Raw genomic sequence first — 44,654 nt, 5'->3', positions numbered from 1 at the left:
GGGAATTTTATGTTTATCTTATTCGACAAAAAGACAAAAAATCCTTCAATTTTTTTATAAAAAATTTATGGTAATAACTAGTGAGTGATTAATTGGGGAATAGAAATATTTACCTATGGAAGAGGGTTTACTCACCCTCATTCCATACCTGGAGATTTTTCTTTTTATACCTCTATAAAATGTCTTATAAAAAAATTTTTATTTTACTCATCAACAAGAATATATGTTGCTTTAACTGGGCCATGTACCCCGACAATCAGATTCATTTCAATATCAGCACTGTTACTTGGACCTGAAATAAAACTGACACAAGATGCAACCAATTCCCCTTTTTCAATTTTTTCGTGAATGATTGCTGCTGCCTGGGTCATTCTGGGCACTAAAGTACTTTTTGGAATGATTGCAATATAATTTTTCGGCATTAAGCTAATTGATCTGCCGTGGTGTTTATTATGGAATAAAGTGACCGTCGCTGTTTCTGCTAATGTTATATCGCTGAAAGTAATACCAATATTAGCTCGCTCAGCAATTTTTTCATTTTCCTTACCAATTGTGTAATCCCAAACATGAATATTTGTATCTTGTTGTAACTCATTAAAGCAATCTGGCAAGCCATATATTTCATTCCGTGGGTCTTTTGGTAAAATAATTGATTCCCCGCCATAACTTTTTATGACATCGACTAAAACATTTTTTAAATGAGCAACGTCTGTTCTTACAAAGTCCGTATGGATGGCTTCACATTGGTTTGCAAAAATATCTACAAGTTCTTCTTGATCCATTCCTTTAAACACTTCATATTGCGGATTTACACGCCAAACCGGGCGCACTACACCTTCTGTTCGAAGGGGACGGCCGAGTTTCGCTGCCAATTTGTTTAAAAATTCATCTCGATTATAAACCGCCATTAGTTTTCACCGTCCTTTTTTCTGTTTTCAAACCAAGAACGGAAAGATTGTTTAGGCGGGGCTGCTAGATTGCGAACCGCCGTCCATGCTTTTAATGGTCCGGGTCCATTTTCAATTGTCTCATCCTTTGTCCATGGTTTTAAGGCGGAGTGGGCAAGTTTTGTACTCATTTTATAAACAAACGGGCTGCCTCCCCACATGCCGACGCCTTTCATCATCATTTTTTCTGCAAAAGGAGTGTCACCATTTTCAACAATCTTTTGCCGATGAAGAACTAACATTTCGTGCAAAGGTATCCTTACCGGACAAGCTTCCGTACATGCTCCACATAACGAGGATGCATACGGCAAATCTTTATGATCGTCATATCCATCCAAAACAGGCGTCAGTACTGCACCAATCGGCCCTGGGTAAACCGAATTGTAGGCATGGCCGCCGATATGACGATAAACCGGACAAACATTGATGCAAGAACCACAGCGAATACAATGTAAGGCTGCCTGAAATTCCGTCCCAAGTGCATTCGACCTGCCATTATCAACAATAACAAGATGGTAATCGTTTGGTCCGTCGATTTCATCTTCCCCACGACAACCGGTATATGCTGTGATATAGCTGGTAAGTTTTTGTCCAACTGCTGAACGTGTTAAAAGACCAACTAGAACTTCCATTTCTTCCCACGTAGGCACAATCCGCTCCATCCCCATCACGGTAATTAGTGTATCAGGAACGGTCCATACCATATCAGCATTTCCTTCGTTGGTTACCAAGGTAATTGTTCCTGATTCAGCGATGGCAAAATTGCATCCGGTAATACCGACATCTGCCTGCAAAAAATCACTTCGTAGTTGTTTGCGGGCAAAAGCTGCCAATTCTTCCGGTTCACTTGACCCGGTATATCCTCGTTTTTGGGCAAAGGTTTCACGAATTTGTTCTTTATTTTTATGAAGAGCTGGTGTAACAATATGGGATGGATGGTCCCCTTCCAATTGTAAAATCCATTCACCTAAATCGGATTCAACAACCTCAGCACCGGTTTCTGCCAACGCATCATTTAAACCGATTTCTTCCGTCACCATCGACTTTGATTTAACAATTTTTTTGGCGTTCTTTGTCTGAATCACCTGCTTAATATAGCTGTTTGCTTCTTCTGCAGTTTCAGCAAAATACACATGGCCGCCGCGTTTCTCCACTTGTTCGCTTAATTGATGTAAATAAAAGTCGATATGATTTACTGTATGGGTACGGATTTCTTCACCGAGTTTTCGCCAGTCTTCCCAGTTTCCCAATTCTTGCGCCTGTTTTAGCCGGCCGGCACGAAAACGACCCTGAGCACCCGAAACTGCTTGACGCATGAAATCATTTTCGATCCCTTTTTGTACCCCTTCTTCAAAAGGAATATCTTCCAATTTTAAACTCATTTCTTCCACCTCTTGTCAATTATGCGTATTTAAAATTTCTGAGATATGTATGACTTTGACATTTTTGCCCTCTCTTTGCATGCGTCCGCCGATATTCATCAGGCAGCCCATATCGCCACCGACCAAATATTCAGCACCGGTTTCTGTCACATGGCGCGACTTTTCCTTCACCATCTCGGCGGAAATTTCCGGCTTTTTCACGGAAAATGTACCGCCAAAACCGCAGCAATCCTCACCGGAAGGCAATTCTACAAATTCAATTCCTTTTACATTTTGCAAAAGAATTTTTGGTGCATCTTTCACTCCTAAAATCCGGGTCATGTGACAAGATGGATGATAGGTGACTTTCCCTTTGAAAGTTGACCCAACATCCTTCACTCCCAATACATCGACAATAAACTGAGTTAATTCAAATGTTTTGGCAGCAAGTTCTTGGGCGGGTTTTTCCCACTCAGAATCTCCTTTAAACACATGCGGATATTCCCGGATCATACCGACACAGGAACCGGACGGACCGACGACATATTCGGCGTCTTTGAATGCTCGGATCATTTGTTTCATCGATCCCTTTGCTTCTTCCAAATAGCCGCTATTGTATGCCGGCTGTCCACAACATGTTTGCAAGGTTGGAAAGTCAACTTCACATCCAAGCCGTTCTAAAATTTCTACAGTGTTTTTCCCGACATTTGGAAACATAATATCACTTATACAAGTGATAAATAATGAAACTTTCACAATATGACACTCCTTCATGTTCTACAAATCTTTAAATTTATTAAGTGAAACTTCCATCAGCAGGGTTTTTTTCCCGCTAATGGTTAGTTGATGCATACGGTCAAGCCTTTCCTAACGGATTCACTTAGCGATATGGTGAGGAAAATTCTATTCAATATATTTAAACAACCGGTTTTTTGTATTTTCCAAATGGTTGAACATAACCTTACCTGCCAGATCCGAATCTTTTTTCTTAATAGCCTCGAAGATTTGTTTATGTTCAACTAAAAGAAGATCTGCTTGATCTTCTGAATAAAGGATTACTTTCCTCGTTTCTCTAATCGTTTCGGAAATTAACTCAGACATACTCCCCATTAAACTGATCAGCAAATGATTATGTGTTGCCTTTGCTATGGCAAGATGAAAATCCGTATCGGCGTTTTGCGCCTGATCTTCATCTCCTCCCGCATTTTCCATGACGTTAAGCGCTTCTTCCATTGGAAATAAATCTTCTTCGTTACAGTTCATTGCCGCCAAACTCGCTGTTCCAACCTCCAGGATTTTCCGGACTTCATATAATTCTTTGACATCATTTTGTTTCATCAAAAATGCGGTTGTGACCGGCAATGTGAACTTGGATGGGTCAAACTTTTTTACATACGTCCCTTCCCCCTGACGCATTTCGACCAATCCCATTGTTCTCAATCCGTTTAATGCTTCCCGTATAGCAGAACGACCTACCCCGAAATTTTTCGCTAATTTTTCAACAGATTCGATTTTTTCACCCGGTTTCAGTTCCCCATTTTTAATCATGTTAATAATCGAGTCTGCCACTTCTTCGTAAATTTTCTTCGTTTGTATCCGCTTGTACTCCAATTTTCCTAGTCTCCTTTAGTTTTTAACTTATTGTACGGAACAATAAGTTAAAATTCAAATACTTCAAGTCTCTTAACCATTTGTTTGACAGCATTTGATTTTCACTAAAAACAAAAAATACCACTCTTATATGGCTTTTCAAATAACGAAATAAGAGCACCAGCAAGCGCTAACATTTTTTATCACTTATAGAATTAGTAAGGTCATCTGATGACCTTACCATTATTATACTTTTTATCTATAAATTTGACAAGTTAATGAACATGAAAACAGTGGAAATTCATGTTATTATAAAAAATTTTTTGATCCCTTTTTGTGCAGTAGTGAATCAGGCGGAAGTATCGTTTGTATTACCAATTCTCAGCAACTCTTGACTTAATTTGTGAACACATTTAACAAATTAACCTGTCCCGCTTATTTTTCTCTATATGCTTGAATATATTTAGTTAGATGATAATAAGGAGCTGATGAGATTGTCTCAATTTTTAAAAAGTGCATCGTTTGAACATCAATTTTGGCTGCAAGTATTTGGTGATCACTCGAGATTTATTCATGATTCCCTCTATCCTTCAAAGCACGAAGATATTGAACTGGCAAGGGCATTTATTCATACTTTCGATCAGTTGTTAAGCCAATCCAAATCATTAACCGAACAAAATGTGATTTCCTTTACCAATCAGGTAGAAGAGGTTGTCGATAATTTTAAGGAATTTAAATTGGTGATTATTCGGAGACACTTAACTGGTGAAGCCGGAATTCATTTAACTCCCACTTTTCTTAATCTTATGGTGAATGAACTGGAAGAATATCAACGGGTATTGAGCTATTTAAAAGAAGGCCGAGTCCCGCCGATTTTTCATGAATTGCACCACCATCTCCTTTGGTTGGCAGATGCTTATGGTCATTCAGGTACCATCAATGATGAGTTAGATGGAGTTGAAAAGCGGCTCAAGGAAAAAAGTCATGAGTTTACGAAGCATTTTGAGCAATTTTATTTGAAAGCATCCGAACTTACGGGGTATTTGCGTACAAATGTCCATTCCTTCCCGGCTCTTGAAAAATTCAATAATGATGTTGAAGTGGAAATTAAATTATTTCAAACCTTTCTTCATGAATTGGAAGAAATGGAACTATCCCACACGGTTCTCAGTACCTTTTCCGCATTAATGGCCGACCATATGTACCGGGAGGAATGCTATTATTTAATGAAACTTGCTGAATCAAGGAATACTACCCCGCCAAACTGTGACCCTACCAAACCAAGAACGGAATAAGACTAATATAAAAAAGGTTGAAAACGTATCTTCCAATTATCTTACAAAAAACCAATAAGCAATCCTTTCACTTAAAAAGCGGTCATTCACCTTTAATCTTTTGAAGATGTTGACCGCTTTAAGAAATCTTTATTGATAAAACCCATTTTGGTTATTTTCTTGCTGAGATTTCATTTCCGCCAATTTGTCGATTTGTTTTTCCGTAGCATCCTTTGGTGGTTTCATTCCTGATTTTTTCTCAAAATAAATAGCAATGCCGCCGATTAGGAAAACCGGGATAAGCAGATATAACCAGATCACGCTTTACCACCTCCGTTAAAATTAGGAATGATGGAAATTCTCCTGAAAACTGATCTTCCCCTTTCTAATGTATAAACGCTGCAATTGGACGTCTTTATCAACGGTTTTGTTCTCGACAAGATTGAATACTTGGCATGTTTGGTCTTTATGAGAAAAAGTAAAGGCATGCAGCAATTATTAAAAAAACAATTCCTATATACCCAGAGTACGATGCTATTTTCATCCTAAAATCCCTATGCCCTTTTGTTTCAGAATAAAAATTTGCTCTTTGTTGTTGCCCATCAACCCAAGCGCCACTAAAGATAGCCGAAATAACAATAAAAACAATTCCAGCAATAAATGAAAATTTTAACATCATAAGAATTGATCTCCCTTTTTAGATCATGATATGAGTGACCAGACTCCTGCATTTACCTTAAAAAGATTAGGGTTAAAGTTCGACATCTGACATATAACGTAGGAGATATATATTAATATACCATAATATACAAAATTATTCAAACTATATAAATTTATCTTATATTAAAATGATCGGCAAACACATCTTTTTCGTTCAAAAAAGTGATACCATTTACAATTATCACAAGCAGTTCCTCTGAAATTCCCGTCATTTCATTAATAAGAAGTTTATCCTGTTGTTCTTCTCATTAATCGCCATGTTCAGCATACAAAACAAGCCGACATTTCAAAAATGAAATAGTCGGCACTTCACTGTTATTTGTCAATTATTTTCCCTGGTAAATCATTTGACCCCAACTATTTTCCGGTTTGTCACAAATATCGTCTCTGTATACTCCGTCCGTCAAAACTATAGAGAATCGGTTTTTCTTCAACAATTGTTTCCATATGCACACTACGGCCCCAGAGCTGATAAATATAAGGGAGTACTTTTTCTAAATATTTCAGGTCCAGCTCAATTCCTTCATAATGATGTTTCAAATAAAGCTCTCCATTGCGTAAATAGTCCCCATCATTAACCGTAATATAAGGAAAGCCACCGTTTACCCGCATGTTTACCAATTGGTCCCGGACATGCTCCCATTCTTTGTCGACAATTTTATAATCCCTTCCTTGCTTTTGAAACAAATACATATCTTCGCGCATGACCAGTTCTTTTGTTAAATAATTTCGTAAAAACGATTGATCGGATTCAAGTTCACGAACTTCAAAAATTTTCTCCCGGCCGGAACCCGGTTTAACGCCAAGTTTCTTCATTTGTTCAGTCGGATTGTTATAACGTTCTTCAATATCTTCAAAGATTTTTAGTCCAAGATAATATGGATTAATTCCTGTTGTTGAAGGCTGAACGACACCGGCATTCAATTTGGCAAATTCAATGGCTTCATCACTCGTCAAGTCCATTTCTCGCAAAATCCGTTGATGCCAGTATGAAGCCCAACCTTCGTTCATTATTTTCGTTTCTAACTGCGGCCAGAAATATAGCATTTCTTCGCGAATCATTGTTAAAATATCCCGTTGCCATTCCTCTAATTCCCGACTGTAATGAACAAGAAATAGGAGTAAATCCTTTTCCGGTTGGGGCGGGAATTTTTTTATTTTCTTTACTTTTTTCGATTTTGTTTCTTTCGGTTTATCAAGATTCCAAAGATCGTCGTACGGTGATGCTTTGGTCGGTTCCTCTTCCTCATATTCGACGTCATCCAGTGTCCAGGCCAAATGCGGTCGTACCAATGAAGGATCGATATGTTCTTCAATCGCCAGAACCGCATCGATGAACGATTCCACTTCTTTTTTTCCATATTCGATTTCATATTGACGGATTCGTTCAGCCGTAGCCGCCATACTTTCCACCATATCCCGTTTCGTATTTTGAAAACGAACATTGTTTTTGAAAAAGTCGCAATGGGCAAGGACATGTGCAACAATAAGTTTATTTTGGACTAGGGAATTGGAATCAAGTAAAAAAGCATAACACGGGTCAGAATTAATGACTAATTCATAAATTTTGCTTAATCCGAGATCATAGTGAAGTTTCATTTTAAAAAATTGCTTTCCAAAACTCCAGTGGGAAAATCTGGTAGGCATCCCGTACGCCCCAAATGTATAAATAATATCTGCCGGACAAATTTCATATCGCATCGGATAAAAGTCTAAGCCAAAACCTTTCGCAATCTCGGTAATCTCATCAATTGCTTTCTCGAGTGCGAGGTGCTCTTCCTGTTTCATCGGCTAACCTCCCTACCTACAATTAAGAATGGACAATGATTTTCTATACAAAAACTTCCTCTCCTTATCTACAATTTATGAACTTTTAAAGAAAATGATGATTGTTTTGAAAAGAATTGAGTTTTTTACATAAGAGGTTTGGGAGAAAATAGTAGATTTTTTAACCTTAAAATATGAATATCGGTTAAGGATGCCATTTTGACATAGTCGGAAAGTATTTAAGTATAAGCACACAGAGAAAGAAAAAAAGCTGCCTCAAAAAGAGACAACCCTATTATACAGCGACAGTTTTCAAGTAATAATCAACCATTCTAGCAACTGCACGACCTTCGTTAATCGCCCAAACAATTAAACTTTGACCACGTCTTGCATCTCCACAGACAAAGACGCCTTCCACATTTGTTTGGTACTTACCAACGGAAGCTTTTATTTTATGATTGACCGTTTCCACCCCAAATTGGTCAGCCAAAGAAGTTTCCGTTCCTTCAAATCCGATAGCAATAAAAACATAGTCAGCCGGCCACACACTTTCTGTTCCGGGCAGCTCATTAAAATGGTAGGAGCCGTCTTCATGGTAAATCTTTTCCATTTGAACGGTATGAAGAGCTTTCACGTGACCGTTCGCATCCTTTTCGATCTTTTTCGTTTGAATTAAATATTCTCTTGGATCGGTGCCAAAAATAGTTTTTGCTTCTTTATGCGCATAGTCTAACGTATACACATTGGGGTAGCTCGGCCACATATTATCAGCTGTACGTTCCATCGGCAATTCCGGATGTTTACTAAATTGAATGACGCTGTTACATTTTTGCCTTAGTGCTGTTGCGATACAGTCGGCCCCGGTATCACCGCCGCCAATAACAATGACATTTTTTCCTTCTGTATTAATAAATTGACCGTCTTGGAAATTTGAATCGAGTAGACTCCTTGTTACTGAAGTTAAATAATCCATGGCAAAGTGGACACCCTTTGCATCTCTTCCTTCAATTTGCAAGTCGCGATGTTTTTGCGCCCCGGTTGCTAGGATTACTGCATCATATGTCGACTTTAATTCATCAACAGAAATATCTTTTCCGACCTCTGTATTCGTGATAAATTTAATTCCTTCTTGTTCTAATAAACGGATGCGGCGTTCAACGATTTTTTTATCTAACTTCATATTTGGAATTCCATACATTAATAAGCCGCCGGGACGGTCAACCCGTTCATAAACAGTGACGGAATGTCCTGCCTGATTTAACTGATCGGCACTTGCCAACCCGGCCGGCCCGGAACCGATAACAGCTATTTTCTTCCCTGTTCGGGACGTCGGGATTCGCGGTTTGATCCAACCGTTTTCAAAGCCTTTATCAATGATGGTCCGCTCGATATTTTTTATCGAAACGGCCGGTTCGGAAATTGCTAATGTACAAGAACCTTCACATGGAGCGGGACAAACCCGACCGGTAAACTCAGGAAAATTATTCGTCTTAAGCAATCTTTCCAATGCTTCTTGCCATTTACCACGGTAAACAAGATCATTCCATTCAGGGATTAAGTTATTAATTGGACACCCTGTGGTTACACCATTGATTTCCATTCCAAGGTGGCAAAAAGGAGTGCCGCAGTCCATGCAGCGTGCTCCTTGTTTTCGTAAAACTTCATCGGAATAAGGAGATGAAAATTCATTCCAGTCATTGAGCCGAGAACCGGGTTCTCGTTCAAAAACATGTTCGCGAGTATATTCCATAAATCCCGTCTTTTTCCCCATTTTCATCTCTCCTCTCTATTTATTCACTGCCGGTACAGCTGATTCTGTAGTGTTCATTTCATTTAATTGATGAAATGCTTGAAATATTGCTTCTTCCTCTGTTATACCTTGTTTCGTCAATCGGGTGACAAGACGGTGAATTTGTTTATAGTCCTTTGGAATGACTTTAACAAATTTCCCTTTTATCCAATCCCAATTGGCCAGGACTTTTTCAGCTTTATTGCTTCCGGTATATTCAAAATGTTTTTCAATCATTTTTTTCACTTCATTTATTTCATCTTTTTCTGTTAAGCTTTCAAACTCAACCAATTCACTATTAACAAGGGATTTAAACTGTTCCGGGTCATCTTGGAGTACGTAGGCAATTCCGCCTGACATACCGGCAGCAAAATTTTTACCGACATCGCCTAAAATTACCACCCGTCCGCCTGTCATATATTCACAACCATGATCACCGATTCCTTCTACGACTGCATGAACACCGCTATTTCGAACAGCAAACCGTTCACCGGCACGTCCATTAATATACACTTCCCCGCTTGTTGCCCCATATAAAGCAACATTACCAACAATTACATTTTCTCCCGCGGCAAATGGAGATTCACCCGGTGCACAAACAATCAACTTGCCCCCGGATAAACCTTTTCCAAAATAATCATTGGCATCTCCGGTAATGATAAGCGTCATTCCTTTTGGCACAAACGCACCAAAACTTTGACCTGCAGCCCCATTAAAATGAAGTTTTATTGTATCTTCCGGCAGACCCTCTTCACCATATTGTTTGGATACTTCACTCCCGACAATGGTTCCGACAGCCCGGTCCGTATTTTTAATGGCAAAAGTACCTTCCACTTTTTTACCGCCCACGAAAGCCGGCCGAACAAAAGATAACAATTCCCGAAGATCCAATGTTTCTTCCAACTTATGATTTTGCTTTTTCTTAGAAAGTCGACCGAAATCCGGTTGATAAAGTATTCTAGTTAAATCTAAATCTTTTGCTTTCCAATGAGCTTTTACATGTTCGCCTACTTCAAGAATATCTGTACGTCCCACCATTTCATCAACTGTGCGAAACCCAAGTTGAGCCATGATTTCTCTGACTTCTTGAGCAATAAAAGTCATAAAATGAATCACATGTTCAGGTTCCCCGGCAAATTTAGCCCGTAATTCCGGATTTTGAGTTGCAATGCCAACCGGACAAATATCCTGATGGCAAACCCGCATCATCACACAACCGACGGAAATAAGCGGTGCTGTAGCAAAACCGAATTCTTCCGCCCCAAGCAAGGCTGCCATGACAACATCTTTCCCGGTCATGAGTTTACCGTCTGTTTCCAATACGACACGATCACGTAAACCATTTAGCAACAAAGTTTGGTGAGCTTCGGCAAGCCCCAATTCCCAGGGAAGACCGGCATGTTTAATGCTTGTTCTGGGCGATGCACCTGTTCCGCCATCATGACCGCTGATAACAATCACTTCGGCATTCCCTTTTGCAACCCCGGCGGCAATCGTACCAACCCCGGCTTTGGAAACAAGTTTCACACTGATTCTGGCATCTCTGTTTGCATTTTTTAAATCAAAAATGAGCTGTGCTAAGTCTTCAATGGAGTAAATATCGTGATTCGGCGGCGGAGAAATAAGTCCGACACCCGGTGTGGAGCCACGAACTTCGGCAACCCACGGATACACTTTATTTCCCGGCAGCTGACCTCCTTCACCCGGTTTTGCGCCTTGTGCCATTTTAATTTGCAGTTCATCTGCATTGACTAAATAATGACTTTTTACACCGAAACGACCGGAAGCAATTTGTTTTATTCGACTCTTCCTGCTGTCGCCGTTTGCATCGGGTTTATAGCGGGCAGCATCTTCTCCTCCTTCACCGCTGTTACTTTTTCCTCCTAAGCGGTTCATCGCAATCGCAAGTGTTTCATGAGCTTCTTTACTGATTGAGCCAAAGGACATCGCGCCGGTTTTGAAACGCTTTACAATACTTTCCACCGGTTCAACCTCTTCAATCGGTACAGGGTGCAAACGTTTTTTAAAAGTAAACAGATTCCGCAAAAAGTGAATTCGTTCATCATTCGCAAGTTTTGTATACTTTTTGAATAATTGATAATCCCCTTTCCTTACCGCCCACTGTAATGTATGAATGGTCAGCGGGTTGAATGCATGTTGTTCCCCATCAACACGGTATTGAAAGTCACTTCCGGATTCAAGCAGAGAATCCATCGGGTGGCTGTAGGCGGCTTCATGACGAAGAATCGCCTCTTTAGCAATTGTATCCAAATGAATCCCGCCAATTTGTGAAACCGTTCCATGAAAATATCGGTCAATCACTTCATTGGAAATCCCGAGGGCTTCAAAAATTTGGGCGCCGCGATAGCTTTGAATTGTTGAAATCCCCATTTTCGCCATGACTTTTACAATTCCGTCGGTAATCGCTTTTACGTAATTCTGCACCGCCTTGGTATAAGAAAAATCAAGGTCACCATCTTGAATTGCTTTTTGGTATGTCGCATAAACAAGATAAGGATAAATGGCATCAGCGCCAAACCCGATACATGAAGCAAAATGATGAACTTCTCTTACTTCTCCGGATGCAACGATGATACTTGCCTTTGTTCGTAACCCCTTCTCAATTAACCGATGATGGAGCGCGCTGATTACTAATAGAGGCGGCATTGGGACATGCGCTTTGTCCATTTTTTCATCGGATAAAATCAGTAAGGTTATCCCTTCGTTCACTGCCTTTTCCGCTTCTTGCAACAAGTTTTCTAACTCAGTCTCTAAATCATCGGTAAATACAGTTGATAAAATCGTATGCTGAAAATCAGGTTTTTGATTCTCTATTAATTGTTTAAATTGTCCCGCCGTTAATAACGGTGTTTTTAATTCGATGCGGCGGCAGTTTTCCGGACCCGGCTTTAATATATTCCCTTCCGCTCCTAAATACGTAACCGTTGATGTGACAATTTTTTCACGAATCGAATCAATCGGCGGGTTTGTCACTTGGGCAAATAATTGTTTAAAGTAATTGAATAACGATTGCGGACGCTCTGATAAAACAGCAAGCGGCATATCATTTCCCATCGAACCAACCGGATCTTTACCGTCTATAACGAGCGGGAGTAAGTACTTATGAATGTCCTCATACGTATAGCCAAGTGCTTTTTGCCGTAATGGAATGTGATCCACAATTTCCTCAGTCTCATCTTGATCGTTCAGCAAAACAAGCTCTTGTTGCAGCCATTCCTGGTAAGGCCATGCCAATGCTGCTTCCAACTTGGTTTCTTCATCTGAGATGATACGTCCTTCTTCCAAATCAAGCAGTAACATTTTTCCCGGACTTAATCGTTCTTTATATAAGATCTTTTCCGGTTCGACATCAATTACGCCCACCTCGGAAGCGAAAATAATGTAATCATCTTTTGTTACATAATATCTCGCCGGTCTTAAGCCGTTTCGGTCCAAAACAGCTCCGATTTGTTTACCGTTCGAAAACATAATAGCTGCCGGTCCATCCCACGGCTCCATATGCAAACTTTGGTATTGATAGAAAGCACGTTTTTCCGCAGAAATATGTTTGTTTTCCGACCAAGGTTCCGGAACAAGCATCATCGCTACTTGAGCAAGCGGCATGCCGGATAGGACAAAAAATTCAAAAGCATTATCTAAAATCGATGAATCACTGCCGTTTACATCTGAGACCGGCATAATTTTTTCCGCATCAGCACCAAAAGCGTATGCAGCCAGGTGTTTCTCGCGGGCTTTCATCCAATTAATATTGCCTCTTAATGTATTAATTTCACCATTATGCAAAAGATAACGATTTGGATGTGCTCTTTCCCAACTCGGAAATGTGTTCGTACTGTAACGGGAGTGGACAAGTGAGAAACGTGAGACAAAATCTTCATCCTGCAAATCTAAATAAAAACGATCTAATTGATCCGGATTTAACAGACCTTTATAAACAATTGTGCTACTCGACAAACTCGAAAAATATAATTCTTTTCCGTGTTCTTTAGCCCATTTTTCCACTTGTTTTCGAATGACATATAATTTTCGTTCGAAATTGAGTTGATTTACTTCTCCAGGTGATCCGATAAATACTTGACGGACAACCGGACAGGATTGCCGGGCTTTTTCTCCAATTTGCTCTTGATTGATCGGCACCGTTCGCCAGCCCAACAATATTTGTTTTTCTAACCGAATCGTTTCATTAATATAATATTCAATTTCCTCACGTTCATTTTCGGTTAAAAAGAGCATGCCAACCCCGTAATGTCCATTGGAAGGAAGTTGAATGTTTTTTAGATTTTTCCGAAAAAAACGATCAGGGATGTCCACCATTATTCCTGCTCCATCACCGGTCATTCCGTCTGCTGCTTTCCCTCCTCGGTGATCTAAACTAGTAAGCATTTCAATTCCTTTTTTTACAATATCATGGGTAGATTTTCCTTTTATATGTGCATACAAACCAATCCCGCAGGCATCATGTTCAAAACTTGGGTGATACAGTCCTTGAGATTGAGGTAATTGGTGAAAAGTCATATGATTCCCCTCGTTTCCGTTTAGTCCCTTTCTGAATTTTCGTTGTAGTACTAATTATATATTTTCAAATTGATACAAACAATATATTATTAAGATAGAAACTATCTCAAAAAACGATTAGTAAATGATTAGGAGGGGAAACATTTGGAATTACGACAATTACGGTATTTTGTTGAAGTAGCCGAGCGGGAACATATGACAGAAGCAGCCGACCATCTCCATGTTGCTCAATCGGCCATCAGTTTACAAATCGCTAAACTGGAAGATGAATTAGGGGTTATGTTGTTTGAACGAGTAGGAAGAAATTTAAAATTAACTGATATTGGAAAAACATTTTTAGTTCATGTTAAAAAGGCATTGCAAGCAATCGATTATGCAAAAGAAAAAGTCGATCAATACTTAGATCCGGAATACGGCACGGTGAAAATCGGTTATCCTTCAAGTTTTGTTAACCATTTATTACCAACGATTATTTCGAATTTTAAAGTAATTCATCCGACAGTCAGTTTTCACTTGAGACAAGGTTCATATGCTTATTTAAGTAAAGCAGTTAAAAGTGGTGATATTAATATTTCGTTCTTGGGTCCGACACCCCCTGAAGATTCAGATATTAGAGTGGATATTTTATTCTCGGAAAAATTCTCTGCCTTAGTTCCTTTGCTTCACCCGTTATCTGACAGGGACCATATTCAATTAAGTGAACTGAAAGAAGAAGATTTTGTTTTGTTTTCGGAAGGTTATATTTTACGAAAAATTGCCATCGATGCTTGTAAAAGTGCCGGCTTCTTTCCGCGAATAACCTCTGAGGGTGAAGATATCGATGCTATTAAGGGCTTGGTTTCAGCCGGGATCGGTGTCAGCATTTTACCGGAAAATACATTGATTAGCAATATTCCAAGAATGACGAAAAAAATTGCGATTTCCTTTCCTGAAGTTAAAAGAACGGTAGGCATTATAACGCCGAAAACACGTGAACTGGCACCATCGGAAAAAATTTTTCACCAATTTGTTGTTGACTTCTTTACAAAGTTAGAAAGATTCCAGTAATTTTTCACTCTCAAACAATCAGTGCGGCGATCCCAATTCCACACTGATTGTCGTTTTTCATGATTGACAGCTTTCTTTTGCTTCTTTCTATCTCCAATTGGCCATTTCGCTTGCCAGATAAATGCCAACCAGTCTGTTTCGTCGCCATTCCTCCCAAAATTTCCTTATGGGCGGGTTGGATTCTTGATGAAAATCGGTCAATTCGAGAGTAAATGCCGGCTTCCCGTATTCTTCAATAAACCAATCGGTAAATCCCCCTCCATTGGCTTCTTCAGGCGGGATCGACAAAGAATAACCGGTTAATTCGGCTAATTTGGTTGCCAAAAAATAATCCCTAACGATATTTTGCCGGGCACCGTATTGCCAAAAAATTTCTTGCCCGGATGAATGGTAAGCAATTGCCGACATCGGATTTATTTCTTCTATAAAACGAACGACTGCTTGTACTTCTTTTGCCTCAAACGGTCGCTTTCCTTTATAACCTTTATAAGACGGAAAAGGACTGCCGGGAACGTCTTGCCAGCCGGACGGATATTGCCGATTTAAATCAATTCCGATGCCATTTGCTTTCCATCTTTTAAAATTAAGACTACCGTCATTCATGAAGATAAAATCTCGCTTGTTCTGCACCGGAAGTTTCCCTTGTTGAATATCTACCCCGTCCGGATTTAACATTGGTACAAACCAAATGGAAATTTTATCAAATATGTTCGAATCGAATTTCCCGATTTTTTTCTTATGTTGATAGGCATCAGCGTATCTTTCCAACATCACCATAAGCAAATTAGAGCTGATCCATTCCCGGCCATGATGTGCCCCGATAAGTAAAATTGATTCTTCCCCTTTACCAAGTTTTATTGCCCAAATCGGCTGGTAAAAATGACTCGTTCCTATTTGTTTTATGGTTATATTATTTTTAAATTGTTTATTAATCCCTTTTAGATCCGCCTCTAATTGTTCTATCGTATAACCATCTACTGCATCAACAATATAAGCACGACCTTGGTCAGGCATGAATAAGAAAAAGAAAATAAAAATGAATCCGTATTTAACAACCACTCTCATTTGCTACCACATCCAGCTAATTCGTTTTTCCTGCGTTCATTTTTTATTTTTCACTTGTTTCGTTTTGTTAACCTGCGAATATACTGGTAAAAAAATACGTCCCCAGAAATATCGTTTTGTTAAGATTTACTTTACAAAAATATCTTATTTCCGCATACAATATCATTAACTCCTGAAAAAAGGAGGTCAATACATGAACAAAGCAGATTATGATCGCGCATTGTATTACACATACCGTTCCCAGTGGGATAATTTGCTAATACTCATGGTCCGCACAAAGGATGATTTTTTATCAAAACGAATTGAACATTTTTTACACGCTTATTACTATCAAAAAAATGATACAATTGTGGAAAAACATCTATATGCTTTATTGCAATATGCCGCTTATGCGAATGATAAAGCAACCATCATGCAACAAGATGTTCTTTACTCGGTTTGACTGGTGAAAAAAGCGAAAGAAACAAAATTCCGGACTGTTTATGGTGAGAAACACGTTGGTATTTTCACGTTTCACTCCATAAACAGGCCTTTTTATTTTTTTAAACTATTTTCCAAAATCAATGGAGAAAAATTTCCCTTTTTTATAAAAAAATAAGTCCATTTATCCAAGTATTTAAAGAACATGAAAAATGAAACATATGGTACAATTATTTTAAGTTTGACCTTTTATTTCTGAAATATGAAAGATGGTACTTGGAAAAAGGTGGGGAAATACTTGGCAGAGAAAAAAACTGACTGGTTATTTTTTAGTAGCTGGGCTGTTTCGATTATTGCGACTTTTGGCAGTTTATATTTTTCTGAAGTTAAACATTATGAGCCTTGTGACTTATGCTGGCTCCAACGTATTTTTATGTATCCGATGACGATTTTGCTTGGGGTTGCCTATGTGAAAAAAGATTGGAACATGAGCTTTTATGCCATGATTTTATCTGCGGTCGGCGGATCGATATCCCTTTATCATTATTGTTTACAAAAATTATCTTTCGCCGGAGATGGGCCATTATTTTGTGGAAGAGTCCCCTGTACAGCACAGTACATCAATTGGTTTGGGTTTATTACTATTCCGTTTTTAGCGTTAACTGCATTTATAATGATCTTTATGATTAGTTTTACGATCAGGAAAGGCTTGAAGGAGGGAAATAAATGAAAAAAGTATTGATTTTTTTAGGAATTATCGTTGTTCTTTTTGCAGCGATTGCCTTTTTAAATAATGCCCAGGAGAACGATGCACAGGACTACTATAAAAATTCTGTAACACCGGATGAACTGCAGGATGAATTGAAAAATGACGGTACGGCCACTGTGTATTTTTATAGCCCGGAATGTATCCATTGTCAAAAAACAACGCCAATTGTCGTTCCGCTCGCCGAAGATTTGAACATTGATTTGCAAATATATGATGTCTTGCAATATGAACAAGGTTGGGATGATTATAAAATTGAGGGCACACCGACAATTATTCATTTTGAAAATGGAAAAGAAGTGGCTCGGATTCATGGAGAAAAGAAAAAGGACGAGTTCCAAGACTGGTTTGAGGAAAATGTTTTGAAATAGTTTTTGTTTTTCCGGATGAAAGAGCGGAAACCATACCCGGCCGGTTTCCGCTTTTACTGATTCACCGTCAATGCATTAAACTATTTTTTAAAGGCATACGACTAACCGTTATACATTTCTTCATCAATTAATGCTTGCAAATCATCGTAATTGATGACAAGTAATTGATAGTCATGAGTCTCGGCATAAATTTTCGCCATTTTCAATATGTATTGTGGGGAGCCGACTTTTTCATCGTCATAAACAAGTAAAAGACCATCCGAATTTCGGATAAAAAATTTGTTTTTCGCAACGAACTGCCAAGGTCCTTCATACGGTTTTTTCGTAACCGTCGAATGAAAATCAGCGTTCAATAAAATCTCCTCATATTTCTCTTGTTTTTCCTCTTTCCAGTTTTTTTCCTGATCAAGAAATGGGGTAATTACGGCATATTTTAGCTTTGGATACTCACATTGCAAGTCCATAATTACTTCCGCCGCCCATGTTTCAAAGCCTAATTGGCCACTCAACAAAACCCATTCAAGACCTTCTTCCAACAAAGGGATAAGCTGCTTTTTGATCGCTTTTTTAATATAAGGGATTCCCGGATGATTCGAATGAAAAATCCCTAATTCATGCGGTTTGTAACCTGTAATCACCAGACGTTTCATTATGCAATCACCCAAATTATACGAGCCAATGATTGGCAGCTTTCACATGAATACTGCCCATTTCCATTGAAACATTTTTAGTTTCTAAAAAGTTTTCATAAGAAAAAGGAAATGAAAAACCAAGATTGTTTAAGATTTGTGCGTTTTTATTAAACATTTTTTGGTATTTTTCTTTCTCAAGACTTTCCGATTCAATAAGAAAACAAATTGTTTCCAAGCACGCTATAATTTGATAAGCTTCTTTTAACGTGTCAGACTGATTATCAAAATCATTAATATTTAAAAAGTTCATTTTGATGAATTCATTTATTTGTTTATCCGTAAAATATTTCGGTAAGATATTTGAGTAGAAATATTCAACTAAATGATTTATTTTTTTCTCTTGCTCCGGGGTGGAAGCATATACAATCTTCAAGATCAAACCCACCTTTTGGACAATTTTCTAGAATAATGTAAAATACTGTTCCGGATTTACTCGATAAAATAATTTCCCTATGTGTATAAGATAACAATAATTATACTCATGAACAAATCATTTGTCTGTGGAAATTTCAGGTTAACCAGTGAAAAACAGTTAGTTTTGGAGAACTTTAAAAAGAATGGGTGATCACATGATCAAAGTAGAGAAATTGGACAACCACCTGCATGTAGTAGTTCCTGCAGAATGGGATGGGATTTCCATTGATGATTTATTGAAAAATAAATGGCAGTTGGCCAAAAAACGCATTCACCAAATGAGAATGGACAAGATGGTGAAACAAAACGGTCTTTCCGTTCCATTTGCCAACAAATTAAGAGCGGGTGATCAGCTTATTTTTGAAAATATATTTTTTGAAGCAGACTACGGATACACGCCTTCACCTCAATCTGTGCAAATATTGTTTGAAGATGATTTTTTGTTGATTGCCAATAAACCGGCACAACTGGCAACACATCCAAACACTTCTGCTGACACGGATACTTTGGCAAATCGGATTGTCCATTATTTAGCGGTAAAGAATGAACCTGCCAAAGTACAACATATCCACCGGCTTGATAAAGATACAAGTGGTGCCGTTTTATTTGCAAAATCATCCTTTATCGGCGGCATTCTTGATAAACAATTGGAAAAACGCAAAATAAAACGTACCTATATGGCGATTGTTCATGGAAAATTACAGAAGAAAAAAGGTACGATTAATGCGCCTATTGGTCGTGACCGCCATCATCCGACCAGAAGACGCATTTCATACACAGGTCAACCGGCTGTCACCCATTATGAAGTGATTGGTTTCGATACAGTGAAAAATTTGAGCCAAATCATTTGTCGCCTTGATACAGGACGTACCCACCAAATTCGGGTTCACCTTTCATCTATTGGTCATCCGCTTGTTGGTGACGTTTTATATGGCGGGAAGCCTCTATTTTATCGTCAAGCCTTACATGCAAAATATTTATCGGTTATTCATCCTTTGACGATGGAAAAAATAGATATAGAAGCACCTTATTTGGATGATTTTCCGGAGTTAACAAGAGGTGGCGGAAAATAATTTAGTAGCGACTAATCATATTGGCGGCGGCTTTTAACCTGGAAGAATTTTCATATTAGTAGGTAGTGGCAAAAATTTTATCTAACATTGTTCTCTACAAGGATGTGAAAAGTTCAGCAAAATTCAGCCCTTCAAATTTATCCAGTAAAAAAGGATAGTATTGGCACTATCCTTTTCCATTCACATTAAAACAGAAATTGATCCGGATCTTTTCCGGTCCGTTCGTTTTTATTCAGGGCATCAATTCTCTCCATATCTTCCGCGGTTAATTCGAAATCAAATATATCCGCATTTTCCTTAATTCTTGACGGTGTAACGGATTTTGGAATTACGATTACATCATTTTGCAAATGCCACCGTAATGTCACTTGCGCAGCTGTTTTTCCGTACTTTTGCCCGATTTCTATGAGCGTCGGATCATTCAGCAACCGGCCTCTGCCAAGCGGACCCCATGCTTCCACGGCAATTTGTTGTTTTTTACAAAAGGAAAGAAGGTCTTTTTGAGATAAATACGGGTGAAGTTCGACTTGATTGATCACCGGTTTTTCCTCAGACTGTTCCATCAATGTTTGCAAATGGTGAATTTTAAAATTACTGACTCCGATGGCTCGAACCCTTCCATCTTTATACAATTTCTCAAGTGCCCGCCATGTATCCACATATTTATCTTTCCCCGGCCAATGAATCAAGTACAGATCAAGATAATCAAGTCCAAGTTTTTTCATACTGATTTCAAAGGCTTTTAGCGTTTTGTCGTAACCTTGATCGGTATTCCAAACCTTTGTTGTAATAAATAGTTCTTCCCGTGGGATGCCGCTTTCTTTAATTGCTTGGCCGACTCCTTCTTCATTATCATAAAGGGCAGCTGTATCAATGGCCCGATAGCCTACTTCCAGAGCCGTCTTAACTGTGTTAATAACTTCTTTGCCATCCTTAACCTTATAAACACCTAAACCAAAATACGGCATTTTCACACCATTATGTAATGTAGTCGTTCCTTGCAGTGATTTGGACATTATCATCCCCCATTTCCAATTTAATGTTATTTTACCCCTCTTTATCATTTTTTTCCAATATGGCGATTACTGTACAGGGGGAATTCATTCATTAGATTTAGTTTATTTTTTAGTTATATCTTGTTTTTTTGACCTTAACTTTTATAATGAAATCTAGGAACAAATCATGTTTAAAAACGAAAGGGAGGTTTCTCTCTTAAATGCAGCTGATTATTGCTGAAAAACCGGATCAAGCACGGACACTCGCCTCCGTATTTAAAAATAAAAAAGCACAAGGATACATTGAAATTTTACCGAATGAGATTTTTCCGGATGGCGCTTTCATGACATGGGCCATTGGTCACTTATGTGAACTTATCCCGCCGGAAAAATATAACCCCGAATGGAAAAAATGGACCTTGGCCACCTTACCGATGATTCCGTCTCAATTCCAATATCAAGTAAGTAAAGATAAGGCAAAACAATTTTCGGTCATAAAAAAATTTATAAACGACCCCAGGATAACCGAAATTATTCATGCAGGTGACGCCGGACGAGAAGGAGAACTGATCATCCGTAATATTCTCCGTTTGACGAAAGCCAAACAGCCAATGAAACGGCTTTGGATCTCTTCCTTGACCCCTAAGACCATTAAAGAAGGTTTTCGGAATCTTCGGGATGAAACCGAGACGAAAAATTTATATTTTGAAGCCTATACCCGTGCATGTAGTGACTGGATTGTTGGCATGAATGCATCCCGACTGTACAGTATTCTTTTAAAGGAAAAAGGGTTTTCCGACGTGTTTTCGGTCGGCCGTGTGCAGACGCCAACCCTTGCACTCATTGTGAAACGCGAGCTCGAAATCGAACAATTTGTATCGGAACCTTTTTGGGAAGTCATTGGTGAATTTTTCATAAATGGGAAAAAATATAAAGGCAAATGGGAAGTGGATGGGGATTCCCGGATTAAGAAAGCTGACATGGCCGCAAAAATTGCTCAATTTTGTAACGGCAAGCCGGCTGAAATTACTGATGTAAAGCGGGAGAAAAAAGAATACCATCCACCGATGCTTTATAATTTGTCGGCGTTACAAGCGGAGACAAATCGCTTATATAAATTCCCGCCGAAAAAAACACTCGATATCTTGCAAGGTTTATACCAAAAAGGAATCGTTTCCTATCCGCGTTCCGATTCCCGCTACGTGACACCGGGTGAGGCGGACATGTTTCCGGATATCTTACATAAGATTTCCCGGATAGAAAAGTATGCCGAATTTTTCCCTTTACCGATTTCGTCCATCCGCAACAATAAACGATATGTAAATGAGAAAAAGGTAACCGACCACTATGCAATTATCCCGACTGAACAAGTGAAGGATCCTGAAAAATTAAGTGCCGACGAGCAAAAAATTTATGATTTGATCATTAAAAGCTTATTGGCCGCGCATTATGAAAAATCTGTTTATGAATATACGACAGTTACGACCCTTGTTGGTGGACGGGCAACATTTTTATCAAAAGGAAAAGTTCAACTTGCTGAAGGTTGGCGTAAAGTTATCCCTGCGAATGAAAAAGATGGTGAACCGGAATTACCTTTACTGGAAAAAGGCGAAACCGGCATTGTCAAGAAGGTCAACGTGAAGGAAAGTAAAACCCAGCCACCAAAACGGTATACTGAAGGACAGTTAATTACATTGATGAAAACTGCCGGAAAGCATATAGAAGACAAAGAGTTGGAAAAGGTGTTGGACGAAACAGAAGGCCTTGGAACAGAAGCAACTCGAGCCGGGATTATTACAATGTTGAAATCACGTAAATACATCGAAATCAAGAAAAATTTAGTATATGCAACAGCAAAGGCAAAAATTTTGATACACGCAATCGGGAAAGAATTGCTTGCTTCACCGGAAATGACGGCAAAATGGGAACAACGGCTCAAGGAAATTGCTGAAGGAAAAGCAAATGCAAAACAATTTATCGATATGACGAATAAGATGATTACCCATTTAGTGACGGAGACAACAAAGCAAGCGGTCGAATGGTCGTTTGATCGTGAGGTGACTGAAAACTTTGTCCCCCGTCAATTTAAGAAATCCGCACCCAGAAAACTCGGCAACTGCAAATTTTGCGACGGAAATGTTATAGATAAAGGTACCTTCTACGGTTGCAGCAATTATCAAAAGACCGGTTGTTCCTTCACGATCTCAAAAAAAATTCTTGGAAAAACCATTACACAGGCACAATTGAAAAAGCTTTTGACCGATGGAGTTACAGACCAAATTCAAGGCTTCAAAAGCAAGGACAAAGAATTCAATGCGAAGTTGGCATGGGACGAGCAAGAGAAAAAGATTAAATTTGTGTTTGGATAAGTCTGATAAAATCCTATAATTTTCGATTACGTCAATGGGTATTTTATTCAGAAATCACTACTTCCTTAATAAAAAGCCATTAAAATTATAAAATTATTAAAATTGTAAAATAACAATTATACCTTGTTTAATTGACAATAGCAAGCATTTTGTACTAATATATTAAATATTAAAGGAGGGAGTAGTTTTTTATGTCATCCATAGATAGACAGAATATTTGGAAAACAATTCCTCAAAAGGGATTTTTAGGACATCCAAAAGGCCTATTTACATTGTTTTTTACAGAATTTTGGGAACGCTTTTCCTACTATGGAATGAGAGCCATTCTTGTTTTCTATATGTACTATGAAGTATCGAAAGGCGGACTGGGTCTTGATAAAAGTACGGCCTTGTCGATTATGAGTATATACGGATCTTTAGTGTATATGTCAGGTATTATTGGCGGATGGGTTGCCGACCGCTTGCTTGGAACTTCTAAATCCGTCTTTTACGGCGGTGTACTCATTATGTTCGGGCATATCGCATTAGCTATTCCGGGAAACTTTGCTTTCTTTTTAGTTTCAATGGTTCTCATTATTTTAGGTACAGGTCTTTTAAAACCAAATGTCTCTTCTGTAGTTGGAGATATTTACTCACCGGAAGATCGTCGCCGTGACTCCGGGTTTAGTATCTTTTACATGGGGATTAATTTGGGCGGTTTTCTTTCACCGTTAATTGTCGGGGAAGTCGGCATGAAACATAATTTCCATCTCGGCTTTTCGATTGCTGCAATTGGTATGTTTATCGGATTAATTCTTTTTGTCGTTACGAAGAAGAAAAATCTTGGACAAGCCGGTGCTTATGTGGCCAATCCGCTTCCGTCTGAAGATAAGAAAAAAATCTTTACTTGGATTGGTATTGGCACAATCATCCTTGCCCTTATATTTATCTTCACTATAAAAATCGGCTATATGGACTTTAAACGCTTTATTACATTAGTCGGTATCCTTGGCATTTTAATTCCTGCCGGATATTTTATTGCTATGTATCGCAGTCCGAAAACAACAGATGTTGAACGTTCACGACTTTTGGCATATATCCCGCTATTTATTGCTTCCGTTATGTTCTGGGCTATTCAGGAACAAGGTTCAACGATTTTAGCCAACTATGCCGACGAAAGAACACAATTACATTTTGCCGGATTTGACCTTTCACCGGCCTGGTTCCAATCATTAAATCCATTATTTATCATAACTTTGGCACCGGTATTTGCTTGGTTATGGATTAAACTCGGTAATCGGGAACCATCTATACCGAAAAAGTTTTCCCTTGGGATTCTTTTTGCCGGTTTATCGTTTATTATTATCTTATTACCAGCTTATCTGGGTGGAACCGACTCTTTAGTGAATCCACTCTGGCTTGTTCTAAGTTATTTTGTTTGTGTGTTAGGTGAATTGTGCTTGTCTCCGGTCGGTCTTTCTGCAACAACAAAATTAGCACCAAAAGCGTTCTCAGCACAAACAATGAGTCTTTGGTTTTTATCCAATGCGGCAGCACAAGCAATTAATGCACAAATCGTAAAATATTATAAACCGGAAACAGAAATGGTTTACTTCGGAACTATCGGGGTTATTGCGATTCTTCTTAGTATAACTCTATTCCTCCTATCACCAAAAATCGAAAAATTCATGAAAGGTGTCCATTAATTGATTCATTTTTCATGTTGAAAGAAAAACCAGGTAAAATAGCCTGGTTTTTCTTATATTATGATAATTATCCACTTAAAATTTATTTCATGAATTTAACACAGACCGGATGGCCGACTTTTACATCCTTTTGTAGTAGGGTAAGCTTACCTGAATTTTTATCTCGCTTGTAAAGAACCAAATTATTGCTTTCTTGATTAGATCCGACAAGATAATTTTCACTTGGGTCGAGAATGAAATCCCGCGGCCAATCCCCTTCTGAAGAGACAAAATCGACCAAAGAAAGCATCCCTGTATCACCATCTACTTGAAAAATAGCAATACTGTTATGTCCGCGATTGCTAACATATACAAATTTCCCATCAGAAGTTATATGAATCGCACTGCCTTGATTATTTTCCTGAAAATCTTCCGGAATGGTGGATATGTATTGAATTTCTTTAAAGCTGCCATCATCATGATGATTTTCCAACACTATAACTTCTGAACTAATTTCAGTCATTAAATAGGCATAGCGACCATTAGGATGGAAAGTTAAATGACGCGGACCGCAACCGGGATGAAGCGATAATGTTTGTTTCTTTACTAATTCATTTTGAACGATTTCATAAGTAATTAGCTGATCTATACCAAGATCAACAGCCACTACATATTTTTCATCCGGTGTAAAGTCAGCATAATGGGTATGCGGTTTTTCCTGCCGCTCCGGATTCGGCCCCTTCCCTTCATGGGCAACAGTGGATTTCAATTCATTCAAAGAACCGTCCTCATTCAATGTATATAATTCAACGGTACCGCGGTGGTAGTATGCTGCTGTAAGTAAAGAACCGTCTGAATTTGTTGCAACATAACAAGGCGAGGACCCTGCAGTAAACCCTTTATTCAATTCAACAAGTTTGTGGGTATTTTCGTCGATTCGAAATCCGACAACTCCTCCCTGTTCCCCTTCCTTAGCCACGGCATATAAATTTTTATTATCCTTACATATAGCCAAATATGTCGGATTTTCCAAATTGGCAACGAGTTGAACATTCATAATTTTTTCCTTATCTGTATCTAGAACAAAAGAATAAACTCCTTCACTTTCCCCTTTTGTATATGTTCCGACAAATCCGGTCCATTTTGTGTTTGTCATGATAAATCTCCTTTCAAATTGAAAATATATCCAAATTCTATTTTATCCTATTTTTCCACATAAACGTAAAAAAACTTCCATCAAAGGGGATTTCTTCATCCCTACTGATTGTTTTAGTTGAACTAATCGGGCACTTATCTTTCTTAAGCCCCAGAAAAAAGATTTAGTGACCGTTTGCGCGGGATAAAGTGAAATTTTCAACAATGGGCCTCTTTATCCCCACTGATGCTTAGTTGAACCAATCGGCCCCTTCATCTAAATGAACGAATGGAATTTCGGTATCTACTTCCCCATAAATGCGGTGGGTTTCGAGATTTTCCCCTTTCAGCCAACATGCAAAATCAATCTCGACCGGTTCTTGGTCACCACCTAATGCAAACCATGCCATTAATTTACCCGGGAAATAGGCAGATGTATGAATCGTTCCCGCCCAGCTGCCGTATAATTTGGAAAACACACCTCGATTTGTGTCGTTTAATAAGCGAAAGGCTGCCTTGCCATCCCTTAAACTTGGTCTTTCCTTTTCAATTATTTCTAATCTCCTTTTTGAATCAACCAAATAATGACGATTTTCCTCTGCCATGATTTCAAAATGATTGGTGCAGACATTTCCTTCCCGCACGACTACTTTTCGTGGCGATGTTTCAATTATTTTCGTAATGCCGCTTTTATCATGGACAATATAACTGAATGAATGGCGGTGCGGTATTTCTTTTAAAAGCGAGACGGCCTCGTCAACATTTGCACAAGTTTCCAGGATGAAACGTCCAATCATATTACAAACAAACCCATCACCCGGATTTTTTCGATTCATAAAATTATACCCCATCGCCAGACCCTTTTCATTGATTCCGTCCATTCTTCCGGTTATTCTTTGACTCGGACCGGCAACGGCATAACCGCCATCTGTCGGCTGAAATAGTGTATAACGCCCATCATAAGTTTTTGGATGATAATCGTAATTACGAATTAAATAATTATCACCGGTAACAATGGAACACCCGGATTTTACATATTCCACCCGATATCCGCCAAACTCCCGTAAGACTCGTTCCATCGGCCATTTAAGCGCATCCTGTAAACCGATCATTTCTTCCCAAATTTTCGGCGCAACACTTGTAATGGCTCGTTTCACTTCTTCTTCCGGTACAGTAAAACGAGGTCTTCGTACTTTCCACTGTTTTTCACGATTTTTCACGAGCAGTGAATCTCGCAACAATTCTCCTTGCAAAAATCCAAAATCATAATGTGTACCACGATATTCAATGATGTTACTGTATATTTTTTTCATCAAACTACCCCATTTATAAAAAATTCTTTGTCGCTAACTTTCTTTTATTACGTTATCAAAAGTAAAAAATTCCAGCAAGGATATGAATTCATTTGTTACGGGAAATCTTTGGACTTAAGTATTAGTATAAGCTCACAAGGAAGTTTATGCGGCTACCTTTATGGGTATTTTTAACAAACTATATTTGCCGGATATTTCTAGACACCTCAAAAAAAAACGCCTAGTTACAAATAACTAAGCGCACGAATCTTTAAAAATTTTCTTTCATTATTTTATACTATCTTCAATTTCGGAAATCATTTCAGATACGGACACTAATCCGCCACCGGACAAATACCAATAGTTTGGATCCAAGTAGACAATATGTCCATCTTTATATGCAGTCGTATTTTTCACAAGATCATTCTCTATAACTTCTTTAGCGGAAGATTCTCCGCCAACAACGGCCGTCCGGTCAATGACAAATAAGTAATCGGGATTTTTCTCCACAATATATTCAAAGGAAATACCTTGACCATGAACATCCACTTGTATATTTGGGTCTGCCGGTGTAAAACCGAGAACATCGTGAATAAGTCCGAAACGAGAACCTGGACCAAAGGCACTGACCTTTCCTTCATTAACCAGCACAATTAAAGCATTTTTATTTAATGCCGTGACTTCCTTATTTACTTTGGCAATTTGGTCATCGATTTTTGCCAATTCATCTTTCACAAAATCTTCTTTATCAAAGATTTGTGCGATGATTTGAACGTTTTCTTTAAATGAGTCTACATAATTTTTTGTATCCAGTTGAATATTAATCGTCGGTGCAATTTTTTTGAACTCCTCATATTGTTCGGCTTGCCGTCCGGAAGTAATAATTAAATCAGGTCCGATTTCTGCGATCTTTTCAAAATCAGGTTCAACAAGACTTCCGACATTTTCATATTCGGAATCTGCATATTTTTCCAAGTACGGCGGGATTTTCCCGGATTGAGGAACACCGATTACTTCAATTCCCATTTTGTCCAATGTATCAAGCATACCGAAGTCGAATACAACGATTTTTTTGGGATTTTTCTTTACTTCTGTTTCACCGAGAGCGTGTTTAATCATCACGGTCTCATTCTTTTTCCCTGCTTCCTTACCGGATGAATTGTCACTGGATTTATCGGAACTTCCTGTACCCCCACAAGCGACCAAGCCAAACGTTATGATTAATAAAAGTAGTGAAAACAAATATTTTTTCATTAGCAAACACCCCTTGTTATAAGTAAGTTTCGATTCATATTTTTGATAAAGCATTTTTCTAGACAAATTGTCTTTCATTCATGGTAGAATATAATTATCAGTTTATATTTGTTTCTTGCTGAATAAGTGTCAATATCCTTAGCGCGCTCCCAACCCATACTGACACTTATTCTTTTTTTATTTTTTTAATCACAAAAAATCTATGAAAAGTAAAAGCAGAACCGGCAATTTTGGATATTTTGGACATGCATATCCATATCATAAATATCGCGTAATACTTGACGATTAATGATTTCGTCGGTCGTTCCTTGTTTAATAATTTGACCATTTTTTAAAGCGACAATATAATCCGAATAGACGGAAGCAAAATTAATATCGTGAATAACAAGGAGGACAGTTTTACCCAACTCGTCTACTAATCTCCTTAATGTTTTCATTATTTGTACCGAATGCTTCATATCCAGATTGTTCAGCGGTTCATCGAGCAAAATATATTCGGTGTCTTGAGCAATAACCATAGCAATATACGCTCTTTGTTTTTGACCGCCACTCAGTTCATCGAGATAGTGATCCTCAATTTCCTGTAATTCCATATATTCAATCGCTTCGTCAACATATGCCCAATCTTCTTTTGACAATTTTCCTTGAGAGTAAGGAAATCGGCCAAAAGATACAAGTTCCCGTACAGTTAAACGTAAATTTACATTGTTTGATTGTTTTAATATGGAAATTTTTTTCGCCAAATCCCCGCTTTTCTTTTTTGTAATATCGGCCCCGTCAATGAGAATTTCCCCTTCATCTTTTAAAATGAGTCGGCTGACCATGGAAAGAAGTGTACTTTTCCCGGCACCGTTCGGACCGATAAATGAGGTAATCTTCCCTTTTTCGATATTGACAGACACATCTTTAATAACTTCTTTCTTACCATATCTTTTTGTTACCTGTTTAATATCTACCATGATCGATTCTCCTTTAACAAGAGGTATATGAAATAAACACCGCCAATGAAATTGATAATGACACTTAAGGTTGTCGAGAAGGTGAAAATCCTTTCAACGACTAATTGTCCGCCAACTAAAGCAACCACACTGATTAGGCTGGCACCGAGCAACAGATAGAAATGTCGATAGGTTTTTAAAAATTCATAGGCAAGATTTGAAACTAGGAGTCCCAGAAATGTAATCGGTCCGACCAGTGCTGTTGAAATCGAAATGAGTATGGCAACAATGACAAGCAATCTTTTTACAACATAATCGAAATCGACTCCTAAATTAATGGCATGATCGCGCCCGAGTGCAAGCACATCTAAGTATTTAAAGAGTCTTAAAAACAAGAGCAGTGTTAGTATGATAAGAACAGTAGCTAATAATAACACATCCGTATTTATATTGTTAAATGATGCAAACATTCGATCTTGTACGATTTGAAACTCGTTTGGATCAATTAGCACTTGCATGAATGACGAAAAGCTATCAAAGAATGTACCGATAATAAATCCGATTAATAAAAGAAAGTATATATTTTGTTCATTCCGTTTAAATAACAGCTTGTAAAGCAACCCGGAAAATAAAATCATAATGGCAACAATAACGATAAACTGAATATTTTTATCGGTTGATGTTAATGTGGTTGAACCAAAGACAAAGATAATAAACGTATTAATTAACATGTATAGAGAATCTAAACCTAAAATGCTTGGTGTGAGAATCCTGTTTTGCGTAATCGTTTGAAATACAACGGTTGCAAGTGCAATGGAAACCCCGGTTAATATGATGGCAGCGACTTTATACGTTCTTCTTTCTAATATATATTCCCAATTCCCGGTTATATCAGTAAATAAAAAGAGACATATGAATATGACAGATAGGGCAGCCAAAAGCCAAGTTTTCGTTTTGTAGTTCATTGTGCCTGTCTCCTCAATAATAAGTAAATAAAAATTGCACTGCCAATAACACCTACTGTCAAATTGATTGGAATTTCATACGGATAAATAATCACTCGACCGAGAATATCGCAAAACAGAACAAAAATGGCACCAAGAATTGCTGTTGGGGCTAAACTATTCTTCAAATGATCGCCTCGATAAATCGAAACAACATTTGGAATAATAAGGCCCAAAAATGGGATTACCCCAACGGTTAAGACAACCGATGATGTAATAAGAGCAACGATGATTAAACCGAGATTAACTACTTGACGGTAGTTTAAACCAAGACCTTTTGAAAAATCCTCCCCCATTCCGGCAATTGTAAATTTGTTGGCATAAAGATACGCAATAAACAAGAGTGGCACACTAATAAAAATTAATTCATAATTTCCTTTTAAAATGATGGAAAAATCACCAATTAACCATGATGAGATATTTTGAATTAAATCATTTTGATAGGCAAAAAATGTTGCAATTGAACTGACAATATTTCCTAGCATTAACCCGACAAGCGGGATAAATATCGCATCCTTAAATTTAATTCTTTCTAAGATTTTCATAAACAGGAAGGTCCCTGCTAAAGCGAATACAAAAGCAACAAACATTTTGCTAAGTGAACCGGCACCGGCAAAAACAATCATAGCAACGAGAATTCCCAGTCGGGCAAAATCCATCGTACCCGCTGTTGTTGGTGAGACGAATTTATTTCGACTTAAGCTTTGCATAATCAGCCCGGCAATACTCAGCGATGCCCCCGAGACAATAATACTGATTAGCCTTGGAATTCTACTGACTACTAATATTTGCCATTGTTTATCTGTTAAATGAAAGATATCCATTACTGAAATATCTGATACCCCGATAAAGAGGGATATAAGTGAAAGGATAATCAGTACTAGGAGTAGGTATCTCTTCTTCATAGGCGCTGTTCACTTTCCTGATTTTTATGTACTGTCTAACTAGTAAATGTTTATTCTATCATATTAAAAATGATAATCATTATCAATTACAATTTTAATGATAATCATTATCAATGTCAACTTATTTATTTCAGTTTTTATCTTTTTAATGTTGGAAATAAGGATTGCTGTTTCACCTGCCGCTGGGGCCAACCTGCAAAAATTGCCTTCTTCTGTCAAAACTAAGGCGGACCGCAATAATAATGCAGGAAAAGGCTATATTCCAATCTGAAAATCTTTAGACCTACCGTTCAGATTATATTTCATTCATTTCGTCCGTTCGTCATTCAATCCATTTACATAAAATTCCAATGGCTGTGGTTTTCCAAGATAGTAACCCTGACCATAAGATACACCTAGTTGTTTAGCTGCTTGCAAATCTTCTTCCTTCTCCAACCCTTCCAGTACAATTTTTGCATGATGACCTAAAAATTGATGAAAATAGTAAATAAAATCTTGTTTTTTCGGGGAGAAAGCTAAATCTTCAGAAAAGTACAAGTCCAATTTTGCGACATTCGGGTCAATTTCAATTAAATTTTTCATATTCGCCTGACCTTTCCCAATATCGTCAAGCGAAATCAAAAATCCCATTTGTTTCAATTTAACAACTGTTTCTTTAAAAAACTCGATATCCAAAATTTCCTCCGCTTCATTTATTTCAAACACGATGGAATTCGGATGAATATTTGATCCGGCAGCCAGTTCTTTTAAGCTTTCTAAAAAGTCCGGATCAACCATTGTTGACGGATAAACATTAATAAAAAGTTGGTATTCGTCTAAAGCTCCCTTAAAATTTGCGACCGTTTCAAAAATTTTATAGACCGATATTTTGTCCAGTTCATTTAGTTGATGATTTTTCTCAGCCATGCCAAATAATTTCTCAGGATTTTGGATTTGCTTTGATCGAAGCAAAAACTCAAACCCATGGATTCTTTTTTTCACAAGATTAACGATCGGTTGCACAACATGATAAAATTCCGACTTATTTAGAGCTTGGTTATCCAATAATAATTCCATATATCCATTACCTCTTTTCTAATATACATGGTTAAAAACATTCGAATCGGTTTCCCGAAATTCCTGTAGATTAGAAGTTTTTGCAATAGGCAGCTTCTTACTTAGAAGTATCGTTTTCGTTATAAGAGCAGTCTATGTATTTATTATCGGTTCAGGTTTAAAAGTATAAAGGAAAATGAATAAATTACTAAAATTTTCAATTACCGTGCTGTTTACGAAAGTCTTGAGGTGGGGATTTTGCTGCTCGTGAATGCGAGCTAAATACTCCGATTTTTGGATTTTTCTCAATACAACGCAAAAGCATATCCGCCAATATTCTTGTCATGAAATGATATAATATAATATATTCTTTAGTTTTGAAAGCGAGGGAAAGGCATGAATTTATTTGATCCATTTCAATTAAGAGGATTGAAGTTAAAAAACCGGGTGGTCATGCCCCCGATGTGTCAATATTCGGTAACCAAAAAAGATGGTATTCCAAATGACTGGCATTATGTTCATTACGTAAGTCGGGCAATTGGTGGTGCCGGACTAATCATTTTCGAAATGACGGACGTGGAACCGGATGGACGGATTACAGATTATGATTTAGGTTTGTGGTCAGATGAAGCGATACCTGCTTTTCAACGGATAATTGAAGCCTGCCATAATTATGGTGCAAAAGTCGGAATTCAAATTGGGCATGCCGGACGAAAAGCTCAAGATGCCCCGACACCTGTTGCACCATCGCCAATTCCGTTTAACCATGATTTCAAAACTCCACGTGAACTAACAACGGATGAAGTGAAAGAGATGGTGGAAAAATTCCGCATGAGCGTCCGTCGCGCTGTAAAAGCCGGTTTTGATGTGATTGAAATTCACGGGGCACACGGCTACTTAATTCACCAATTTCATTCACCTTTAACAAATAAGCGTCATGATGAATACGGAAAAGACTTAACCAAATTTGGCAGAGAAGTTGTCGAGGCGGCAAAGTGTGAAGTTCCTGCCGATATGCCGCTGATTATGCGCATTTCAGCAACTGAATATGTTGACGGTGGCTATGGCGGCAATTATGCAGTCAAGTTTTCCAAAGAATATCAAAAAGCAGGAATTGATCTCTTCCATGTTAGTACAGGTGGAGAGGGTCCGATTGGCAGTGGTGGTCAACCGGGTGTCCATGCAGGTTATCAAGTGCCTTTAGCCAGACAGATCAAACAGGCTTTACATGTTCCGGTTATTGCTGTTGGAAAATTAGACGATCCAATCTTAGCAAATTCAATAATCGGAAATGAAGATGCCGATCTTGTTGCCGTCGGTCGTGGAATGTTACGTAATCCTTACTGGACATTGGAAGCAGCCGTCCAATTGAAGAAGCAAATAGACATTCCGGTTCAGTATGAAAGAGGATTTCCGCGAATATCCAAGTAATCGCTGAACAGAAAATGGTTGACTTAAGCATGATGCTGGGACACACTATATTCCTTTCTTCCACATCCAGAAAGCGGGAGAAATAATTTAACAGAATTTCACCTTCTAATTGTAAGAAAACCGGGCAAAGTACGCCCGGTCCTTTTTTTGGGGCGATATTCATTGGAAATCCGATAATTGGTACTCCTACCCATGTCACGGCTTCTGCACTTAATTTTACATTCGCTCCGGTGTCCCAATACCCAATAAACGCAACCCTTCCCTTAATACAATAGAGGTAGCTTTAACCAGCTTCAACCTTGCAACAAGTCCGTCATTTTCTTCAAGTATTTTAACGGCACCATAATATTTGTTGAACAGTTGAGACAAATCCAGCAAATATTTTGCGATACGCGACGGATTGAATTCAAAAAATGCGGATGCAATTATCTCCTCAAATCTCGATAATAAAAAAATAATCGACCAAGCCTTGTCATCTTCAAAAACCTCGTATAAACTAGTGTGAGAATTTGGTACATGACTTTTTCGCAATAAGGAACATGCACGGGCATACGTATATTGAAGATAAGGCCCGGTTTCTCCTTCAAAGGTAAGCATCGCTTCAAGAGAAAACTCGATATCGTTTAAGCGATCATTTTTTAAATCGTGAAAAATGACAGCTCCTACACCGACCATCTGTGCAATTTCATCCTTATTCTCCAGATTAGGATTTCTACTCTCAATTGCATCCCTTGCAGCTCTGATTGCATCATGCAGTACTTCCTCTAAAAGGACAATTTTTCCCTTTCTCGTAGACATCTTTTTTCCATCTTTAAGCATCATCCCAAATGGAATATGGTATAATTCATTCGCCCACGTATATCCCATCTTTTTTAAAACAAGGAACAGTTGTTTGAAATGAAGTGCTTGTTCTCCTCCGACAACGTAGAAAGATTTTGCAAAATGATATTCCCGCTTCCGATATAGAGCTGCCGCTAAGTCTCTCGTTGCATATAATGTGGCGCCATCAGACTTTTTTATAAGACAAGGTGGCAAATTGTATTCATCCAATCTGACAACCATCGCCCCATCGGATTCTGTTAACAAATTCTTTTCTTCCAACTCCTTGATAACTGCCTCCATTTTGTCATTGTAAAAAGCTTCCCCATGATAGGAATCAAATTCAACACCCAAAAGCTGGTAAATCCGTCCAAATTCCTTTAAAGAAACAGTACGGAACCATTTCCATAAGTATAGTGCTTCTTCATCACCATCTTCTAATTTTTTAAACCAGTGACGTCCTTCTTCTTCAAGCTTAGAATCTTTTTCCGCCTCTTCATGAAAACGAACATATAAAGCAAGCAGTTCTTGAATCGGATTCGCTTTAACCCTCTCTTCATCTCCCCACATCTTATAGGCAGTAATCAGTTTCCCAAATTGAGTTCCCCAATCTCCCAAATGATTGATTTTCACCGGCGTAAATCCGCATTTTTCAACAATATTTGCCAAAGCATTACCGATGACGGTAGAGCGTAGGTGACCCATGGAAAATGGCTTTGCAATATTTGGTGAGGAAAGATCAATTGTGATATTTCCACCCTGACCGATGGATAAATCTCCATATCCTGCCTTTTTCTTCAGTATTTCTTCAATAATTTTCTTACCTACAGCTTGTCTGTTAAAAAAGAAGTTTACATAGGGACCAACAACGTCAACTTGCTTAATATACGGATGGTGTATACTTTTTCCGAGTTCAGCTGCAATTTGCGCAGGTGACTTTTTCATTTTGCTGGCCACCAAAAAACATGGAAAGGCATAATCTCCCATTTTTCCTTGGGGCGGGATTTCTATCGCTTTTTCAATGTCTGTTTTTGAAACGGAAAAAATCTCTTTACTATTTAAGGACTCGAAAATTGATAATGCAATAACCTCTTTAAAAACCATACAAATCCTCCTTCATTTAACATTAAAAAACCCCCATCTCCATATAAAAATATAGAGACGAGGGTTTTGCTCGCGGTGCCACTCTACTTGCTTATCCAAATAAGCCAGCTTGCAATAATAACGGATTTAACCGAGTTTACCTACTTTCACTTTCAATAAACTTTCTCAAGGGTGCGTTTCACGATTGCTTCCGTACCGATCTTCCACCAACATCGGCTCGCTATCAACGAAAAAATCAATCATTACTCTCCCTATCATTGAACAAGTATCGAATTGTTTTGACAAATTATAACGAACATTTATAAAAAAGTCAATTTATATAAAGCTGGTTAAAAAAATAATTAAATTTCCCTTGAACCTACAGTTACGTTAGGCTTTATAGTAAGAATAGAGCTTTAAAAAATTTCTGAATGGAGGATTAGAAATGGAAAAGAAAAAATTTTATTCAATTGGGGAAATTGCAGATAAAACAGGTGTATCAATCCGAACGTTGCACTATTATGACGATATCGGGTTATTAACACCTGCTAAAGATGAATCGTCCGGGCATCGAAAATATAGTGAAGACGATATTATTAAGCTGCAAAAAATTATTAGTTACAAATTTATCGGGTTCAGCCTTGAACAAATTAAAGAAATCTTATCTGAGCAAAAATTTAATATGAATTTAGTCGATTCATTGACGATGCAGAAAAAATTATTTGAAAAAGAAAAAAAGAGAATTGAAACGTCCATCAGTGCCATTGATCGGGCCACTAAAATTATTCATAAACACGGAGAAATTGACAGTGTCGTATTAATGAGTTTAATTCGCAGTATGCAAACGGAAGACAAACAGCGGGAATGGTTAGAAAGTTATTTTGATAAAGATCTTGTTGATATGATTTATGTCCAAACAGAAGGCGAAATGCAGAAATTAGACAATGTATTCATTGATTTTACTAAACGAGTAAAAGAATTGGTTGGCAGCCCTGTCGACAGTCCTGAAGTTATCAATTTAATCGAGGAATATATGAATATATGAAGTCAACACTCTCCTTGTTCGATGATAATTTTATGGAAACGCTCGCCACCCAAACCGGCAATCTGGATGAAATCAATTATGATGAACTGGAAAAATTGGCGCCTACTCCATTTTCAAAAGAAGAAGAGGAGTGGTTAAATAAGGCAATGGAACATTATATAAAACAAAGTAAATTTGGGGAAAATTAATTTTTTTATCTTATCTATGTGAACTACCCGCTACTTATTTGCCCATTTTGAAGTGGGAGCTTCCAAAGAAATGTAATTATTCAAGGTCCTTATTTCATTAAGTCGTGTCCATTCCATCGCTAGAGCATAATTCAATTATGTCATAAGCCTTCTTTTTTCATAAACTATTTGTCAAGAACCCTTCTGAAAAAAAGTTAGTCATTTATTTGCCTGCCAGTTTTCTTTTCAATGGGGCTTGTGTCCAGACCATTTTTCCAAATAAAACATATGCTGTTTGTGAAACGAAGCAGGAGGTGAAGATTAATGGGTGAAGCATTTAGCGGTGGATATGGTTCAGGATTTGCGTTAATTGTCGTATTGTTTATTTTGTTAATTATTGTCGGGGCAGCATTTGTTGGTTACGGCTATTAAAAAATGATTCTCTTACATCTCAATAGGGGTTATCCATCTGGGGATGGGGACAACAAGGAAATAACTAAATAAATCGCCAGCATAACTTAGCCGGGAAAGTTGAGCTTGAAACTTTGTCGCTTTCCCGGCACATATAAGCAGTTTTTTATATTGCTTTGGTCGTTTATTAGCCCCCATCATTAAACGACCATAATGAAACCGGAATCATCTATATTTTACACACCGATTAATTTACTCCAAATAATTTCATTGCATACCAAGCAATCCCTGCACCAATAAGCGGGCCAACTGCAACTCCTTTAAATAAGGTAACGGCTAAGATGGTTCCAATGACTAATGCCGTCGTGATATGCGGGTCTTTCGCCAATAGGACAACCCCATTTTTAGCAAGCAACGCAACGAGAATACCGGAAGCAAGGGCTATCCAAGCATATGGTGATTTTAACGAAGCAAATAATTCTTTAAACCCAATTTGACCGGTTGCAATTGGGGTTAATACCGCAATGGTGATAATGGTAACTCCCCAATTTATTCCTTTCGTCTGAATGGTGGAGAATAATTTTTCATGATTAAAAATAAGCTTCATCGCTAACAAAAAAACAACGGATACAATGAGTGATTGATTTTTCACAATTAATCCGGCAACCAGTAATAATATTAAAAATAAGTAAGCTTGCATTCTACAACACCCTCTTTCTTAATTTTCGATTTGGTCGCTGTAATTAATAATCCCAGCAAAAACGAATTAAGTCAGCCACCTAACTAAAAAGTATCCACTATATTCCCCAAACGTGAATGATCTATTATTACATGGTGATCTTATGCCATTACCATTTGTCCCGTAAAAAGTTATACTCATATAATAACATTTTTTATCACAGAGGTAATCGGCACCTATCCAAATCATAACAAAGCTGAAAAAATGATGGAAATGTAAAAATCTTTAACTTAGGTAGTTCCGTTACAAGCGTGGAAAATGCTACTTTTGTTTAATTTTAAGGAGAAATGCGTGACATAAATCCCTTTCTGAAAAATTTTTATTAGGCTAAGCGGTGGATAACCAAAATTTGTATAGAATTAGGGAAATTGTCCGGTTCAAAAATTCCATTATATACATGTAATACTAATATATGAAATGGAGGTGATTTCTCTTGTCTAGACCTGTGAGACCTATTTTTTGTCCACCAAAATATGTTGTCCGTGACCGCTTTGTTCCGCGTGAAGTTCCTTATATCCACCCTGTTATAAACATCAATAGAACCAATATTGTCAACGTACCTAGACATATTGTTCAACCAATTACAAGAAACGTCGTAGTTGACCCAGGATATCCTCGACGCTGTTGTTAAGATTTTGTTGCTTTATATAAGGCTATAAATTCGGGGCAAGACTTTATTAGCCCCGTTTCCTTGTCTAACATTTTTATACGCTTGAGATTTTCTATCCCCTAATTTTTGTGATTATGGATTTTATTTGCATATCTTGGGAAAATAACAACAGCAGCAACTATCGATATTTTTACGGAGGCGAACAAGTTGAAAGATTATGATTTAACGGGGAAAAAAGAACAAAAAAAAAGAAAATCATCAAGAACCTTCCATAAAAGAGGAAAAGCTTAATACAGCACTTCTCTATACTCCGGAGATTATTACATGGATGGACCAAACTAATTCTACGGATGAATAATTAGGTCACATGACTAAAGACATTTTTACGAATAATATTTCACCATCTGTTGAGACTATCGAAAAACAGCATTTTTAAGGAGTGTCTCGAGTGGAACAATCATTATTATATGTTCGAGAAGTTTTAGCACCTCACACAGAAAACAGCAATGTAGGTAAGAGCCTTTTTAAGAAAATTACAAAAGGAAATTATGCCAGTGAAGAGCAGTTTATCAGGGACCTGTCTGAAGATGAAAGCAAGTTTCTTAATCAAGTTTTAAAAGAAGCCATTGATTATTCGAGTCAGGAACAGGATAGCGAGCGGGCCCGCCAATTAAATGATGTCTATGAGCTTTTATTTATTTAGTTTTTTTCTTGACATGGTTTTGAGTGAAATTAGAAACAAACCCATGACTTGTTGAGTATTTGACTCAGGAAGCTGTATTTAAACAGGTATACTGTCGTTTTAATAGGTAAAACTACGATATGGAAAGGAGATGATTGACGTGAAGGAGATATTAGAACAAGTTATGCAACAATTGGAAAATGCATACAACAATCCTGAAGCTGTGGACTTGGACCAAGCGATTAGCCAACTGCAATCAGCAAAAGAACAATACGGCGATAAAGGGACGATGCTTGAAGATGCGATTACAGCCCTGACCCAAGCTAAACATTCCATGGCACAAATGGAAACAGCCGAGGATGTTGGTCCTTCAGAAGCTTTTGGACAAGCCCATAATGCATTGGAGCAAGCGATGAAATCATTTCAATAAAAATACGAAAATGCCTCGTTAATTCCTTGAAAATCCGAAAAACGGGGCATCCTCGGTTTTTAAAAGTTAGTACCTACTTTTGAATGTTGTCAACAAAATCATATAATTTTTCTAAAGATATTAAATTGTTGTTGCATTCTTGACTATCGGTACAAATAAAATTTCCTCTGTTAATAAAAGTTCCATACGCTTTTCCCTTCTCTCTGACACTAAACATACCGACCTCACTATGTCGGTGGCAAATGGCACAAACACCTTTTTGATTCATTGGTTGAAAAGAACCTTCAATTCCAAGCAATTTCCCTGCTCGCCTATATACCAAATATTTTTTATTGGTTTGTTGATCCAGCCAACTTAAGTAGACAACTTCATGCAAATCCAGCTTTTCGAGTGGCGGGACTTTTAATTTTTTTACTTTCGGAAACAATTTCTTGATTCCTGGTTCCGTTACTTGAAATGGAATCACAAACGGTTTTAACTGCAGTAAAAATTTTTCTCCTGCCTCTTTATCATCCACCATTGTGATCGATTGTAGCATCTGTCTTTGCTCATCGTTTAAATTAGGTATTAAAGCGAAGACATTTTCTGTCACCATCGATTTGACAGCTGCAATCACATCTTGATCACTTGATGTTGAATGAGCATTTACAAGTTTTTTTACTTGAAACCGAATATAATTAAATTGATCTGTTTGAATGAAAGGGTTCATATCTATATCACTCCATTAATTTCATTTAAAAATTGCTTTATAAGGACGTTCGTTTTGAAACAAAATCTCTCTTTTAACAATTTCCCAAGGGACATTGAATTCTAATCTTTCGGACTAACGAACGTTAGTAAATATATGTTTATTATATTACAATTTCAATAAAATGCAATAATAAATTTTCAGTTTTTCTTTTTGGTCCGGGTGCTCATATAAGGCAAGTGCCGAAAACGTGATATAAGTCGTGACATAAACAGATGCTTTCGAATAAGATGCTGCTTACCGTCTAACGTTTGCACTCCGCGTTTCCCAAGTAATGTTTCTTGAATCCGATTGGGGATTGCCCATTTTCGTTGGAACTTGTCCACATCATAAAACAGTTCAGCTGCCTCTTTCCCCCTCATACATATGACTTTTTGCCCCATTAAGCGGGTCTCAAAAATATCGGATTGGAATTTTTCCACCCGATTGTTAATAAACAGATAGCCTTCTTTCAACAGAGCGAGACTGTTATCCATTCCCTCATCACGAGGAATTTGGTTTGTTGACATAGGGACCTACACCTTTCTTTCATCCACTTTTATTTTTTCGTTTAGCATTTCATTGATTTTGGTTTCGAGATCATTCTTTTGCCAATCTATTTTATTTTTTTCGTTTGGCGGCAACCCATGCGAGTGCACTAAGCCCAACGACGAGAAATCCGGTAATGACCGGGTACTTCGTTGCCTTTACATAGAAACTTGAATTGCGTTTCCACCCGATATTTGTTCCTCGCTCATGCATTCCATATCCTGCCTTGAATAAGTTGCTTTCTTCAGGTCGGTTGGATGGACGATTGGCGTATTGAGTCTGAGGAAAGTAGCGTTCCATCAGTTTGTCGGTAAGGCGGGGAAGGTTCGTTCCTATTAGTTTCAGTGCCCTCGCTTGCGATCCGATGTAGATATTGCGTTTCGGATGTTCAGCGGCAAATAAAATTGCTTCTGCAACAGCTTCAGGCGGGTAAACCATCCCTTTATGTACCGGTTGTTTATCAAAGTAACTTCTGGCATGTTCATTGTAAGGGGTGTCGATTCTCCCAGGATGGATCAGCGTAACAGAGACGGGCACCTTTTCTTTTTCTAATTCCATTCTGAGGCTTTCTGTCCAGCCGTGAACAGCAAATTTGGACGGGGCATAAGTCGATTGAATCAAAGTTCCCCGATCGCCAAACAAACTCCCTACATTAATGAGCGCACCCGGAACACCTCTTTCTTGAAAATGGTTTACAGCCACCCTTGACCCGTACACCACACCCCAATAATTCGTATCAAACAATCGTTTCATATCGTCAATTGACTTCCATTGCATACCCAAAGATAGTTACCCCGGCATTATTCACCCATGTATCAAACCTGCCAAACTGCTTAATGGCTGTTTCGGCAATTTTTTTCACATCTTCTTCTCTACCAACATCCGCTTTTACATAAACTGCCGAATGACCCTTTCTTTCTAATTCGTTGACCAAGTCCTTCAAGGCGTCTTCATTTCTGGCGGCTAAGACGACTTTCGCACCTTTTTTCGCGGCGATTCTTGCAGTAGCTAGCCCGATTCCACTTGAGGCACCAGTAATGACAATTACTTGGTCTTTCACAGGTTTTAATGAAATCGGTCTTGTTTCACTAATTTCATCAAATCTGACCTGACCAAGAATTTCTTTATCCATTCCATTTAAGGCTAGTACTTTTTCTTCATATTCATTTTGTCCTTTGCGTTGTATTTCACTCATAATTAGGCTCCTCTATTTTAAATTCTTTCTAAAAGTTAAAAGTTAGTATTAAATCCTTATTAGAAATTGTAAATATTTCATAAAGGAGCACCGGAAATTAACTCAACAGTTATCATGACATTGATTTTCCTTTGTTTTCGTTATTATAAATTTTCCACAATAAAAATAAGCCAAAATGTCCCATAGGATTTTGATTGCCTTTTTCCGGTATAAAAAACTTTACTTTCCCGGTATTTTCCAGAATAGTCATGGCCTTTTTAGCTGCTATTCATATAGAAAATAGATTTGCCGGAGTATAAATTAGGTAATGATTCAAACACTATATAAACAGATTGGATTTTTTGCTTACTTGAGTTTCGCATGGCAAAGTTTCGTCGACAAAAATGAACCTTAGCCTAAAATTGTTGGCGAGATTGGTTTTCTAAGGTCGAAACTCAAGTTACTCAATTTAATTCACTAAAGGAGCGACATAAAATGGCTGAAGAAACCATTTTTATTCAAAACGCTACATCTGACACCCCTATTCAACAAATTCAACAACTGTTAAAAGGAAAAGATGGAATTGAAAGAGTTCTGATCGATACGGACGATGGTGAAATGAAGATTGAATTTGATGAAAAGAAAATTTCCCTGAAGAGCATTTATTCTTTATTAAAAGAGAATAACTTTTATATCCAGCGGTAAGAAAGTTTAGCTATTTCTTAAAACTTGCTTTGGTTAAAACTTTTAAGCAAAAGAAAAAGTGTTGGGGGTGAATATATGAGAAATAACAATCACAACAAGGATAATCAGTATGAAAATTGTGATACCGATATGGATCGAGGAGCATATAACGATATGTTAAATAGCTATAATGCATTTAGTGACAAAGGTTTAGAAAATGCAGCATTAAGTGAGGAAATCCTCAATAGAGAAGCCAATCACGAGGGAAGTGATTAGCTGCAAATATAGTAAATGTTCTTGCTAGGAGCTGGTATATTAATGGGTGCAATTGAAAGAGGCGGATATCGTTTTGAACCGGAATATAGCGTGATTGAACAAAACGGAGCAATACATGTTTACCATGAAGGAAAATTTGTTGAAGAATTAAAATTTGCCTTTTCAGGAGATTCTCCTGATCTTGGAAAGATAGAGGAGCTAGTTGAAACATATTGTGAAAAAAAAGGTATATAAAATAGTACCCCATACCAAAGCAAAAAAGCAGCTTCATCTTTTTGAGGCTGCTTTTTTGGGCCAATAGTATGACCGTTTTTTAGTTTTCTCCTCGTTCCGGGCTTTTTTTACGACGGATTTTTGGCTTTCCCTCATTCATATAAATCCTGCCTCTCCTTCAGTACAAAAGCAAATTTAAGTTAATTGGCAAAACACTTTATAACTAACGATCGTTAGCTTATAATGGAATTAGTGCATTACGCTCATTAAAATACATCTGAATAAACATTACTTCTATATGAAATGGAGGTGAAATTATGACAATAAGTACAAAGGAAAAAATATTTTACATATCCTTGGACTTATTTTCTCAAAAAGGTTTCAGCGGGGTTTCCATTCGTGAAATTACGAGAGAAGTAGGGATTAAAGAAAGCTCTTTATATAACCACTTTAGCAGTAAAGATGAAATTTTAGAATCTATTTTAAACTTTTTTAGAGAAGATTTTTCTAAAACATTACCGCCTCTTGAAACGCTGAATGAAATCTTGCAAAAACATTCGGTCGAATCTTTTTTAAGAGCCGGTCTCCATAATTTCAAAAAATATATGGAAGACGAAACCGGGCAAAAAATGTGGCGGCTTCTCCAAGTGGAACAATTTCGTTCACCATTGGCAAGAGAAATTATTTTACATGATTTATATGGAAAGACAATTGAATTCCTCGAGATTGTGTTTACAAAATTCATCGAGTTTAAAAAAATCCGGCCGTATAATCCGAAAGTACTTGCCATCGAATATCAAAACCCGGTTTTTTCTTTACTTACGGAATACAATATTTTAAAATTTGACGGAAAAGGCACCGCTGAAGTTGAGAAAAAACTGGAACAGCATATTGATTTCTTTTTAAATACCATTTTGGAAAAATAAAGTAAAATTTCATCAGTGTTTATAACTGCCCGATTGGTTCTACTAACCATCAGTGGGGATGAAGAATCCCCACTGATGGAAGTTTCACTTTATCCCGCACAAACGGTCACTAAATCTTCCCCTATGGCTTTGGAAAAATCAAAGATGGAAAGGAGGAAGATAAGTTCCCGTAAGTGCCCGATTGGTTCTACTAACCATCAGTGGGATAAAAAATCCCCACTGATGGAAGTTTCACTTTATCCCGCACAAACGGTCACTAAATCTTC

43 protein-coding genes, 1 pseudogene and 1 other annotated feature are annotated in these 44,654 nt (G+C 37.8%); of the genes and pseudogenes, 19 read left to right on the top strand and 25 right to left on the bottom strand.

Annotated features, from left to right (window positions below; genetic code table 11):
• Window positions 1-203 precede the first annotated feature (203 nt).
• The 4 genes from LIZ98_RS06510 to LIZ98_RS06495 all read right to left on the bottom strand — a co-directional run bounded on the left by LIZ98_RS06510 (window position 204) and on the right by LIZ98_RS06495 (window position 3,919).
• Window positions 204-908 (bottom strand): LutC/YkgG family protein, encoded by a 705-nt coding sequence (locus tag LIZ98_RS06510; protein ID WP_041846001.1) that lies wholly within the window; start codon window positions 906-908, stop codon window positions 204-206.
• Window positions 908-2,329 carry a LutB/LldF family L-lactate oxidation iron-sulfur protein gene (locus tag LIZ98_RS06505; protein WP_227139264.1) on the bottom strand — a complete coding sequence of 474 codons (1,422 nt, stop codon included), beginning with the start codon at window positions 2,327-2,329 and terminating at the stop codon, window positions 908-910. Before LIZ98_RS06505 ends, LIZ98_RS06510 begins: the two co-directional genes overlap by 1 nt.
• Before the next feature lie 15 nt (window positions 2,330-2,344).
• The gene (locus tag LIZ98_RS06500) at window positions 2,345-3,064 is read right to left on the bottom strand and encodes a (Fe-S)-binding protein (RefSeq protein ID WP_034768998.1); all 720 of its coding nucleotides are present in this window, start codon (window positions 3,062-3,064) and stop codon (window positions 2,345-2,347) included.
• Between the two features lie 147 nt (window positions 3,065-3,211).
• A complete protein-coding gene (locus LIZ98_RS06495; protein WP_227139263.1) occupies window positions 3,212-3,919 on the bottom strand; it encodes a FadR/GntR family transcriptional regulator in 708 nt (235 codons plus the stop codon).
• Window positions 3,920-4,392: 473 nt separating this feature from the next.
• Between LIZ98_RS06495 and LIZ98_RS06490 the strand changes: the two genes are divergently transcribed.
• A complete protein-coding gene (locus LIZ98_RS06490; RefSeq protein WP_227139262.1) occupies window positions 4,393-5,193 on the top strand; it encodes a DUF2935 domain-containing protein in 801 nt (266 codons plus the stop codon).
• Window positions 5,194-5,322: 129 nt separating this feature from the next.
• Here the strand turns inward: LIZ98_RS06490 and LIZ98_RS06485 are convergent, their stop codons facing one another.
• The 5 genes from LIZ98_RS06485 to gltB all read right to left on the bottom strand — a co-directional run bounded on the left by LIZ98_RS06485 (window position 5,323) and on the right by gltB (window position 13,984).
• Entirely contained in the window at window positions 5,323-5,493 is a 171-nt protein-coding gene (locus tag LIZ98_RS06485) for a hypothetical protein (RefSeq protein ID WP_156103193.1), read from the bottom strand.
• A gap of 145 nt (window positions 5,494-5,638) precedes the next feature.
• The gene (locus LIZ98_RS06480; RefSeq protein ID WP_034768994.1) at window positions 5,639-5,851 is read right to left on the bottom strand and encodes a DUF5316 family protein; all 213 of its coding nucleotides are present in this window, start codon (window positions 5,849-5,851) and stop codon (window positions 5,639-5,641) included.
• 413 nt (window positions 5,852-6,264) lie between these two features.
• Entirely contained in the window at window positions 6,265-7,680 is a 1,416-nt protein-coding gene (locus LIZ98_RS06475; protein ID WP_034768993.1) for a SpoVR family protein, read from the bottom strand.
• Between the two features lie 274 nt (window positions 7,681-7,954).
• Window positions 7,955-9,430 (bottom strand): glutamate synthase small subunit, encoded by a 1,476-nt coding sequence (gene gltD, locus LIZ98_RS06470; protein WP_227139261.1) that lies wholly within the window; start codon window positions 9,428-9,430, stop codon window positions 7,955-7,957.
• A 15-nt stretch (window positions 9,431-9,445) separates the two neighbouring features.
• A complete protein-coding gene (gene gltB, locus LIZ98_RS06465) occupies window positions 9,446-13,984 on the bottom strand; it encodes a glutamate synthase large subunit (protein WP_227139260.1) in 4,539 nt (1,512 codons plus the stop codon).
• A gap of 144 nt (window positions 13,985-14,128) precedes the next feature.
• Between gltB and gltC the strand changes: the two genes are divergently transcribed.
• Entirely contained in the window at window positions 14,129-15,031 is a 903-nt protein-coding gene (gene gltC / locus LIZ98_RS06460; protein ID WP_227139259.1) for a glutamate biosynthesis transcriptional regulator GltC, read from the top strand.
• Between the two features lie 87 nt (window positions 15,032-15,118).
• Here the strand turns inward: gltC and LIZ98_RS06455 are convergent, their stop codons facing one another.
• Window positions 15,119-16,096, bottom strand: a complete 978-nt coding sequence (locus LIZ98_RS06455) for a M14 family zinc carboxypeptidase (protein WP_227139258.1) — start codon at window positions 16,094-16,096, stop codon at window positions 15,119-15,121.
• 193 nt (window positions 16,097-16,289) lie between these two features.
• On the opposite strand from LIZ98_RS06455, the gene LIZ98_RS06450 reads away from it, so the two are divergent.
• The 3 genes from LIZ98_RS06450 to LIZ98_RS06440 all read left to right on the top strand — a co-directional run bounded on the left by LIZ98_RS06450 (window position 16,290) and on the right by LIZ98_RS06440 (window position 17,653).
• Window positions 16,290-16,538, top strand: a complete 249-nt coding sequence (locus LIZ98_RS06450; protein WP_041848213.1) for a YhdB family protein — start codon at window positions 16,290-16,292, stop codon at window positions 16,536-16,538.
• Window positions 16,539-16,814: 276 nt separating this feature from the next.
• Window positions 16,815-17,246, top strand: coding sequence for a disulfide oxidoreductase (locus LIZ98_RS06445; protein WP_041845990.1), 432 nt, complete (start codon window positions 16,815-16,817; stop codon window positions 17,244-17,246).
• Entirely contained in the window at window positions 17,243-17,653 is a 411-nt protein-coding gene (locus LIZ98_RS06440) for a thioredoxin family protein (protein ID WP_034768986.1), read from the top strand. The genes LIZ98_RS06445 and LIZ98_RS06440 overlap by 4 nt, the downstream gene beginning before the upstream one ends.
• Before the next feature lie 101 nt (window positions 17,654-17,754).
• Here LIZ98_RS06440 and LIZ98_RS06435 read toward each other — a convergent pair whose 3' ends face one another.
• Window positions 17,755-18,306, bottom strand: coding sequence for an SLOG family protein (locus LIZ98_RS06435; RefSeq protein ID WP_227139265.1), 552 nt, complete (start codon window positions 18,304-18,306; stop codon window positions 17,755-17,757).
• Window positions 18,307-18,319: 13 nt separating this feature from the next.
• Window positions 18,320-18,718 carry a YhcU family protein gene (locus LIZ98_RS06430; RefSeq protein ID WP_034768984.1) on the bottom strand — a complete coding sequence of 133 codons (399 nt, stop codon included), beginning with the start codon at window positions 18,716-18,718 and terminating at the stop codon, window positions 18,320-18,322.
• Between the two features lie 184 nt (window positions 18,719-18,902).
• Here LIZ98_RS06430 and LIZ98_RS06425 point away from each other — a divergent pair, with 184 nt between their 5' ends.
• Entirely contained in the window at window positions 18,903-19,832 is a 930-nt protein-coding gene (locus LIZ98_RS06425) for an RluA family pseudouridine synthase (protein WP_227139257.1), read from the top strand.
• A gap of 185 nt (window positions 19,833-20,017) precedes the next feature.
• On the opposite strand, the gene LIZ98_RS06420 is transcribed toward LIZ98_RS06425, so the two are convergent.
• A complete protein-coding gene (locus LIZ98_RS06420) occupies window positions 20,018-20,848 on the bottom strand; it encodes an aldo/keto reductase (protein WP_034768982.1) in 831 nt (276 codons plus the stop codon).
• Between the two features lie 200 nt (window positions 20,849-21,048).
• On the opposite strand from LIZ98_RS06420, the gene LIZ98_RS06415 reads away from it, so the two are divergent.
• Complete coding sequence (locus LIZ98_RS06415) at window positions 21,049-23,196, top strand: DNA topoisomerase III (protein ID WP_227139256.1); 2,148 nt, start codon at window positions 21,049-21,051, stop codon at window positions 23,194-23,196.
• A gap of 191 nt (window positions 23,197-23,387) precedes the next feature.
• Window positions 23,388-24,881, top strand: coding sequence for a peptide MFS transporter (locus LIZ98_RS06410; RefSeq protein ID WP_227139255.1), 1,494 nt, complete (start codon window positions 23,388-23,390; stop codon window positions 24,879-24,881).
• An 82-nt stretch (window positions 24,882-24,963) separates the two neighbouring features.
• On the opposite strand, the gene LIZ98_RS06405 is transcribed toward LIZ98_RS06410, so the two are convergent.
• The 7 genes from LIZ98_RS06405 to LIZ98_RS06375 all read right to left on the bottom strand — a co-directional run bounded on the left by LIZ98_RS06405 (window position 24,964) and on the right by LIZ98_RS06375 (window position 32,443).
• A complete protein-coding gene (locus LIZ98_RS06405) occupies window positions 24,964-26,016 on the bottom strand; it encodes a lactonase family protein (RefSeq protein WP_227139254.1) in 1,053 nt (350 codons plus the stop codon).
• 229 nt (window positions 26,017-26,245) lie between these two features.
• A complete protein-coding gene (locus tag LIZ98_RS06400) occupies window positions 26,246-27,307 on the bottom strand; it encodes a C45 family autoproteolytic acyltransferase/hydrolase (protein WP_041845985.1) in 1,062 nt (353 codons plus the stop codon).
• A 267-nt stretch (window positions 27,308-27,574) separates the two neighbouring features.
• A complete protein-coding gene (locus LIZ98_RS06395) occupies window positions 27,575-28,540 on the bottom strand; it encodes a siderophore ABC transporter substrate-binding protein (RefSeq protein ID WP_227139253.1) in 966 nt (321 codons plus the stop codon).
• Window positions 28,541-28,740: 200 nt separating this feature from the next.
• The gene (locus tag LIZ98_RS06390; protein WP_034768951.1) at window positions 28,741-29,499 is read right to left on the bottom strand and encodes an iron ABC transporter ATP-binding protein; all 759 of its coding nucleotides are present in this window, start codon (window positions 29,497-29,499) and stop codon (window positions 28,741-28,743) included.
• Complete coding sequence (locus tag LIZ98_RS06385; RefSeq protein ID WP_227139252.1) at window positions 29,493-30,443, bottom strand: iron chelate uptake ABC transporter family permease subunit; 951 nt, start codon at window positions 30,441-30,443, stop codon at window positions 29,493-29,495. The genes LIZ98_RS06390 and LIZ98_RS06385 overlap by 7 nt, the downstream gene beginning before the upstream one ends.
• Window positions 30,440-31,387, bottom strand: coding sequence for an ABC transporter permease (locus LIZ98_RS06380; RefSeq protein WP_034768949.1), 948 nt, complete (start codon window positions 31,385-31,387; stop codon window positions 30,440-30,442). The genes LIZ98_RS06385 and LIZ98_RS06380 overlap by 4 nt, the downstream gene beginning before the upstream one ends.
• A gap of 306 nt (window positions 31,388-31,693) precedes the next feature.
• A complete protein-coding gene (locus LIZ98_RS06375) occupies window positions 31,694-32,443 on the bottom strand; it encodes an EAL domain-containing protein (RefSeq protein WP_227139250.1) in 750 nt (249 codons plus the stop codon).
• Between the two features lie 375 nt (window positions 32,444-32,818).
• Here LIZ98_RS06375 and LIZ98_RS06370 point away from each other — a divergent pair, with 375 nt between their 5' ends.
• A complete protein-coding gene (locus tag LIZ98_RS06370; RefSeq protein ID WP_227139249.1) occupies window positions 32,819-33,853 on the top strand; it encodes an NADH:flavin oxidoreductase/NADH oxidase in 1,035 nt (344 codons plus the stop codon).
• 216 nt (window positions 33,854-34,069) lie between these two features.
• On the opposite strand, the gene argS is transcribed toward LIZ98_RS06370, so the two are convergent.
• Window positions 34,070-35,776, bottom strand: coding sequence for an arginine--tRNA ligase (gene argS, locus LIZ98_RS06365; RefSeq protein WP_227139248.1), 1,707 nt, complete (start codon window positions 35,774-35,776; stop codon window positions 34,070-34,072).
• A 50-nt stretch (window positions 35,777-35,826) separates the two neighbouring features.
• Window positions 35,827-36,043: a binding site (T-box leader), on the bottom strand.
• Window positions 36,044-36,200: 157 nt separating this feature from the next.
• Here argS and LIZ98_RS06360 point away from each other — a divergent pair.
• The 3 genes from LIZ98_RS06360 (at window position 36,201) to LIZ98_RS06350 (ending at window position 37,399) form a co-directional block, all read left to right on the top strand.
• The gene (locus LIZ98_RS06360; protein WP_227139247.1) at window positions 36,201-36,800 is read left to right on the top strand and encodes a MerR family transcriptional regulator; all 600 of its coding nucleotides are present in this window, start codon (window positions 36,201-36,203) and stop codon (window positions 36,798-36,800) included.
• Window positions 36,797-36,988 carry a hypothetical protein gene (locus LIZ98_RS06355; RefSeq protein ID WP_227139246.1) on the top strand — a complete coding sequence of 64 codons (192 nt, stop codon included), beginning with the start codon at window positions 36,797-36,799 and terminating at the stop codon, window positions 36,986-36,988. The genes LIZ98_RS06360 and LIZ98_RS06355 overlap by 4 nt, the downstream gene beginning before the upstream one ends.
• Before the next feature lie 303 nt (window positions 36,989-37,291).
• Window positions 37,292-37,399 carry a YjcZ family sporulation protein gene (locus LIZ98_RS06350; RefSeq protein ID WP_082025893.1) on the top strand — a complete coding sequence of 36 codons (108 nt, stop codon included), beginning with the start codon at window positions 37,292-37,294 and terminating at the stop codon, window positions 37,397-37,399.
• 226 nt (window positions 37,400-37,625) lie between these two features.
• Here the strand turns inward: LIZ98_RS06350 and LIZ98_RS06345 are convergent, their stop codons facing one another.
• Entirely contained in the window at window positions 37,626-38,078 is a 453-nt protein-coding gene (locus LIZ98_RS06345) for a DUF441 domain-containing protein (RefSeq protein WP_041902086.1), read from the bottom strand.
• A 1,097-nt stretch (window positions 38,079-39,175) separates the two neighbouring features.
• On the opposite strand from LIZ98_RS06345, the gene LIZ98_RS06340 reads away from it, so the two are divergent.
• Together LIZ98_RS06340 and LIZ98_RS06335 are read left to right on the top strand one after the other, a co-directional pair.
• Entirely contained in the window at window positions 39,176-39,430 is a 255-nt protein-coding gene (locus LIZ98_RS06340; RefSeq protein WP_034768940.1) for a sigma-G-dependent sporulation-specific acid-soluble spore protein CsgA, read from the top strand.
• A gap of 139 nt (window positions 39,431-39,569) precedes the next feature.
• Window positions 39,570-39,839, top strand: a complete 270-nt coding sequence (locus LIZ98_RS06335) for a hypothetical protein (protein ID WP_108897757.1) — start codon at window positions 39,570-39,572, stop codon at window positions 39,837-39,839.
• Between the two features lie 73 nt (window positions 39,840-39,912).
• Here LIZ98_RS06335 and LIZ98_RS06330 read toward each other — a convergent pair whose 3' ends face one another.
• The 3 genes and pseudogenes from LIZ98_RS06330 to LIZ98_RS06320 all read right to left on the bottom strand — a co-directional run bounded on the left by LIZ98_RS06330 (window position 39,913) and on the right by LIZ98_RS06320 (window position 42,247).
• Complete coding sequence (locus LIZ98_RS06330) at window positions 39,913-40,548, bottom strand: FusB/FusC family EF-G-binding protein (protein ID WP_227139245.1); 636 nt, start codon at window positions 40,546-40,548, stop codon at window positions 39,913-39,915.
• 179 nt (window positions 40,549-40,727) lie between these two features.
• Window positions 40,728-41,096 (bottom strand): cytochrome P450 family protein, encoded by a 369-nt coding sequence (locus LIZ98_RS06325; RefSeq protein WP_041848204.1) that lies wholly within the window; start codon window positions 41,094-41,096, stop codon window positions 40,728-40,730.
• Between the two features lie 91 nt (window positions 41,097-41,187).
• A pseudogene (locus LIZ98_RS06320) lies at window positions 41,188-42,247 on the bottom strand (SDR family oxidoreductase).
• Window positions 42,248-42,784: 537 nt separating this feature from the next.
• Here LIZ98_RS06320 and LIZ98_RS06315 point away from each other — a divergent pair.
• The 5 genes from LIZ98_RS06315 to LIZ98_RS06295 form a co-directional block, all read left to right on the top strand.
• Window positions 42,785-42,994: a hypothetical protein gene (locus LIZ98_RS06315; protein ID WP_034768924.1), complete on the top strand. Its 210-nt coding sequence runs from the start codon at window positions 42,785-42,787 to the stop codon at window positions 42,992-42,994.
• A gap of 75 nt (window positions 42,995-43,069) precedes the next feature.
• A complete protein-coding gene (locus tag LIZ98_RS06310) occupies window positions 43,070-43,249 on the top strand; it encodes a hypothetical protein (RefSeq protein ID WP_041902089.1) in 180 nt (59 codons plus the stop codon).
• A gap of 42 nt (window positions 43,250-43,291) precedes the next feature.
• Complete coding sequence (locus tag LIZ98_RS06305) at window positions 43,292-43,483, top strand: YbxH family protein (RefSeq protein ID WP_034768921.1); 192 nt, start codon at window positions 43,292-43,294, stop codon at window positions 43,481-43,483.
• Between the two features lie 296 nt (window positions 43,484-43,779).
• Window positions 43,780-44,388, top strand: a complete 609-nt coding sequence (locus LIZ98_RS06300; RefSeq protein WP_227139244.1) for a TetR/AcrR family transcriptional regulator — start codon at window positions 43,780-43,782, stop codon at window positions 44,386-44,388.
• Window positions 44,389-44,463: 75 nt separating this feature from the next.
• On the top strand, window positions 44,464-44,654 hold a 191-nt coding region (locus LIZ98_RS06295; RefSeq protein ID WP_309240450.1), incomplete at its 3' end, for a hypothetical protein.

The sequence above is a fragment of the Caldibacillus sp. 210928-DFI.2.18 genome (assembly GCF_020554505.1).
Lineage (GTDB): Bacteria > Bacillota > Bacilli > Bacillales > Caldibacillaceae > Caldifermentibacillus > Caldifermentibacillus hisashii.
Note: the sequence above shows the minus strand (reverse complement) of the source record. Positions and strands in the feature narration are given on the sequence as shown.

What these genes read in the sequence shown, in the direction of transcription:
- LIZ98_RS06510 (WP_041846001.1), bottom strand. Translation starts at nt 908, where the DNA reads ATGGCGGTTTATAATCGAGATGAATTTTTAAACAAATTGGCAGCGAAA.
- LIZ98_RS06505 (WP_227139264.1), bottom strand. Translation starts at nt 2,329, where the DNA reads ATGAGTTTAAAATTGGAAGATATTCCTTTTGAAGAAGGGGTACAAAAA.
- LIZ98_RS06480 (WP_034768994.1), bottom strand. Translation starts at nt 5,851, where the DNA reads ATGATGTTAAAATTTTCATTTATTGCTGGAATTGTTTTTATTGTTATT.
- LIZ98_RS06475 (WP_034768993.1), bottom strand. Translation starts at nt 7,680, where the DNA reads ATGAAACAGGAAGAGCACCTCGCACTCGAGAAAGCAATTGATGAGATT.
- gltD (WP_227139261.1), bottom strand. Translation starts at nt 9,430, where the DNA reads ATGGGGAAAAAGACGGGATTTATGGAATATACTCGCGAACATGTTTTT.
- gltB (WP_227139260.1), bottom strand. Translation starts at nt 13,984, where the DNA reads ATGACTTTTCACCAATTACCTCAATCTCAAGGACTGTATCACCCAAGT.
- LIZ98_RS06455 (WP_227139258.1), bottom strand. Translation starts at nt 16,096, where the DNA reads ATGAGAGTGGTTGTTAAATACGGATTCATTTTTATTTTCTTTTTCTTA.
- LIZ98_RS06450 (WP_041848213.1), top strand. Translation starts at nt 16,290, where the DNA reads ATGAACAAAGCAGATTATGATCGCGCATTGTATTACACATACCGTTCC.
- LIZ98_RS06440 (WP_034768986.1), top strand. Translation starts at nt 17,243, where the DNA reads ATGAAAAAAGTATTGATTTTTTTAGGAATTATCGTTGTTCTTTTTGCA.
- LIZ98_RS06425 (WP_227139257.1), top strand. Translation starts at nt 18,903, where the DNA reads ATGGGTGATCACATGATCAAAGTAGAGAAATTGGACAACCACCTGCAT.
- LIZ98_RS06420 (WP_034768982.1), bottom strand. Translation starts at nt 20,848, where the DNA reads ATGTCCAAATCACTGCAAGGAACGACTACATTACATAATGGTGTGAAA.
- LIZ98_RS06415 (WP_227139256.1), top strand. Translation starts at nt 21,049, where the DNA reads ATGCAGCTGATTATTGCTGAAAAACCGGATCAAGCACGGACACTCGCC.
- LIZ98_RS06410 (WP_227139255.1), top strand. Translation starts at nt 23,388, where the DNA reads ATGTCATCCATAGATAGACAGAATATTTGGAAAACAATTCCTCAAAAG.
- LIZ98_RS06405 (WP_227139254.1), bottom strand. Translation starts at nt 26,016, where the DNA reads ATGACAAACACAAAATGGACCGGATTTGTCGGAACATATACAAAAGGG.
- LIZ98_RS06400 (WP_041845985.1), bottom strand. Translation starts at nt 27,307, where the DNA reads ATGAAAAAAATATACAGTAACATCATTGAATATCGTGGTACACATTAT.
- LIZ98_RS06395 (WP_227139253.1), bottom strand. Translation starts at nt 28,540, where the DNA reads ATGAAAAAATATTTGTTTTCACTACTTTTATTAATCATAACGTTTGGC.
- LIZ98_RS06390 (WP_034768951.1), bottom strand. Translation starts at nt 29,499, where the DNA reads ATGGTAGATATTAAACAGGTAACAAAAAGATATGGTAAGAAAGAAGTT.
- LIZ98_RS06385 (WP_227139252.1), bottom strand. Translation starts at nt 30,443, where the DNA reads ATGAACTACAAAACGAAAACTTGGCTTTTGGCTGCCCTATCTGTCATA.
- LIZ98_RS06380 (WP_034768949.1), bottom strand. Translation starts at nt 31,387, where the DNA reads ATGAAGAAGAGATACCTACTCCTAGTACTGATTATCCTTTCACTTATA.
- LIZ98_RS06375 (WP_227139250.1), bottom strand. Translation starts at nt 32,443, where the DNA reads ATGGAATTATTATTGGATAACCAAGCTCTAAATAAGTCGGAATTTTAT.
- LIZ98_RS06370 (WP_227139249.1), top strand. Translation starts at nt 32,819, where the DNA reads ATGAATTTATTTGATCCATTTCAATTAAGAGGATTGAAGTTAAAAAAC.
- argS (WP_227139248.1), bottom strand. Translation starts at nt 35,776, where the DNA reads ATGGTTTTTAAAGAGGTTATTGCATTATCAATTTTCGAGTCCTTAAAT.
- LIZ98_RS06360 (WP_227139247.1), top strand. Translation starts at nt 36,201, where the DNA reads ATGGAAAAGAAAAAATTTTATTCAATTGGGGAAATTGCAGATAAAACA.
- LIZ98_RS06355 (WP_227139246.1), top strand. Translation starts at nt 36,797, where the DNA reads ATGAAGTCAACACTCTCCTTGTTCGATGATAATTTTATGGAAACGCTC.
- LIZ98_RS06350 (WP_082025893.1), top strand. Translation starts at nt 37,292, where the DNA reads ATGGGTGAAGCATTTAGCGGTGGATATGGTTCAGGATTTGCGTTAATT.
- LIZ98_RS06345 (WP_041902086.1), bottom strand. Translation starts at nt 38,078, where the DNA reads ATGCAAGCTTACTTATTTTTAATATTATTACTGGTTGCCGGATTAATT.
- LIZ98_RS06330 (WP_227139245.1), bottom strand. Translation starts at nt 40,548, where the DNA reads ATGAACCCTTTCATTCAAACAGATCAATTTAATTATATTCGGTTTCAA.
- LIZ98_RS06325 (WP_041848204.1), bottom strand. Translation starts at nt 41,096, where the DNA reads ATGTCAACAAACCAAATTCCTCGTGATGAGGGAATGGATAACAGTCTC.
- LIZ98_RS06315 (WP_034768924.1), top strand. Translation starts at nt 42,785, where the DNA reads ATGGCTGAAGAAACCATTTTTATTCAAAACGCTACATCTGACACCCCT.
- LIZ98_RS06310 (WP_041902089.1), top strand. Translation starts at nt 43,070, where the DNA reads ATGAGAAATAACAATCACAACAAGGATAATCAGTATGAAAATTGTGAT.
- LIZ98_RS06305 (WP_034768921.1), top strand. Translation starts at nt 43,292, where the DNA reads ATGGGTGCAATTGAAAGAGGCGGATATCGTTTTGAACCGGAATATAGC.
- LIZ98_RS06300 (WP_227139244.1), top strand. Translation starts at nt 43,780, where the DNA reads ATGACAATAAGTACAAAGGAAAAAATATTTTACATATCCTTGGACTTA.